This window comes from Mycobacterium sp. MS1601 (genome assembly GCF_001984215.1).
In the GTDB taxonomy this organism is placed as follows: Bacteria; Actinomycetota; Actinomycetes; order Mycobacteriales; family Mycobacteriaceae; genus Mycobacterium.
The window spans coordinates 57,672-114,318 of record NZ_CP019422.1; the positions used below are offsets into that span (position 1 = coordinate 57,672).

The following is a 56,647-nucleotide window of genomic DNA, read 5'->3' on the forward strand; positions in this document are numbered from 1 at the left end:
GATCCCCTTGAGATCGAGAGCGCGGTTGATCGCCGCCCGGATGTTCGCCGCCCCCGGCGTCGACGGGATATCGCTGTGTGCGGAGAACCGGCCTGCGCTGGGGCGCTGTGGTCCCCGCTGCGGACCCGTCACGTTCGCCATTTTGGCGATCTGTCCCATATCGAACCCGGGCATCCCCCCGCCCCGGGAAGAGCCCATCGACATGCCACCCATCCCGGCTCCGCCACCACCGAACGGTGTCCCGCCGCCCACCGGTGCGCCGCCGCCGTAGGCCATCGACCGCATCAGTGCGGCCATGCGGGCGCTGCGGGTTTTGTAGGCCTGCACGACTTGTTGTTGTTGGGCGACGCGTTGGCGCAGGGCGACCAGGAGTGCTTTCTGGCCGGCGGGGGTGTTGGTGAACGGGGCCAGTCCGTTGGTGTCGGCGGCGGCGCCGTTGACGACGGTGCCGGAGCTGGTGCGGCCGGTGCGATCGGCGCGGGCGGCTTCGTCGAGCTGGGTGCTCAGTGCCCGGTCGTTGCCGGCCAGGGTGTCCAGGGCCGGGCCCGCGCCGCCGGCGAAGGTGGAGTAGTTGGTGGCCAGCTGCCCCGACAGTGGTGCCATCTGGGCCTGACCGGAGCGCACCAGGTCCCCGGCGCCGGAGAGCTTCATCACCGAGCCCGCGGCGGGTCCTTGCCCGGAGGCCGGCGGGTCGCCGAACAGTGAGTGCGCGCGGCCCAGCACCTCACCGACCTGAGCCACCACCGCGCCAACCGACACGAAACCAGTATCAGCGACCCAGACCCACCCCCCAGACACAAAATTCGGCAGCAGGTGGCACTGCTACTGCGCCTAAGCGTCTGTTTCCCCGAAGCAGGGTGGGCCCCACAATCCGCGGCCGGCACTACGCGCTGACGCTTCGGCCGCGGCGATCTCGCCTGCCCGCTGGGGCGGCCTGGATACATCGAAAACGTAGCTTCGTGCTGCCCCTGCGGCCGCGGCAAGAACGGAGTAGTCGCCCTGGTCGGTCTCGACGTAGGCCAAGGTCCTGTTAACTGCAGTTCGGATAGGCACGCTGCGAGGATACGCAGGGGGCTTTGTCGGTCCGGCTGTTTAATCTCGGCAGCGTTGAGGTTTTGAACCGGGGGTTGCAATGGATGACGAAGCCGAGTTACGAGCTGTCGCGGGTCTCGACGTTCCGAAGGTCGGCGCGGTTCAGCGCGGAGAGTCGGGCTCGTTGCCATGGCGTTTGGTCGATGGATCGGGTGCAGGAGTCGTCCATGTCAATCTGTGGCTTGCCGATCTCGACGCTTGCGACAACTCGGCGGCGACGCTTCGCGCCTATGCGTATGACCTGCTGAGCTGGACTCGCTTCCTTGACGCAGTGCAGGTTTGCTGGGTTAGTGCGACGCGAAGTGAAGTGCGTGATTGGGTTCGGTGGTACCGGGGTCGGGCGAATCCTCAACGTCGCCGTGGATCGAGCCCGGAGAGTCACCGGCCCGCGCCGGGCTCTGTAAATGAGCGGACCGGTAAGCCCTACCTTGACTCGTCCTACGCTCGTTCGTCGATCAATCGCCGGCTGTCGGCGCTTAGCAGCTTCTACCAGTTCGCTCTCGAGGCGGATATGGGGCCGTTGATCAACCCGGTTCCGAAATCGCGTCGGGATATCAGTCGAGTTGATGCACATCGCCAACATTTCGACGGTCCGCTCCGACATGAGCAGAAGCGCGCGCCGTATCGGCAGAAGGTGGCTGAGCGAGCGCCACGCGCGCTCAGCGTGGACCTCTACGAGGAGGTGTTCACCTCGCTGAGAACCAATCGGGACCGTGCCGTTGTGGCTACCGCAATCTCTTCGGGCTTACGAGCCAGTGAGTTGCTCAGCATGCGGCGGGGTTTGCTTCACGCGGCGGACCAGACCGCGGAGATCATTCCGAAGGGCGGCAATGGAAGTCGTGTACTCGTTCGCATCAGTCCAACCGCCTTTCTTTGGATTGCCCGATATTTGGCCGAGCGCCCGGTGGGGCCTCCAGACGAGCCGGTATGGATGACGGTCCGCGGTTGCCGACGACCGCTGACGTACTGGGCCATGCGACAAGTCCTCGAGCGCAGCAACGCGCTGCTGGGCTCCAATGTGACCATGCACGACTTCCGCCACACTTTCTGCATGCGGCTCGCGCAAGACGAGAACATGACAATCGCGGAGATGCAGGAGCTGATGCGCCACGCGTCGATCGCCAGCACGACCCGTTACCTGCGGCCCAGCCTCACCGAACTCATCGACAAACTCGACCAGCACTGGCACAAGCCCCCCTCGCCTCCACCCGCGCCAGCGAAGGGCTACGCGGCAGAAGACCTCCAGGTGCTCTTCGGTCGGACCTTCTGATGCCGCGGGTCCTCACGCGTGCACAGTCACTGGCGAGTTCGTCTGTGTTCGCCAACCATCCAGTCGAAGTGTTGCCGCCGTTATCGCCGATGGCCAAGGACCACCCGTGGTTCGGAAACACCGCCACCGCCGTTGAACGCGAGCGCATCATTGCCTCGGGGGTTCCGCTGGTAATGGCGCGGATGAGTGCAAAATACCGCAGCGAGGCGGAAGCCCGCAGCGGCGCCCAGCTCTGGCTGAGCCGGCTGTTGGACTGGTTGGACGGCTACGCCGGCGATAGCTATCAAGACCGTTGGAAGGCCAGCGATTCCGACAACCAGCCGAAAGCCTGGTGTCCCGCCCTATCGACGGGTTCATACACGCGGCTCGGAGCGCGGCTGTCAATCAACGCCCTCATTCTCCTGGGCGTGATTCGCCCAGGCTACGACTGGCTGATCGAGAACAAGCAGGCCCGTTTCTACCGCGACTGGACAACCACCCACGAACCCGCCGTGTGGGATCGCTACTTCGCCGCTGCGGAGCACGAGGGCGCACCCGAACTGAAGACGTGGCGAACCGTCACCCACCTTGTGCGCATCAGCATCGTCAACGGACTGCCAGTCACCGAGTTACAGAGCCAGCACGTGTTGGGCTACCGAAAGTTTCTGACCTCAACCGGCAGGACGCCGGGCGATCTTCACGCCATGTGGCATTACGGACGCCGCGGCGGGCTGTTCGCCGGTGAAGCCGACGATCTGCGGCGCTACCTGATAGCCAAACGCCTCAACCCCACCGAACTGGTCGACCGCTTCGACGTGCGAGCCCCCAGCGTTCGCAGGCTCTTGATTGCCTACCTTGCTGAAATCGCCGCCGGCCAGGACTACGCCAGCCTCGACGGAACAAGCCGAAACCTGGTGAAGCTGTTCTGGAAGCCGATCGAAGACGCCAATCCCGGCATCGACACAATCAGCCTGACCAAAGCCCAGGCAACCGCATGGAAGGAGTGGTTGCGCACCAAACCAGACGGAACACCGCGCCGCCACGCAGAGAGCATTCTGGGAGCGGTCCGCAGCTTCTACCTCGATGTGGCCGCCTGGGCCCACGAGGATCCCTCCACCTGGGCGCATTGGGCTGTCTCGTGTCCGGTCAGCATCCGCGACGTCCGAGGGCAACAGAAGCGCCGGGCCCAGCGGGCACACCGCATGCAAGCACGCACCCGCACCCTCGCACCGCACATCGATGCACTCGTCGCCGCGGCCCGAGCGGCCTACCTGCAAGCCGTCGAGTTGCGAGACGCAGCCAAGACCGCGCCGGTCGGAGAACCCTTCTCCGTGCAGGGGAACACTTACATCAAGCACGCCCCGCGCAAACGCCCCGATCGGGTGCGCATCAACACCCTGCGAGATGGGGCAGAGACACGAGTCGACCTGCAGTACAACGTTACCCGCGCATTCATGACGTGGACCATCATCGAAATTCTGCGCCACACCGGCATCCGGATCGAAGAGATGCTCGAACTGACGCATTTGAGCATTAAGCAGTACCGCAAGCCCGATGGCACCGTCATTCCGCTCCTGCAGATCGCACCTAGCAAGACCGATCAAGAGCGGATATTTCCCTGCAGCCCGGAGTTGACGACTACGTTGGCGCGACTGGTGGACTTTGTCAGCATCGACAGCCGGGTCCCGCTGTGCTGCCGTATCGACACGCAGGAGCGCCAGGTATCCGCGCCGCTGCCGCATCTGATCCAGATCCGCGAGGGCGGACGTTCCCGCGTAATCAACCAGTGCACAGTCCGAAAATGGCTGTCGGAGTTAGCCAACAGCATGACCTTAGCGGGCGCCGATGGTGCCGCACTCTGTTTCACGCCCCATGATTTCCGTCGGATCTTCATCACCGACATCGTGAACTCTGGCTTTCCCATTCATCTGGCAGCACGGATCGTGGGTCACAACAACATCGAGGTCACCCGTGGATACACGGCGGTGTACCAGAAAGATGTCTTCGAAGCGTACGACCGCTTCATTGACAACCGCAGACAGGCGCGACCCTCCGCCGAATATCGTGAGCCCACACAAGCCGAATGGGACGATTTCATCGAGCACTTCGGCCAGCGCCGGATCGCGCTCGGCAACTGCCACCGTCCCTACGGATCTGACTGCAGCCATGAACATGCTTGCCTCCGGTGCGATTTCTGCGAGGTCGAACCGTCCCAAGCGGCGAGGCTCAACGCGATTCGCGACAACCTTCGAGCCCAGGTCGACGAAGCCCAGAAGAATCGGTGGCTGGGCGACGTCAACCAGCTACGCATCACCATCGAGCACGCCGACCGCAAGGCGGCCAGACTGGCCGCCCTCACCGAGGCGGACCCCATGCTGCTGGCGCCGCACGTCCTGACGACCACCGACGCTCCGTCCCTCTGAGCGCTGTCGTCCGGACTGATGACAGACAGATCATCAGCTCGGCCCGGTCGAATGAGACTCAAAGACTCCCGGCGAAGTCTGGGCCGTCGACGTGCTCCGAGTGAGGTATCAAGCGATCGTCCCGCGAGTTCACCAGTTGTTTGGTTGCGTCTTGATTTGATGACTGTCAATATCGACGTATGTCGAATCAAGACGGTGGTGGGGCGGACGCCTGCTGCATCACCCCGCCGCTGCTGCGTGAGCCGCTGACGGAGCTGGCCGCTACCGAAATGGCCAAGAAGTTGAAGGCGCTGGCCGATCCGGTGCGGTTGCGGCTGTTCAGCGCCATTGCCAGCCATTCCGGTGGTGAGGCGTGCGTCTGTGACATTTCCGGTGGCATTGACGTTTCCCAGCCCACGGTGTCACATCACCTCAAGGTGCTGCGCGACGCTGGCCTGTTGACCTCGCAGCGTCGGGCGTCGTGGGTGTATTACGCCGTGGTCCCCGAAGCGCTTCGTGACCTCTCGGCGCTGCTGGATCTCAACGCGGCAGCGCTGGCAGGGGTGACGGTATGACCGACACCGTGGCCTCGGGTTCTTCAACACCGGTCGTCGCAAAACTGTCCACCCTGGACCGGTTCCTGCCGGTGTGGATCGGCATCGCGATGGTCGCCGGTCTGCTGCTGGGGCGCTGGATCCCGGGTCTGAACACCGCGCTGGAAAGCGTGCAGCTTGACGGTATTTCGTTGCCGATCGCGCTGGGCCTGCTGATCATGATGTATCCGGTGTTGGCCAAGGTGCGTTATGACCGCCTCGACACCGTGACCGGTGACCGCAAACTGCTGCTGAGCTCGTTGTTCTTGAACTGGGTGTTCGGCCCGGCGCTGATGTTCGCCCTGGCCTGGCTGATGCTGCCGGACCTACCCGAATACCGCACGGGCCTCATCATCGTGGGTCTCGCCAGATGCATCGCCATGGTCATCATCTGGAATGACCTGGCCTGCGGAGACCGCGAAGCCGCCGCCGTCCTGGTCGCGCTGAACTCGATATTCCAGGTCATCATGTTCGCCGTCCTGGGCTGGTTCTACCTGTCCGTCCTACCGGGGTGGCTCGGTCTGGAACAGACCACCATCGACACCTCGCCGTGGCAGATCGCCAAGTCGGTGCTCATCTTCCTCGGCATCCCGCTGCTGGCCGGCTACCTCTCGCGCCGACTCGGCGAGAAGGCTAGGGGTCGCGACTGGTACGAGTCGACATTCCTGCCAAAGATCGGGCCGTGGGCCCTGTACGGGCTGCTGTTCACCATCGTGATCCTCTTTGCGCTGCAAGGTGACCAGATCACCAGCCAGCCGCTGGACGTGGTACGCATCGCGCTGCCGTTGCTGGTGTACTTCGCGATCATGTGGGGCGGGGGTTACTTGCTGGGTGCGGCGATCGGGCTGGGTTATCAGCGGACCACCACCCTGGCGTTCACCGCGGCGGGCAACAACTTTGAGCTGGCCATCGCGGTTGCCATCGCCACCTACGGCGCCACCTCCGGACAAGCCCTAGCCGGAGTCGTCGGCCCGCTCATCGAGGTCCCGGTGCTGGTGGCGCTGGTTTATGTGTCGTTGGCGCTGCGCCGCCGCTTCGCCGACCAGTCCACCGCTACCGATGCAGTTCCCCCCGTCGCGACAAAGGAGTCGTAGCACCATGTCTGACAGTCCTGCCGCCCTGCGCCCACACCGCGACCTGTCCATCGATCAACGACACGCACTCACCACCGCGGCCACCCGCCTGGAACGTGACTTCGGCGACAGCTTTGGTGTCGAGACCATTGAACGGTTCCTGCACACCTCCTACGACCAGTTCGCCGGCCGCGCAACGGTCCCGAACTTCCTGCCCCTGCTGGCCGAACGGTTCGCCCGCCAACGCCTGCACGCCTTGGCCCGGGTCGAAGGCAAGATCAGCGACGGCAAACCCACCGTGCTGTTCCTGTGCACCCACAACGCCGGTCGGTCTCAGATGGCGTTGGGGTTCTTCACCCACTTCGCCGGTGACGGCGCGGTGGCGTGGTCGGGTGGTTCTGAGCCCGGCGATGCCATCAACCCGGCCGCCGTCGCCGCGATGGCCGAAGTCGGAATCGACATCACCGGCGAGTTCCCCAAGCCCTGGACCGACGAGATCGTCCAAGCCGCCGACGTGGTGATCACCATGGGCTGCGGGGATGCCTGCCCGATCTTCCCCGGCAAGCGCTACGAGAACTGGGAGCTGCCCGACCCCGCCGGCCAGGACGTCGACGCGGTCCGTCCCATCCGCGACGACCTCGAAGAACGCGTCCGCCGGCTCCTGACTGAACTCCACGTCACCGCACGCCAAGGATGACCATGGCCGTATCCAGTACGCCCTCAGTGCTGTTCGTCTGCGTCAAGAACGGCGGCAAGTCGCAAATGGCCGCCGGGCTCATGCGCCAGATCGCCGGTGACTCCGTGACCGTGCACTCAGCCGGCACCCAACCCGGCAGTGCGGTCAACGACTTGTCTGCCCAAGCGCTGCTCGAGGTGGGCGTCGACATCACCGGCGAAAAGCCCAAGCCGGTTGACTACGACCTGGCCCGTGACGTCGACTTGGTGGTGACCCTGGGCCGGGAAGCCCGCCTCGATCCGCTGCCCGGCACCCGGGTGGAAAACTGGGACACCGACGAACCGTCCGAGCGCGGGATCGACGGCATCGAACGCATGCGGTTGGTGCGCAACGATATCGACAAACGCGTCCGCCACCTACTCCATACCCTGACTACCGCCACCCCGTAACCCCCCATCACCGGTCCGCAGCGGCGCGGGCACCCCATTTCATCCCGCTCAGGCAGGAGTCTTTGTCATGCCCGCACGCCACATCGTCGCCATCGGCGGCAGCGACGGCGGAATCAGCGCCGCCCTGCGTATCCGTGAACTCGACCCCAGCGCCGAGGTCACGGTGGTCGTCGCCGACGCCTACCCCAACTTCTCAATCTGCGGCATCCCCTACTACGTCTCCGGAGAAGTCACCCACTGGAGCAACCTGGCGCATCGCACCGCTGATGACCTGGCCGCCACCGGCATGCGGGTGCTCACCGACACCCGCGCCACCCGAATCAACGTCGCCGAGCACACCCTCGACGTCCTCGACCCCACCGGTGCACCCACTGAACTGTCCTATGACGCCCTGATCGTGGGCACCGGCGCCGTCAGCGCCCGACCACCCATCGACGGTCTCACCGGCCCGGACGCCCTCGGCGCGAAAGACGGTGTGCACCTGCTGCACTCCATGGGCGACACCTTCGCCGTCATGGACTCCTTGGCGCAGCGCGACCCCAAGACCGCTGTCATCATCGGCGCCGGTTACATCGGCCTGGAGATGGCCGAAGGACTCACCACCCGCGGTATCGCCGTCACCCAAATAGAAGCGCTGCCCGAAGTGCTGCCCACCGTCGACCCCGAACTGGGCGCCCTGGTCCACGCCGAACTGGAACGCCACGGCGTGCAAGTCCTCACCAACACCACCGTCTCCGCCGTCACCCGCACCGCCACCGGAGCGCTGACCGTGACCGCCCACCGTGACGGCGAAACACTGCAGCAGACAGTCGATTTCGTGCTCGTCGTGGTCGGCGTGCGACCCGACGTGGAGTTGGCCGCCGACGCCGGCGCCGAACTCGGAATCAAAGGCGCCATCGCCGTCGATGCGGCCATGCGCACCAACCTGCCCGACGTCTTCGCCGCCGGAGACTGCGTGCACACCCATCACCGCCTCCTCGGCCTAACCTGGCTGCCACTGGGCACCACCGCCCACAAACAGGGCCGCGTCGCCGGGGAAAACGCCCTCGGCGGCTCAGCGCGGTTCGCCGGCGGCCTCGGCACCCAGGTCGTCAAGGTCTTCGACCTGGTGGCCGCCCGCACCGGCCTGCGCGACCACGAAGTGCTCGCCGCAGACCGCGGCTGGACACCGGTCACCACCACGGCCACCCCCGACGACCACAAGGCCTACTACCCGGGCGCCACCCCAATCCACATCCGGATCACCGGCGACGAACACACCGGCCGGCTCCTGGGCGCCCAACTCGTCGGACATCGCAGCGCCGAAGTGTCCAAACGGGTCGACACCTATGCCGCCGCCCTGTTCCACGAGATGACCGTCGAAGGCTTCTCCGAGCTGGACCTGTCCTACACCCCACCGCTCGGATCCCCCTGGGACGCCACCCAAATGGCCACCCAGACCTGGGCACGCCACCTTCGAACGAAAGCATTGCGCTGACCTGCGGGATGCACTGAATTCAGCTCGCGTGCGAGACGGGTCAGACCCGGACGATCGGTACGGGGGTCGCGACACGCGGTCGGCTGGCCACCGCCAGCAGTGCCCCCGCCGCGGCGATCGCACCCAGGGCGACAAACATCGCGGCGTACCCGCCGAGCAGACTGGCCAACGCCGCGCCGACGAACGGTCCGATCGCGGTCGCCACCATGATCGGGGCATTCAGGTAGGCGCTGAGATGGCCGTAATGGGTGGACCCCCAACGTTCGGTGACCGCGGTGGCTTGCAGCAGCGTCATGATGCCGCGCATCACTCCCGCACCGATCGCGACCGCCACCAACGCCGCGTAGGAGCTGAACACTCCGAGCAGCGCCGTGGTGACCGCGACACCGCCCATGATGAGCACCGTGCGAGGAACAACACCGACGCGACGCACCAGGGTGCGGTAGCCCAGGCGGCCCAGCACCTGGCCGGCGCCGCCCAGACCGAGTGCGACCGCGGCAGCGCCGGTGCTAATGCCGCGCTGGCTCATCAACGGCACCAGGTTCGCGATTACCGCATACGACGCCAGTCCGGCCAGCGCGAACGCTGCCACCAGCGCCAGGAACGGCCAGCTGCGTGCAGTGCGTCCTGGCGCCTCGACATGGTGGTGCGTGGTGGTTACCGCTGGCCACGGGCGCCGCAATCCGAAGAAGTGCGCCGGGATGGTGATCACCGCCATCACCACGGCCAGCACCAGATAGGTATGACGCCAACTCATCTGGGCTGACAGGGCCGCAGTCACCGGCGCGAACACGGTGCTGGCGAACCCCGCCACCAAGGTCAGCACCGTCAACGCGCGTACCGCGTCGGCACCGAAGAACCGGGTCAACGCCGCAAACGCGGGTGCGTAGAACACCGCGCTCATCGCCACCCCGGCCACAACCCACGCCGCGACGAACCAGCCGTAATTCGGGGCCGCGACTACCGCCACCACCGACAGCACACCCAGGACGGAGCCGGCGGTCATGATCCAGCGCGGGCCCACCCGGTCCAGCCACCGCCCGACCGGGATGCCCACCACCGCCGAGGTCACCAGCCCGGCGGAGAACGCCGCGGTCACCGCGGGCGCCGACCAGCCCGTCTCGGTGCTGATCTGTTCCGAGAGCACCGTGAAGGCGTAGTACAGCACGCCCCAGCTGGTGATCTCGGTGATGCACAACGTCAGCAGCACCCAGCGCAGCCCCTGCCGGGCTGCGCTGGGTGCTGCAGAAGACTCTGCCGGTGTCATCCGCCAACGGGGTTGATCGACAACGACAACGGCTGCGGTGTCGACGGTGCGGGCCCGCAGCATCCGCCGCCGGCGTTCTCACCCTCGGGGCTGTCGAACAGCCCGGCCCCGTTGCACACCCCGGTGTCGGGCAGGGTCAGCTCGACCCGGCGGGCGGCCTCGTGGTCGCCGGCCAATTCGGCGGCGATGCTGCGGACCTGCTCGTAGCCGGTCATCGCCAGGAATGTCGGTGCCCGGCCGTAGGACTTCATGCCCACGATGTACAGGTTCGGCTCGGGGTGGGCCAATTCGGCGGCGCCGTGCGGTGCCACGCTGCCGCAGGAGTGCATATTTGGATCGATCGAGCCGGCCAGGTTGACGGGGGCCTGCAGGATCGGGTCCAGCTCGATGCGCATCTCCGACAGGAACGACAGGTCCGGGCGGAACCCGGTCAGCACCACCACGTGATCGGCCGGCGCCAATACGCGCCCGTCCTCCGCAATGAGCACGGCGCGTCCGTCCACCAGGTCGATGCGCTCGGTGCGGAATCCGGTGGCCAGTGACACCCGGCCGGCCTCGACCGCTTCCTTGGACCGCACCCCCAGCGCGCCGCGCTGGGGAAGTTCGTCGGCGGCGCCACCGCCGAAGGTGTCGCTGCTGACCCCGCGCCGCAGCACCCACGTGACCGTCGTCGAGGGATCCTGGCGGACCACCTCGCCGAGCTGGATCACCGCGGTCATCGCCGAATGCCCGCTGCCGACCACCACGACATGCTTGCCCGCCAGCGCCGAGGCCTGCGCCAGCGTCGGCGGGACATAGGTCAGCACCCCCGACGTCGCCGCCGCGCGTTCACCGATCGCGGGAACACCGTCAGCGCCAGCTGGATTGGGCTGGCCCCAGGTGCCGGAGGCATCAATGACGGCCTGGGCCTGCACCCGGCACTGCGTGCCGTCGGCGTTGCTCACGTGCACGACAAATGGTGTCTCGGCGCGGCCCGGGCTGACGAGCCGATCCCGGCCCAGCCGCGACACTGCTTCCACTCGCGCGCCGTATCGCACGCTCTTACCCAAGGCCTCGGCCAAGGGCGCGAGGTAGCCGTCGATCCACTCCTGACCGGTCGGGAACCCGGACTCATGGGCGGTCCAGTCCGTCGGCTCCAGGAGGCGCGCGGCAGCGGGGTCCACCAGCTCGGGCCACGGGGAGAAGGTGCGCACGTGTGCCCACTGCTCGACCGCCGACGCGGGGCCGCTGCCGGCCTCCAGCACCAACGGGGTCAAGCCGCGCTCGGACAGGTGCGCGGCCGCCGCCAAACCCAGCGGTCCGGCTCCGACCACTACGACGGGCAGCTCCGACATCCTCGACTCCTCTCATCGACGTTCTTCGATGAGACCGATGGTGCGCGACGCATCGACGTTTGTCAATGCGTGTGTCATCATGGGGACATGGCTACCGCGACCGCTGCTGCGTTGACTGCTGATGTGGCCGCCTGCTGCTCACCGCTGACCGGCGGCGTGCTGGATACACCAGCCGCTGAACGTCTTGCCTCGGTGTTCAAGGCCCTGGCCGACCCCGCGCGGGTCAAATTGGTGTCGCTGATCGCCGCCTCCGCCGGCGGGGAGGCGTGCATCTGCGACCTCACCGAACCACTCGGCTTGAGCCAGCCCACGGTGTCGCACCACATGAAACTGCTCGTCGACGCCGGCCTGGTCAGCCGAGACCAACGCGGCAAATGGGCCTACTACCGCGTCAACGCCGAGGCCCTCAACCGCGTCGCCGCCGCGGTGTCGACCCATTCGGCGTAACCCGACCAATCCGGCCCATCGCTCGTGACGACGAACAGGTCTGGCACTGAACCCACCGCTGGACCGCGCTGGGGCGGATCGGCGTTGTTGCGTCCGGGGGTGTTGGCTTTCACCGGATCGATTGGCAGCACCGATGCCCATGCCCATCACGCTGTGCAGGTCATGTCGGCCACGACGGGGTTGGCGGTGCTCGACGACCACGGCACCCGGTATCGCGGCTCGAAGGTGGTCGTGCCCGCCGACGCCGAGCATCGGATCGAGGTCGGCGCGCAGGAGGGGACGGTGGTGTTCTTGGAGCCGGAGTCCGCGCCGGGACGGGCCGCGCACCTGCGGGCCGTGCGCTGCGGGTGGGCGGTCACTCCCAGCTTCGCCTCCACCCGGCGACGCCCGCTTGCCGCGGTGGTTGATGAGCTGGTCGCACAGCTGGCGCCGGCCGCGGCCGCACATGGTGACGTCGCGACGCGTCACCCGGCGGTCGACGACGCGTTGCGGCTGCTGCCCGACCTGACGGCGGCCGGCCCGGTCAGCGGAACAGAATTGGCTGCGCAAGTGGGGGTTTCGGCGAGCCGATTGACTCATCTGTTCACCGAGCAGGTGGGCATCCCGCTGCGCCGGTATGTGTTGTGGACGCGGCTGCGGATCGCGATCACCCGGGTGCAGGCCGGGGATGACCTCACCGGCGCCGCCCATGGTGCGGGGTTCGCCGACAGCGCGCATCTGAGTCGCACCACCCGCGAGATGTTCGGCCTGGCGCCTTCGGTGCTGAGCCGGCATGTGTCGTGGGACCTCGACGAGGGCAGCGGGTAGCCGAAACGTTCAAGCCCTACACCGGGCCGAGCGCCGACCATCAACGCATGAGCGCGATTTCCTCGACATCGACCCGCACCCCGATTCGGATGGTGGCCCGCTACGGGTACGTGCCGTTCATGCTGATCGGCCTCAACGGCGTCGGCATCGCCCTGGCCTCCTCCGGAGCGCCGAAAATCTGGTTGCTCGTGGTTTTGGTGGTCGCGATCGTGACGGCGTTCCTGGTCGAGCGAATCATTCCCTATGACTCCGAGTGGAACCACGACCGCGCCGACAGCATCCGCGACCGCATTCACGTCGCGGTCAACGAAACCCTCATCCTGGCCAGCGTCGCCGCCATCCCGCTCCTGGCGGCGATCGTGCCCGCACCCCACTTGTGGCCGCAGCACTGGTCGTTCGTCGCGCAGGTCCTCACCGCGATTCTGGTCGCCGATTTCGGCATTACCGTCGTGCACCTGGCCAGCCACAAGGTCGGCCTGCTGTGGCGCTTCCACGCGGTGCATCACAGCATCACCCGCTTCTACAGCCTCAACGGCTTGATGAAACACCCGTTGCACCAAACCGTCGAGATGGCCGCTGGCGTCGTCCCGCTGATCCTGATCGGCCTGCCGGTCAACGTCGCCTCAGCGTTGGCGCTGGCGGTTGCCATTCAGCTGCTGTTGCAACACTCCAACGCCGACTACCGCATCGGCCCCGCAAAGTACGTGCTTGCCCTCAATGAAGGCCACCGCTTCCATCACCTCAAATGGGCCGGCGTCGGCGATGTCAACTTCGGACTGTTCACCTTGATCTGGGATCACCTGATGCGCACCTACTCCTATGACCCGGCTCGCCGCTTCGACTCCACCCAGCTCGGCATGGCCGCCAAACCCGACTACCCCAGCGACTACCTGCACCAGATGATCTATCCGTTCACCCGCGGCGGGGGTTGCGCGCTGAAGTCCACGACCGCGACGCCGCACGGCGATGCGCAGACATCGGACTCCGACCCGGCCTCGAAGTATCGCTGCTGACCGGTTATCATCGTTGTATGACGATGAATAAGGCGGGTGGTTGCCTCGCCGACACGACGTCGGGGGAATCGAATCTCGATGCCGCGGTGGCGCTGTTTCACAGTCTGTCCGACTCGGCCCGGTTGGCGATCGTGCGCCGCCTGGCCGACGGGGAGGCCCGCGTGGTCGACCTGATCGGGGAGCTGGGCCTGGCGCAGTCCACGGTGTCGGCGCATGTGGCGTGTCTGCGGGACTGCGGGCTGGTGACCGGTCGTCCCGAAGGTCGGCAGGTGTTCTACTCGCTGACCCGCCCCGAGCTGCTCGACCTGCTGGCCGCGGCCGAGACGCTGTTGGCCGCCACCGGCAATGCCGTCGCCTTGTGTCCCAACTACGGAAACCGTTCGCGCACCGACGCGACGACTGATCCCCAGGAGACTGACCGATGAGCGATGCGTGCGGCTGCGGCAACGACGAACCCCGCAGCGCCGACGAGCAGGAACATGAGCCCGAACGGCTCTGGCAGATCAAGGAAATGCAGCTCGCCGCCCTCTCAGGGATTTTCCTGCTGGCGGGGGTGATTGCGGGATTCATGAACGCCGCTGAACCGGTGGTCCTCACGCTGCAAGCGGTGGCGTTGTTGGCCGGCGCCTACACCTTCGTGCCGTCCACGCTGCGACGGCTGGCCAAGGGCAAGATCGGGGTGGGCACGCTGATGACCGTCGCCGCGGTGGGTGCGGTGATCCTCGGCGAGGTGGGTGAGGCCGCGATGCTGGCCTTCCTGTTCTCCATCAGCGAGGGACTGGAGGAGTACTCGCTGGCGCGCACGCGCCGCGGTCTGCGTGCGCTGTTGTCACTGGTGCCTGATGAGGCCACGGTGCTGCGTGACGGCGCCGAAATAACTGTTGCGCCTGCCGATTTGCGGATCGGTGACCGGATGCTGGTCAAGCCCGGTGAACGGGTCGCGACCGACGGCATCGTCCGCCACGGCCGCACCGCACTCGACGTCTCGGCCATCACCGGGGAGTCGGTGCCCGTCGAAGCCGGGCCAGGTGATGAGGTGTACGCCGGGTCGATCAACGGCACCGGGGTGCTGGAGGTGGAGGTCAGCACCACCGCCGAGGACAACTCGCTGGCCCGCATCGTGCGCATCGTGGAAGCCGAGCAGTCCCGCAAAGGCGCCTCCCAGCGCTTGGCCGACCGCATCGCCAAACCCCTGGTGCCGGGGATCATGGTCGTCGCCGGGCTGATCGCGGTGATCGGCAGCGTGTTCGGGGACTCGGCCACCTGGATCGAACGTGCCCTGGTGGTGCTGGTCGCCGCCTCGCCGTGCGCCCTGGCGATCTCGGTGCCGGTCACCGTGGTGGCCGCCATCGGCGCCGCCAGCAAGCTCGGCGCGCTGGTCAAGGGCGGCGCCGCACTGGAAGGGCTGGGCAAGATCCGCGGCGTCGCACTGGACAAGACCGGCACGCTCACCGCGAATCGGCCCGCCGTCATCGACGTGGCCACCACCAACGGTGCCACTCGCGAGCAGGTACTTGATGTGGCGGCGGCACTGGAAGCGCGCAGCGAGCACCCGCTGGCCGCGGCGATCCTCGCCGCAGCCGAGGACGTCATCGCTGCCGCCGACGTCGAGGCCGTCACCGGTGCCGGGCTCACCGGATGCCGCGATGGGTGCACCATCCGGCTGGGTCGACCGGGCTGGCTGGAGCCCGGGCCGCTGGCCGGTGACGTCGCGCGGATGCAGCGGGCCGGCGCCACTGCGGTCCTCGTCGAAGACGACGGGCAGCTGATCGGCGCGATCGCGGTGCGCGATGAACTGCGGCCCGAGGCCGCCGAAGTGGTCGCCCAACTGCGCCGCGACGGCTATCACGTGGCGATGCTCACCGGCGACAACCACGCCACCGCCGCCGCATTGGCCCACGATGTCGGGATCGAGGCCGTGCACGCCGAGCTACGCCCCGAAGACAAAGCCCGACTGATCGAACAGCTGCGCGCCCAGCGTCCCACGGCGATGGTCGGCGATGGCGTCAACGACGCTCCCGCGCTGGCGACCGCCGACCTGGGTATCGCGATGGGTGCGATGGGCACCGACGTGGCCATCGAGACCGCCGATGTCGCGTTGATGGGTGAAGACCTGCGCCACCTGCCTCAAGCGTTCCGCCACGCACGGCGGGCCCGGCGGATCATGCTGCAAAACGTCGCCCTGTCTTTGGGTTTGATCATCGCGCTGGTGCCGCTGGCACTGTTCGGTGTACTTGGTCTGGCCGCCGTGGTGCTCGTCCATGAACTCGCCGAGATCGTGGTCATCGCCAACGGTGTACGGGCCGGGCGCACCACACCGCTGGCCCCCGCGCCGGTCGATCCAGCCGCCAGTCCCACCAGCACAGCACCGGTAGGCGCGCCGTCATGACCGCCGGCCACACCGGCGTTACAGCTGGTGGGCAGGCGAAAGCGGCTGCAGACATGGGGCCAGGGGCATGATCTTGTCCTCCGTCTTGCCCGCCATCGGCCTGTTCATCGTCACCAACATCGACGACATCATCGTGCTCTCGCTGTTTTTCGCCCGCGGCGCGGGACAACGGGGGACAACGGCGCGGATCACCGCGGGGCAATACCTGGGATTCGCCGGGATTCTGGGCGCGGCGGTGCTCGTGACGCTGGGCGCGGGCGCGTTCTTGCCCCCGGAGGTCATTCCGTACTTCGGGCTCATCCCCCTGGCCCTGGGACTGTGGGCGGCCTGGCAAGCGTGGCGGGGCAACGACGATGACGACGACGACGACGGCAAAGTTGCGGGCAAGAACGTTGGTGTCTTGACCGTCGCCGCAGTCACTTTCGCCAATGGCGGAGACAACATCGGGGTCTACGTTCCGGTCTTTTTGAGCGTGGGACCTGCCGCCGTAGTGGCCTACTGCATCGTCTTCCTCGCCCTCGTCGCGGTCCTCGTCCTCGCCGCTAAATTCGTCGCCACCCGCCGGCCCATCGCCGAAGTCCTGGAACGCTGGGAACACGTCCTCTTCCCGATCGTGTTGATCGGTCTCGGCATTTTCATCCTGGTCCACGGTCTCGCCTTTGAGAACTAAGCAGCCAGAAACGTCGGCGGTGACATCGCCGTCCACAACGTGGCCGTCGCGAGGGTTTGTCAGGACCAGCGTCAGGCGATGTGTCGCCGCCGTCGCGGCCGTTGTCGCCGCGACAGGCCTGGTCACCGGCTGCACCACCGGCGAGGATGCCGTCGCCCAAGGCGGCACCTTCGACTTCGTCTCGCCCGGCGGCCAGACCGCGATCTTCTATGACCCACCCTCGACGCGGGGCACGATCGGCGATCTGAGCGGACCCGACTTGTTCACCGACACACCGATCCGGCTGTCGGATTTCACCGGAAAAGTGGTTCTCATCAATGTGTGGGGCTCCTGGTGTGCGCCGTGTCGCACCGAAACTCCGGAGCTGGAAACGGTGTACACCGAATATCGCGACCGGGGCGTGCAGTTCCTCGGCATCGACGTCCGCGACAACCGCGACACCGCACGCGATTTCGTGACCGACCGCAACGTGCAATATCCCTCCATCTTCGACCCCTCGCTGCGCAGCCTCATCACCCTGGGACGCAACTATCCGACCAGCGTGGTGCCCACCACGATGGTCCTCGACCGCCAGCACAGAGTCGCGGCGGTGTACCTCATGGCACTACTAGCCGAAGACCTACGACCACTACTAGACCGGCTGACCACCGAGCCCTGACACACACCTCATGAATCTCGTGCTCGGCGATGGTCAGGCGAGCGCGAGGAACAGCTCCACTACGCATCCATGGTTTGACTGAGACCGCGCGACGCCCCACCGAATCTGTCTGGTTTCGAGAGAATTTTGGACGTCTCAGTTTCTGTCTCGCGCGTGCTCGCTTGGGTGGGTTAGCTGGTCAGCGTGGCGAGGTCGTCAGGTATGAGCATCGGGGTCATCAGCCCGGCAGCGACACGGCCGGTGTTGCCCACGGGGTACCGCCCGCTCAGCGAGCCTGGCGCCGCGACGATGAGGCGCACGACCTGGCCGAGCGCTTCGCGGCGGTCGCGTTGGCGCAGCGCGAGCGCCAACATCGCGGCGTGGTTGCAGGTATGCAGCCACGGGTCGGGCTGCGACACGATGTGCGCCCGCTCCAGATGTCGCCACCGAGTCGTCGCGTCGGCGGCGTTCTTGGCGGCCGCCATCTCGTTGCGGTAGACCAGGGCGGCCTGGTCGCTGATCCGTGTCATCGGGTGCTCCTCTCGGGGCGGTCAGCCTCGTCGCTGCAGGTTGGCTGCCGACTTAGCGGGTGCGGTGGTGCTGCTCTTGGCGTCTGGCCCAGGGGTGGGGGCGCAGCACTGGCATCCGACCTCAACGGCAGCCGCGGTGCGTGTAGGTGTGATGACGGGTAGGACGGGCCGGGTTGCACCACCGGTCGCGGTCGTTCCGCCTCGGGTTCGGCGGCGCTACTGGATCCGCAGCACGCATCAGACACGATCAGGCTCCTTCCCGGCGGCCACGTTCACCGTGGGCAGCACCGCGGCCATCAACTGACGTCCACGCTCGGTCAGCCGGTACATCACCAACTTTCCCTGCCGCCGCGAGGACACCAGCGAGGCGTTCTTGAGCTGGCGCAAATGATGCGACACCAAACCCTGTGGGAGGCCAATCACCCAGGCCATGTCGCATACGCACAGCTCATCGCCGGCCGCCAACGCCGCGGCGATCGACAACCGGGTGGCATCACTCAAGCCGCGGGCTGCCGCGGCCGCGGCCTGCACCGTGGCGATGTCCGGCACCGCGGTCCGGATCTGCTCCGCGTGGGGCAGGTCCAAACACAGCAGATCGCAGGTACCCAGCGGCTCGCTCATATCCATATACTAAAGTACGTCGATATGAGTATGAAAGGCCTCGGCTCGATCCTGGCCAACACCCGCGTGCTCCTCACGATCTTCGTCATCGCGGTCGCCACCGTTGCGACGGTGGTGTTTCTTTCAGTGCGCGATACCGGCTCGACGGCCGAGGTTGCACTCGACGATTCAACCGCCGGCCAGACAGTCCGAGACAACAGCCACCGACTGAACTCAGTACCCGACAGCGATATCTACTTCGTCGAGTTCCTCGACTTCGAATGCGAAGGCTGCCGCGCGCTCTACCCGGTCGTCGAGCAGCTGCGCGCCGAGTACGGCGACCGGGTGAACTTCGTGCTGCGCTACTTCCCGCTGCGCTCCCACTTCAACGCCGAACGCGCCGCCCGCGCTGTCGAAGCCGCCGCCCAGCAAGGCCAACTCGAAGCCATGTACAAGAAAATGTATGAGACACAGGCCGAATGGGGTGAACAACAGGTTCCGGCCGACGACGTGTTCCGCGAGTTCGCCCAACAACTTGGCCTCGACATGGGCGCGTTCGACGCCACCTACAACGACCCCGCAACCCTGGAGCGCATCCAACTCGACGTCAGCGACGGCACCGCACTAGGCGTCCAAGGCACCCCCACCTTCTTCATCAACGACGAACGCATCCAACCCCGCAGCTATGAAGACCTCACCACCGCACTCGACCAAGCATTGGGGCGCAGCTAGGGCGGCTGTGTCTCGTTTCTAGAGAAACGAGACAGCCATGCACGGCCTAACTTGTGTTCGCATAGCGCCAGGTCGCGGTGTCTCATTTCTTGTCTCACACCTGTGATCGACGACGGTGAATACGCATCTGGAGTGAACTCACCGACGATGAAACGGGCATATCGCGGGTATAAACCGGTCAGCGAGCGGAGGTCCTCCCCTCGCCACGGGCCTTCGCGGGCAGGCGCGTCAGCAACAGCTTGACTAATGCAGATAAGTGCGTCCGTAACGGTCGTGCGCATCCTGGCTCGCATCAGCGATCAGCGCGACCCGACGGTTCAGCAGGATTGAGATCGCGAATTCTGTGGCCTCACGGCCCCAGCATGCCTGGGTGTAACCCGGCCGCTTGGTCTCCGGGGTGTCGATGCCCAGCACGCGCACTCGAAGACGTCCGCGAGCGTCGTCGAGGACGTCCACTGTGTCACCGTCAACCACGCGCAGCACTGTCGCCGTGGCTGCTGCCGCCTCAACCGGAGCGGCGCACGCCGAGGCGGGGGCCGCCGCCACAGCGGCGACCAATGTCAACGCAATCGCCAAACGTGTTCTCACGTATCCATTTTCATGCCCGCATCGACAACCGCCCGCACGAATTTCGGCCACACGTCACGGCTCGGCAAGTTCGGCGATCAACGCTTCCACCCGCGCAGCGCTTCCGGGGTCCATCGGCTTGCCTGTTTCGGCAGACTCCACCAGCTCCGCCGAGAGTCCGCCCACCGCGGCCGCCTCACCGGCGCTCAGGTTCGCCCGGCGCCGTGCGGCGTAGAGCCGCTGGCCCAGTGAGGCTTCCGGATGGGCCGCAGCTTTCAGCATGAGTTCGTCGTAGCGGCGGCGAATGAGCCCCAGAGACTTGACCACCTCAGCCGGCGAGCCCTGGCTGTGGCGCATCGCCCGCGCGGCAAGAGCCTCCAGCTTGCGCAGATCAGCCAGGATCGTCGACGCGCGTTTTACGAAGTCCGGTGACGAGGCCGGGGGCAGATCGTCGATCGCAGTGTCGAAACGGGCCAAGGCCAACTTGAGCGCATCCACCACCAGCACAGCGTTCTCGGACCCATCCGGCGGCGAGGCAGCCACTTCATCAGCCGTGCCTCCGGCCCGGATACGCGCTATCGTTCCTGCCGGCCACTGCAAAAGTTCTTCCAGGGTGTGCCGGGTGCGCTCCCTGGGCCAGGACCGGCCTTTCTCAAAGTGAATCAGCGCCGGGGCTGTGATGACTTTCAGGCGTGCCAGCTCGCGCTGGGAAATACCCAATTCACGTCGGCGAGCTGCGACAGCGGCACCAGCGCGGGCAATCCCGTCGTCTGTGTCGCCTTCCTTCACCGCGTCAGTGTAACCAGCGGTTATCACGGTTTCGGAACATCACGAGGTACATCTTGGCCGGATTTCAGTGAAGTAGGCGCTAACGCTGGGCGGCTGCGACATACAGCCGTAGGCGCAAAACTTCATCATTGAAACTTAGCGCTAGATAGAGTGGCGCTAAATTTAAGTGCTAAAGTTAGCGTCATTCGATAGCTCAGTGGGAGGAGCGACGGTGACAGTGACACTCGAACGACCAACGGTGCGCAAGAGCACCCAGCCATGCATGTCCGACCCCGACAGGTGGGCCGCCGGCGGCGAAGACGCAGAGCTCAAGGCGCTGTGCCGTGGCTGCCCGCGGCGTTGGCAGTGCGCTAAAGACGCCCTCGACACCCCGGGGCCGAGGGCATGTGGTCAGGGGTGAACATCCCCAAAGAAGGTCGAGGCCGCAAATTCGCGCTACGTCAACTGCGTTCACTGGCCGCCCATGGCGGCTTCGATGTCGCAGACGAGCCCTGCACCGACAGCTGACGCTGCCGACGGCGTCGGCAACCCGCGACCGGCAACGAAACTCACTGCGCATCAACGTCTTGCAGGCAGTAAAGCAGAAAGCGTACGCCTCGGCCGGCTGCCAAGGTGGAGATCCGATGCTACTCAGAGGTAGGTCAGGACGTGCGCGATGAAGCTGGGCGGTGCTCGCAGGCGGCGCCGCATATCGTGGAGCTCATGAGCGAGGTACTTCTCCACCACGTTGAGTGCGGCCCCGTATTGCTGCTCAATGGCGCCGCAGCACCAGCCACCGTGCTCACCAGCCTCCCCGGCCCCGACGGCGATACCCACCTATGTGCTCAGCTGGCGAATCCGGTCAAATACCACCTGCCGGCGAGTGCGGAGGCCGCCGACTATCCGGGGGCTCAGCACGGCAGAGACGCGCACGGGCCATTCCTATGGATCTATTACGTTGCGCTGCATCCTCGCGTCCCGGGGACCGACTTGGCCGTCCCGGCCACCGATCTCCCTGTCGATATCTCCTACATCCTTGACCCCAGCATCGGCCAAGCCGATGTCCTCGATGCAACGAAGATGGTGTGGGTCGCGACCGCGTTCCTGGACCACCACCCGGGCCAAGCTGTCTCACCGCTGCCTTCATGGCCCGACCTTGATCACCTCATCACGGCCGGCGCTGCGGGCCCCGAATCCGCGCTCGAAGCCAGCATTGACCGAACACTGGGGCAACTCAGTGCGGTCGCGCGCATTGAGGCGAAGGGAATTCTCCCCCGCCCTCAGTTTCGGGCGGTTCCGGTGGTCGGCGCCCCCGGTTCCGCCTACACCGTCGAGGACGGCCGTGTCCGCTATTACTCCATGGACGTACTTACCGGCCAACCGCGCACGGCCCAAGCCGCCGACACCGACGAACTGCTGTACTGGATCATCGACGACGCGGCCCGGGCGCTGGCATGGAACATTGCCTACCGCTCCCCCGCCGCCGCTCGCGGCGTCAACGCCGACACGCTCAAGGCGACCGTCGCCCTGCCGCTGTGGGTCGCCCTCGTCAGTGCGCTCGACCCACGATGGGGCTCTAAGACGCAAGCCACAATAGACGCTCTACACCGCAAGCCCGCTCCCATAGTGCAGGCGAGCTGACACCCATCGACCGCCGCCGGGTATTACCTCTTCAGGCACATCAAGATCGCGTGAGGGCACGTCGCGCCCTTCACAGCGACAAATGCGCAGTCCGGCCGCGACAAGGACCCCTTTCCCTTCGGGGCGCACCTCCGACCGGTGTATGAGCGATGGACGCCGACCCCACGGTTCGTGTGACAAGCGGTGCTGAGGCCTTACAAAGCACGAGCCGTGGCCCTCGGATGAGATACCCCTGGGGCACACTCGGGCGGCATAGGCTCTTCGTATCGCGCTGCGTCCGCCGCACGGTCGCCAATAGACGCACCGTGCACGCCCTCCGAGATCAGGTGGGCAGCAGCTGGCCGCCGTCGCGGAGGCAGCCGCGGAGTCAGGTAAGAGCTGTATCAATTGAAAGGGATGAGTCTCTATCGCCGACGCGGTTTCACATCTATCCGCGCCTGACTCCCACCGATCGGCAAAGCTTCACGAGTACGGCCGTGTCCGGGAATCGCGCTGAAGCTGCGATCTGCTCGCCACCGAGTGAATCCTGCAGCCGCGCAGGCTGATCGACGCCGACGTTCATACGACTCGCACTCAGACACGCCGAATGCCATTTCGACCACCAGACCCCAGCCGTGAAAGATGATAACCGTAGGCGTGCGGGTTCAAATCGCCATACTGCGACGGTCGCCGCGGTCATCGTCGCGGACATCTTCGTACGCAAAACCGTGCTGCATGGCACTTCCTTCCGGGGGACGACCTGATTCGACGCCGGGCTAGCCCAATCGGGCAGAACTCAGCCTAGGAACCGGGCGACATTGCATTGCTGTGCGCTATTTGCAGTTGTACAGGTCGTCGATCCCGCTGCCGATGGTCATTCCTGCGACGCTGAGACCCAACAGCGACGTGCCCATAGTGGGTGCGGTCCCTGCGACAGCCCCAACCGCGGTCAGCATCCCTCCCGCCACCGTCAGTCCCGCTTTCACCGTGTCGCCGCCGTCGCACCGAGGGAACAGGTCGACCGGCCCAGGGTCGATGTTCATGTCAACGACGGTGACCGGATTGGGCGCGGGAGGCATCTTTATGGGGTCGCCTGTCACCGCGGGCGGCGGTGGCGACCACCCGGGAATGGGTTGGCCTTGGAGTTGGCGGCCGGTGAAGTCCTGCAACGGCGCGGGAACCGTGATGGGGGGCAGGGGCGCAACCGGATCGGGCCGCGGCGGCGGGCTCTGCGAAAGGGCGCGGGGCCCGAATCCCAGCATGGTCGTGCCGCGATCCGCCTCGGTAGGCGCGTCGCCCGTTGGGGAATCCAGCTTGGTCCGCAATTGTGCGGCCAGGTGCTCCCCAACAGCCTGGGTTGCCCGAATCAGCTCATCCTGTTCGGCGACATGGCCACGTAACGCTGCCAGCAACGCCTTCTGACTACCCGGTGCATCCAAACATGTTGTGAGGTAGGCAATGTCGGCGTCCGCGGCGGTGATGATGGACGCCGATCGCGTATGTGCGGTGCGGTTGACTTCGCTGGCTTCACGCAGGTACATGCCAAGGTTGGCGTCGTGGGCGCCCAAGTCCGTTAGCCGGCGTGTTGCAGTGTCGGCAACGCAGTCATAAGGATTCGCCGTTTCTCCGGCGGTGCTGCCGCTTACGGTGCGTCGGCTGGTGTCGGTCTCCGCGGCGAGGTCGCCGAGGCGGGCGCCGAAATTGTCAGCGGTACTGGCACCGCTGTCGGCGGGTGGCGTGAGAAGACTGTGGGTCTGCAACAGCGTCTGCTGTGCGAGTTCGATGACGGCCGAGATTGCCATGTATTCGAGTATCCGACATACCGAAGGTTGTCTGTGCACTTTCTTGTCGCGCACTCCCAGCACTCGCTGTCGGCTACCCGAGGTGCTCACTGTGTCCTGAGCTCGGGTGTTCGTCGCGCGTAACCCCGACTGCTGACCCACTGGGACAACGCATTCGACGAAGCCTGCTCCTCCGTCCAAGCACGGCCAGAGCACTTACGACCTTCGCTGCAGCTCAGTACATAGACTCACTCGCTCGAGAGGCGGCTCGTGGTCCGGCCGACAACAGCCCACCGTCATCATCGTATTCGGCGTCGTTCGCGGGTAGTCCCCCACCGTCAAAGAAATCGTGCACGCGAGGCGTCGGGGGCGGCCATAGGGTTGAAGCATGATTCTGCGCGACCAGCGGAAGCCACAGCAGGCCTTGTCAGTTACCGAAAGCACCACCGCAGACGAGTCTCGGACCCACGCCGCGACCTTCTTCCTTGGCTGGTTGATTCTGGCAGCGTCGATGTCCGTAGCCGGCAATGTCGGGCATGCCCTCCTGATCGCCCCGTCGGATACTCGTGAGCTTGCCGCCCTCGGTGCTCTGGTACCTCCGATCGTGCTTCTTGCAGCGACACATTCAGCGGCTTGGCTGGTGCGAGCTCGTTCGGCCGGCTGGGTCTATTGGGTGGCGCTGGCGCTCACCGCGGCCCTGGCGCTGGGCTCGTTTGCACTGTCGTTTGACGCCCTACGCTCATTCGCAGTGATGTTGGGCATCCGAGAATCTATGTCGTGGATCTGGCCGGCAGTGATCGACATCGCGATCGCGCACGCGACACTGTGCCTGCTCTCGCTGAGTACACCTAGGAAAAGAGCGGAACCCGAGTGCAAAAGCGCTGACACTGAGAAGATTTCGGATACGGCGACTAAAGCTGCCAAGCTTTATCACGAGAACTTAGCGGGCACTTCGCCGGCATCGGATCATCCCGACGAGCCGCAGCCCTCGTCAGCGGAGTTACCGATGCCGTCTGCTGCACCAGCGACGCTGCCCTCGGTGAAGGCGAAGCAGTCATCGCCCACGATCGCCCAGACCGCCACCAGCGTAGAGTCCGAGTTTGCCGCCGCGCCGTCCCTGCCGAGCGCAGCGGCGGCCGCCGCGACCGAGCCGCCGCGATGGCAGGACCGCTCGTTGACTGCAGTACCGGCGAGGAAGCCCGACCCTTCGGCGATCACGGCGTCCCGTCCGGCGGCCGCAGGGCCGAACATGGAACGCGACGAGATCTTCGAGCACTGGCAGCCGGTCGCTGAGTCGCTGGTGCGCGACGGGGTGACGACCAAGGACGCCGCCTTGATTACCAGGATCCTCGCCGAGAACGCTGCCGGCACACCACCGACCACCATCGGCCGCCGTCACGACGTCCACCACTCCACGGTCAACCGAATCCTCTCGGCTGCACAACAGGTCACCGAGCCAGCGCCTCGGCGAGGACCCGGGCGCCATGGTGTGCCGGAAGGCGACGAACTCGGAGATGCACTGGATGGATGCGGACCATGGCCGGCGCAGAGGGTAGATACGCGGCGGACCTCAGGTACTGCCGTCGGTCGCGCTTAGCTGTCTGGGGGTAAAAGAAGCGTGAGCAGAACAGATAGCGTGCCCGGTATTCGTCGCCGCGCGCAAGCCCAGCTCAGGCGCGATCGCCCTCCACGCATGACACCGACTCGGCAACCAGCGCGGCCGCCTCCCCCCCTTCACTTTGTTACCCGTGTGAAAAGTGGTGCGGCGTGTCATACGCGTTCGGACCGACAGATGCGGCATGCTCACAGGCGAGCGCGGATATCCGCGCTTCGCTGAGACCCGCCCGGTGCCCAGGGCACCTTTGCGCCCTTAACGCGGATATCCGCGCTGCAGGGGCCCGACCGACGAGGAGAGGAGCCTGCCCACGCAGCCTGTCGCTGCACCGTAATCAACTGCACCACAACTACATACGCATCACGCGAGACCCCTGAACGGCGAAACCCCCGGTCCACTGGACCGAGGGCCGTCGAATCCGAGTTGCCGCTCGAATCCGGTGTGCTCTCGCGCTCTCCCCCTCGCTGAAGGGAATCGTCATGAAAGACGCATTCCACGGTAGCGCACGCGTACCTTCAATTCCATACGCGGCGCTTCGTGACCCCATTGCCGTCCCGACCCGCCCGTACCACGGCTCCTCACCCCGGCTGCGACGCCGCGGCGTCGCCCACACCGCACCGGTGTGGATCCGCCGCGCCGGCGGCCACTGCTTCGACCGGGCCCCCCGCATCGTCCTGGGGGTTGACGTTCACTGGGGGGCGATCCCGTGCTGGACCGGTCGCGCCCACCGGTGGGCACACTTTACCGTGCCAGCCGCCTACCACGCCCGGTACGAAACCCATTGCCGTCCGGCAATGCCGAACAACCCGGTGAGCCTGAAATCGCTTGTCGCTGTGGCCGAGGCGCGCGCCTCCTTCGCCGACCACCGCACCGGGCGTAACTGCCGGCCCACCAACGAACGCTTGGCCGAGATGACCGGCCTGTCGGTACGGACAGTCCAACGCGCCTCCACTGCCCTGCGGCTGCTTGGCGTCGCCACCGAGGTCATGCGGGGCCGGCAGCGCACCCGCGACGAGCGCTACGCCAGCTGGCGCGTTGGGGACCGCGGCCGCGGCTGGGCATCAGTGTGGGCCTTGCACGACAGTCGAATCGGATCCCTGTCACCCCATCCCGCAGGGTCTCTTTTAGATCTTCAAAGTTCTTCTAAGAAATTACTCACTACCCGCACCCGACCAAAGGCCGGTAGCAGCGCCGCTCCGCGTCGCACAGCCCTGAACACACGAGCTCTGGCCCTGGCAAACCGATGGATCTGCGATCGGCAAAGCCCCTCCTGGGCCCGGCGCTACCGCACCGGAACCCCCTGGGCACCAGTGCTCGCCGAGGTCGCCCGCCACGGCTGGACCCCCAGAGACATCAACCAACTGATCACTGACTGGGCCGGCACCGGCCACTGGATCCCCGACGCACCACACAAGCCCATCGGTCTGCTCGGCGCTATCCTGTCCGCACACGGCAACCCCGCCGACCGACCCTCCGCTCTTGACGAAGAGCGCGAAGCCGCCGAGCTGGCCGCCTCCCGCCAACGCATCGCCGCCCAGTTCGCCGAACGCAAAGCAGCCCAGCAGGCCCGCGACACCGGCCGTGCCGCCCTCCACGGCGCAGGACACCGCGCCGCGCTCGCCGCCGCCCGCGACGCAGCCCAACGCGCACAACGGCGCCGCGCCGACGAACAACGCCACGCCCTGGACGAGATCGCGCGTCAAGTACACCAGCGGCGACAATCTCAGGGCGACAACACATGACCGCCGTGCCCGGCCTCCCCCAGCCGGTAACCGTGCTGCCCTGCCACACCAACCCCGATCAGTGGTTTAACCCGGTCGCACGCACCACCAGCCTTAAAGAATGCCTGGCCTGCACCTATCGGCAGGGCTGCGCGCAACGCGCGCTACACCTGCAGCCGACCGACGGCATGTGGGCAGGAGTGTGGATCAGCAACGACTTCGACGACGTTGCGCCACTGCTCACTGCGATCGCCACCGACACACCCTGCAAGCGGGTCGGCGCCGACGACACCGAGGCACTCAGGGTGACCGCCGTGGTCGGCACTGCCTCACCGCCACCCCCCGCGACAACCGCCGCAGCACACGTATTGAGGGCACGGCGGCCGCCGACGTCACCCGAGGCGCCGCGGTCGCTGGTCCTCGCGCGCTGCAGCGGGCATTGCGAAGTGATGGCCCCCGGCTGCGCCCTTGCCGCTCATGAACTCGCGTCGCGGCTACCAGGCCGCGAGATCAACGATCCCGCACTGCTTTACGCCGTTTGCCGGCCCTGCGCCGAGGTTGTGCAGTCACTCGACACTCCGATCGCCCGGCGCCTCGGCTACACCCTGGAGCCGGCCGACGCTGCCGCCTCAATACCATTTCTGTGGCGCCAAGCCCACCGGGTGCTCCTTGATTCCGGCGGTGCACTCACCTCCGCCGACCGGCATCGGCACCTCGATAGTCGAGCGAGGTAACCCACTGGTGTCGCCGGATGCACCACCTCCGCGCGTCCGCCCCTCGGGCACGCTGTGCGACAGCACGCGTCAACACCGACAGCCGTCGCGGATACTCCACCGCAGCCCGATCGCCCCGGACCACCCGTACCAGAGCCGCCAAGTCCGTGCGGCGCAGCCAGCACCACCTCACCGGCCTGCCAGTTCTCGCGAACCCACAACGAGGACGCGGCTCGCGACGAAGGCCCTGAGGCTCGACGGCACAGCGTCGGTGCAGCCACACATGCCCGCTCCGCGTGCTGCGGTCCGGACACCGCCACACCGCACGGCGCGCTGGACTCCGTTGCCGTGAACGACCAACAGCCGGGGCAGTACTTCGAGGCGACAATCCCAGCAGCGCGTCCATCCCGCCGCCGAACCGACGCACCGCGACAACCTCAGACGGTTACTCCTCCGGCAACAACTCGAATGCATACCGCAACGCTTGTTCCACCAAAGCGCTGCGGGTCCCCGCATTCCACGCCTGCACCAGATCATCGAGACGCTGAGCATTGCTCGCCGTGACCCCGGACAGCACGACCGTCCGCGGTGGGTGCGCATGCCGCCGGCGCCGAGGTACGGCGTTCGAGGACGGTCGCTCGAAGAGCTGCCCCTCCCCCACCGCCGCCTGTTGATTAGCCCACGTCGTGGCCAACCGCGGCGCGTGGGCCTCGATGGCGTCCAGCACGATCGTGCCCATCGTGCGCGCCAAGCCACGACGCAGCTTCTTTTCCGCGAGCAGCACCCGATAAAACTCCTCGTACACCTCCGCAGACAGAAGCACTTCGGGAGGCCGGGTCCGCGGCGTCGACGAAGGCAGCGCGACGGATGGGCGCGAGCGTCTTGGTGCTGGCTGTCTCATCTCGGTAACGCCCTGCGCTGGGGATCGGCAGGAGCCACCAGCGGCACGGCCGGAGCGGCATTCCCAGACGCAACCGGTGGCGGCGCAGCTGGAGCCGAGGACGTTGGCGCAACCGGTCCGCGCTGGGCAGACGGTGCCGCCTTCGGCGTCGGCCACAGCTCATCGAGATCGTCGTCCAGCGCCGACGGGTCGAACACTGGCTTAGCTTTGTGACGTGTGGGGCTCATCCGACTCGCTCCTGCACGGGGGTTTCCGCCTCAAACTTCATCAACCGCGCGACGATCTGACGCACCAGCTCTTGATAGTCGGCCGCGAGGCCGCTCGGATCGCTCGCCCACATCGCGCGGCTCGGGCTTTGTTTCTCGCGCAACTTCGCCAAACGGCTGCGCCGCTCATCGTTGGCCAACGCCACCAGCTCGCCCGCGGTGCGATGCAAAGAACGCATATCCACCGCGGCCGCCGGCGCCGACCGAATAGTGATGTCGAACGGCGTGGTGCCGCTGCCCTCCAGCATTTCACTAACTTGGCTGAACACCTCCTCGTTCCGTTTCGTCGCTCGCGGGTTGACATCGAACAAGAGCACACCGAGCAACTGGATAGAGGCACCGCGCTTGCGGGCACGCCAAAACCGCTTTGCCAACCGTTCCACACCGCCGAGGCTCGCTTGATCGTCACGCGTCGGAATGAGCAGGTAGTTGGCCAAAGCCAAATACGTATCCAACAGCGGCACATCGCCGGGGCCGGAATCAATGACCACCAGGTCGTAGCGTTCGGACTCGCACAAACTCTCTAGCTGCGCCTCGAGGTTGGCGGCCATATCAATCCCGTTTTCCGCCATCAGATGTGCCGCCGCGCCCACCACGGCCAGCTGCGGCCCACCAGCAATCACGTCGAGATTCGGACGGACATTACGCACCGGCACCAATGGGGCGCCGAACTGCAGGGTCTGCGCCAGCGACTGCCCACGATCCCCCGTGACCCCCAGGTCCTCAACCGTCACATTCGCCTGCGGGTCACCGTCGACCACCAGGACCCGTCGACCCCGCTTACCGGCCGCGGCAATCATCTCGGCGACCGCAGCCACCGTCGTCGACTTGCCGACCCCACCTTTCTGGTTGGCGACCAGGATGGCCCGTGCATGCCCACTCATTGTCATGCCGGGCAACCTACGACAAGCGCCGCGGATAGCCGCGCCGTCACACACCCGCGACACCGAACTGTTACCAATGTGACTGACGGGACGTATGGCGATCAGTGTGGCGGGACATGAACTCGATCGTCGCGTGGTGCGGGCACCTCGCCCGCACCACGTCCGTACGCGTGACCGGTAGCTGACCCGTTTCTCCGAGCGTCTACCTGCACGTGTGCACGCACGACAACTCGACGTCTGTCCGCGCGTGCTTACCGTAGTGCGCACAGACGTGCTTACGAGCGTCGTACAAGCCGCAAGTCGTGCGTGTTATCCACTGTGTGCACAGACGTGCGTACGGACGTCGTACAACCCGCAAGTCGTACGTGCGAGCCTCGTCAAAGGCACGGTTTTGACCCGCGATCACTGCGGGAAAAGGCCGGAAACGTGCAGTGTGCTGACGCGACAAAGACCTGTTACAAACCCGACCATCATGCGTATGGAACGCGCGGTTTATGCCGTCACACGCACGGGTCAAGCTCGACCGTCACACGGTTTTCGTCCGGATACTGCAGCTCAACGCACGTTGCCTCTTAGTACCAACGAAGTGTGGATAACTGGCTGGGGGACTGGTCAACCGGCGCCTCTGATACGTGATTAACGGCAGGACAGCGGGGGAGAGGACACCGACTGAAACTCGCGTTGTGGCTGAGCTTCCGCGGAGTGGGCCCTCAGATCGCCAAATTAGCCTGCGGCCGCAACGAACCAGCCGACCGCTTCACCCCGTCACCGGTGCCCACCGCCGCAAAACTGCTCCGCAGCGCGTCCACGCGGTTCAGCACCGCATGAACTCGGTACGGACGTGAACTATCGAGCGCGACTACCGCCTCGGATGTTCTCATCTCGGCAGCCGCCAGGCTCAAGACCGCCATCGTCGCCGGAGTAAAGCCGCCCTCGCGGGCATCAATGGCCAACTCATCGATCCATTCGCGCTCGTCGTCGCTAAGTCGATATTGCTCCGCAAGACCCACCATGTCGACGATCAACGACCGCAATGCCTCCCAATGTGCATTGAGCCAGTCGTTTTCAACCGCCCGCCGCTGCGATGAGTACCGCTGCGCCTGTCGCGCCGTCCGGGACAGTTTCTCGTCGGGCCGGTCATAACGCAGTAATGCTTCCAGCCGATCGATACGGTCCACAACCCCCTGCTTGCCGACGCCGACCTGGGCGCCGAGCTGAGATAAAAACAAGCCGCGCTCGCGTCCGGCCTTGAGGAAGTGCAGTTCGCGCCGGCGGTCTTCCCACCACAACCAGTTATTAAGCGTGAGAGCATCGCAGATGTCAGCTTGCAGAACCCACCGCGGAATGTTGCTGCCGCTGTATTTCCGCAGGTAATCAAGCACTTCACGAGGATCGGAGTCCTCGGCGTCCGGTAGGAGGTCTCGGTGGCGGTCATCGACCTTGCAGCGGCGGCGAGCGATCGCGAGGATGGCGCGCGTGGCCTCGAGTTGGTGAACTTTGGGACGCGTGGCCACGCCGTCAGTATTTCACTGACACATAGGCCTTCCGCGATCATCACCGCCGTGTCGCTCGCCCGGCCACTCACTACCCGGGCGGTGCAAACTCCGTCGGGAGCCGTCCCCGAATCACCACGGGCGGGAGGGGCACACGTCCGTTGTACAACGCACCGTCCGTCCGGGCACCCCGATGCGTCACGTGACATAAACCTGCTGGAGTCATTGGACGTTGGCGAAGCCGTGTTTAGGCCGACCGTGCGGAGCCTTATCGCCGGGCACTAGTTCTGCTCACCTCGACCGTGCCACCGAAGGTGCATATCGAGTTGCACCCCACGCCACCAAGCGCGCGCTACGGCAACGGGTACCCTCCTCGCGTCGAGCCGCAGTGGGAACGCCGTAGACCCTCCGGAAGGCCGGGGGCGGTGACCCTTGGGATCGTGATCGGATCCCCGGTCCCTCGGCCGAATGGCAACGGTGATCGGGTCCTTGCGCTGACATGGTCACGGACGAGCGCAACTGGTCCACACCGCATCGACCCGGATACGGCAGAGCCGCCCCGCCTCCACGCACGGGCCATCCGTAGAGAGAAAAAAAGTCCTGTCTTCGCTCGCCGCGATCGCCTCCAAGGCGTAAACGAATCCGAATTAGAGCGTCCCACTCCGGTAGGAGCGGCTGAGGCTGACCACCAAGGCCTGTAGAAGTGCGGCGCTGCCCACCACTCACCCGAACTCACTGGCGTACGAGGCGGCGTAGTTCGAGCGTTTACGCACACGTGCGCCAACCGCCGCAACGTGAGCGAAAAGCCACCCGATGCTGGAGCGGCAGCGGCGGTCACCGGGGGGCGTGGGGGAGTGGGGACAGTGTGACCTGAGCCCGGCCGAGGCGCGGCGCACGTTCGGGGTTGCGTTCACTGGCGGCAGCACTCCGCGACCTCAAGACGCGAGCTGAGGGACAGGCGTTTGATCCGCATTCCCCGGGCCACCATGTGAGCGTGCGCCGACGAGTCCCTCGCCAGGAAACCGGCGGCCTAGACCAGAGTTTGAGGCACACCCCCCGCCGGAAAGGGGGGTGCTGCAAGACGGGATTGCCATAGCGTCCGCTACCTGGGGTCGCTTGTCGGCTGGAGCAGGGGGGTGACGACACCCCGTGCGCGAGGTTTACCGGTTTACCGCGGTAAACCAGGACACTACGTGTCGCGCGGTCGAGTTCGGTTCGCTGACCACGATGGCGGCCACGTCGCGAATGCGGCGCGTTGCAGCGCCTGCGGGGGTGGGCAAAGCTCAAACATGACCAACGCGGCGAACGTCGCGGTGATTAGCGGCCTAACGTCGTCACGGTATTTACCCGACACCTCAGCGAGTTCAAGCACCCAACGCCAGTGGGGAACAACCGCATCACGGCACCCGTCGCAGCGAGCAGTTGCGGATGCTGCGAGGTGACTAGGACCCGCACGGAACGGCCAAGGGTTTCGCTAACGTCCCGGGGCGAAAACGTTCATCGAACTTTCTGCCTACCCCGAGGGATGTGGTCTCGCTGCCCCACGATGACCGTACCCCGTAGTGACGCTCCGCTGCGTCCACAGGTCCACGGGGCGGCCTACGCGAACTGGTTTACCGCGGTAAACCAGCGTCCCCAATTTCGCCCTGCGTGTCGCACGGGCCATCACCACCCCGATCTCCTAAGGTGAGCGGGTCTGATCCGAAGTACCCCGCACAGTCGGGGGAAGCACACGGAGGGCCATCTATGGCTATTCATGTCGTCCTGAACCAAAAAGGCGGCGTCGGTAAGAGCACCATCTCGGTGAACCTTGCTGCAGTGACTGCCGATGTTCTCAATCGAGGCGACGATCCGGAGTCCAGCTCACCAGTTCTCGCCCTCTCGGTCGACCCCCAAGGCTCCGCGGTCTGGTGGGCATCCCGAATGGACGACCTGCCCTTTCACATCGCGCAAGCGCACGACGACCTCGCCGGGCTCGCCGCATTGAAAAACCTGCCAGGCATTCAACACGTCTACGTGGACACTCCGGGCTGGATCGACCTCGACTCAGACGGCAACGGGGCCGATCCGCTAGGACGGGGGCCGGCGGCTGAGGTACTGCGAGCAGTACTGGACATGGCTGACCAAGTCATCGTGCCAATCGAAACCGAACCGTTGAGTTTTGATCCCACCGCGCGGACCATCACGAAAGTGCTACAGCCGCGGGGACTGCGCTACTTAGTGGTCATCAACAACTGGGACCCCCGCGATGGAACCTACGATCTCAACCAGACCAAAGACTTCGTCAAAGCCAATGGGTGGCCCCTGGCCAACACCGTGATCCGCCACTACAAGTTGCATGCCCGCGCCAGCGCCGAAGGGCAAGTCGTCACGGAGTACCCCCTCAACAGGGTGGCCCTGCAGGCCCGCGAAGACTTCTACAAGTTCGCGCTGGAGCTCAACGTCGGGGGAGTGCGCTGATGGCTCGGGGACAACGCACAAATCTGGCCGACCTTGCGGGCGCCGTCGGCACCCATTCGCCCGTCGATACGGTTGCCAAGCGCGATGACGCATCCGGACGCACCGTCCCTCTCAACGACCTCACCGCCAACCCTCGTAATCCCCGCGACGACGTCGGCACCCTCGACGACCTCGCCTCCATCGCCGATCTGCAACTGCAACCCGTCCTGGCCGTCACACGCGAGGCATACGGCAAGCTCTACCCGGACGACGAGATCGGCACACCCTACGTCGTGATCAACGGATGCCGGCGCCTCGCGGCCGCCCATATGTACGGGCGGACCGACCTCATGGTCATCATCAACGACCTCGTCGCGCGCGACCACATCACCCTCATCTCCGCCTCCATCGCCGAAAACGTAGATCGGCAAGACTTCGACGTGATCGAGGAAGCCAAGGCGGTCGAAACCCTCGTCACCGCCTGCGGCAGCGCCGACGCGGCGGCCACCCGGCTGCGCAAGACCAAAGGCTGGGTTTCCCAACGCCGCGCACTGCTCAAGCTTGCGCCCGAACTGCAGCAGGCACTACGCGGCGGCGAACTCGCGATCCGCGAAGCACGCAGCCTCGCCCGAGTCCCGATGGTTGAACAGGTCGCGCGCTGGACCAAGACCATCAACCGTGACGAAGACACCGACGGCAAACCCGCCGACACCTATCGTCCCCCGAGCCGGGCCCGCGTGCTCGCATCCGCCTTAGCCGACTTCCACAACAAACCCGAAGACCTCGCCTCGGCGCTGCGCACCTATCTGGGCGCCGACGGAGTCCAACGGCTACGCGAGCTGCTGCACTAGAACCGCAGGGTCAAAACCCAGCCAGGTCACCGAGGTGACCGGGTGTCATGAACTGTCCCAACGCGTCAAGATAACGCTGGGCCACCACCCGATACTTATCGCTGGCTTCCTGACCAGCCCGCTCGGCATCAAGGAGATCCTGCTGCGCAGCGATCAGCAGACGATTGGCCTCTTGTAGCGACACAATCTGTGATTGCAGGTCCTGAATGCGCTCATTCGGCGCTGCCAATGTTGTCGACGGTGACGAGAGCGCCCCGGCGACGGGCGGCAACTCGCTGGCATAGACGTACCAACGCAGCCGCTCCGGACGGGGCATCGCGCCGCCGCGCAGCGTGCCCGCCCGAATCGCCTTGATCAGCGTGCGGGGGTCTCTCCCCAAACGCGAGGCAGCCTCCTGCAACGAAACCACATCTCCCTGTGGCTCCGTTTCCACCCCCGGCGGCGGCTGCTTCGGTTCGGACATCCCGCTTTCTGCTCCTGAGGAGTACGTTTACAGCATTATGCTCCAATTTAGGCGCATTGGGAACGTCACGGCCCTGACACGGGCATCCGCATGTCCCTAAATAGCGTCATCATGTCGTAAACTAAGCGCATTGCGCAGAAAGGCTTTGGCTGGACTGCGACCGAGACCGGAAGGAACCGCGATGAGTGAAACCCGTCAGCGCACTGCGGGTGTGTTCGTCCGTTTCACGCCCGCGCAGCTCGAAGTGTTGCAAAACGAGGCGCGGGTGCAAGGGTGCAGCGTCCCCGAGTTGCTGCGCGACCGTTCGCTCGGCCAGAACTACAGTCGCGCCGCGTCCTAGCCTCAACCGCAGGACGCGCTGGCTGCAACAAAATAGCGCCGACGGAACGTTTCCCGCCGAGGATGCTCGGCCACGTGGTGGCCTGGCTGCGACGCTTCGACGGGGGATGGGTGGCGGTGGTCGAGATGGCCGTATCGAGCTCTAACGGGCGATCGAGTGTCACTGCGACCTGATGGCTTCCCGCGGGCGACGTCAGTCCCGCGGACGGCCACCGTGATCAACCGGCCGGTCGTCGTTTGCAGACTTAACGAACCGGCCAACTACGCAAGGCCTTTGCACACGGCAAGGGCATCGATCGCCTCGGTCAAGGTGATGGCGGCGACACCTAACCCGGCCCAGGTGACCCCGGCGGTGAGGGGGCCGGTGGTCAGAGCGACGGCGGCTCCGATGCCGGCTCCGGTGACCTGTCCCGTTACTGCGAGGACTTCACGGCTGTCACAGTTGGGAATAGATCAGCCGAGTTTTCCGGGGGTTGCATCGTGATGACGGTGGGCGGTGTGGGTGGCGGGATGAGCTTGATGGGCTCGCCGGTGGTCGGCGGTGGCGGCTGAGTCCACGTCGTGGACGTCCCGGCCCTCCAGCTGTTATTCGGTGAAGTCGCGCAGCGGGATCGGCAGGCTGGGCTCCGGCGTGGGCTCTGGCGAAGTTGGGACGGTTGGCATGTTTGGCAGGGACAGCGGGGCGCACCCCCAGTTTGCCATGGTGACGGTCCCATCGCCGTCGTCTCCAGGGTCGGGCCGGCGGCGCTCATCGAATGCTGTCGTGGCGGTACCGCGCCCAGCCTGAAGCGTCTCATAGCCGACCCCAAGATTGTCAGCATCGGCGGCGAAGTGCTCGGCAGCACGCTGATTGGCTGCCTGAACAAGTTGTGTTTCGGCAGCTTTCGACTCCAGGAACCGGATCAGTTGTAGACGCTCTGCTGGTGTGTCCAAACTGGGTTGTAACGAGTTCACCCCGGCGACGATTTCGCGGTGGAGCTCAGTGAGCCGGACACGTCCGTCAGCGTCTGCCATCTGCACTTGGTGAACAACTGAGGCTCGTTGGTCATCGGGGCCTGCCGCTGCGGCACGCGTCTGCCGAAGGTGACGGTCGGCGGTGGCCGCCGACTGCGCTGCCCGGCCGCCCCAGGACGCCGATGCCCACGCGTCATCGGATTGAGCCTCAACCTGTGCCATGCGCCTGACGATAAAAGGTGGGGGTCACAGGGCCCACCAGCAACACAATGTTCGACGCGAGGGCTTGCGGCGTTTGCACTCAACGCACATGCGCGTACTACCCGCGTCCGACGGCAGGAGGTTTGATCGGCGGTTGGAGTGCGACTTTTCGGAAAGTTAGTGGGACTGGTGTCTCAGGAATCCCTGCACCGAAAGTTGGGCGACCATCGCCGCTAGGGCGGTGTCGCCACGCTGGTGCAATACGTCTGCCACCTCGTGGGGTTGACAGCGCAATGCCCGGGCGAGTTCGTCGGCGGGGGAGCCGTGTGCATGACCGAGCAGGACGTGCAGGCGTTGGCGCGGTGGCCGATTCGCGCCGCAGGGGTGGGCTTCTACGGTTCCATGTTTGCGGTTGAAAGCCAGGACGAGGGTGTCCCCGAGCTGAGATTTGAGGTGCTCGGCCAGTCGGCGCAGTGATCCCAGACTGGCTCCACTGACCGCGGACACCCGCCAGAAGAGGGTCAACGGGTCGGGTGTGCCGGTGAAGACGCGCTCCTGACCGGGATCGACGCCGAGGGCGGTGGCGACCGCGGGATGGACTGTCTGGCCGGATCCCCGCAGCAGGTCGACATCGACGGTGATAGCGAGGCGTATCTCATTGTCCCCGTTGAGGAAAACCCCTCGGACTGTCTGGGGCGGCGAGACGGTCGGCCACCCATCGGCGTCGGTGCGTAGGCGTACGTGGCCGTTCTCGGTGACGAACGCGGGAGCACCCAGATAGCTCACCAAGGACTTTTCGGAGATGTCTGGGAAGGTCAGCTTCATGTCGCGGAGGAGGGCTTTGACGTTGTGTGATCCGCCGTTGGTGGCGATGCGGTTGGTGAACTCGGCGAAGATGCCGCCGTACTCGGTCAGGCCCCACTGCCGCAATGCCCACAGTTGCTTGGTGGTGCGACTGAACCGTTCGTCGTTGAACAACGCGTGCCGTATCACGTGGGGGTGGTAGTCGGGGCCCATGGTGGCGGCGATCAGGTCGGCCGAGGCGGGGGCGGCAGAGACATGAAGGACGGCTTCGGCCTTGTCGGTGATCGTGGTTCCCCAGCGCACCCAGCGGTCGGCGAAGCGCCGTAGGTGGGGTCGGCTGCGCAGGATACGTTCAGCCATGGGTGCGGGGACGCCGAGCGGGGCCAGTTCTGCGGTGACGTCGCGTGTCGTGAGAACTCCGCGCAGCGCGAAGGCCTCGGCGAGCACGCCTTCGGCCTGGGTGAGGGCGTCGGTGTTGGCGCGTTCCAACCACGGGCCGTTCGGTGTGTAGGGTCCGGCGACGTGCAGCAGCAGCTGTCCGGATTCCGTTGTGAGGTCGAGATCGAGGTTTTTGAGCTCCTGTTCGGCGACAGTGGGCTCGGTCAGCGGTCCGAGGTGCTCACTGAGTTGCGCAGCGTGCCGGCTCACGGCAGCGTGGACCGGCTGGGCGAGCAGATGTTGGAAACGCTGGTAGGCGTGCGGTGTGTGCCGTTCCACGTTGATGGGCGAGACGCCGAGGTGCTCGGCGGTCTGCCGAATCGTCAACGGCTGTAACGCCCATCGCCGTGCCGATAAGAGGCGGCGGTCATAGTCGTCGAGCTGCTCGAGCATCCTGGTGACGGCGGCCGCCGCGTCGGTGTGGTCGTCGAAGGGCGGTGCCTGGGCCAGGGCGACGGCCTCGCGCGCCGCGGTAACGAGTGCACGGACGGTGCCGATACCAGCCTTCGGCCAACCCAGCAGCGAGGTGATCGTTTCCTCGGCCAGATCAGCCCACACGACGAAACGCTCGGCATACAGCTTTTCCGCGCGACCGGGTATCCAGTGATACGGGATCGCGCTGTCGGCGATCTCCTCGAACCCCTCGATGAGGCGGCGCAGCGGCGTATCAGTGCGGAACCGGTTCTGCTGCCACCAGGTTGCCGCCGGATCGTCGCTCATGAGCGGTGATCCCCACGGGCGGCGGGCTGTGCTCGGCGTCGGCGGTCAGCCACGCCCTGCCGCCAGGCGGTGTGAGCGCTCATAGGGTTCATTGTCGCAGTGCCCGGCGGGTGTTGCTGACACAGCTTTCGGGGTGATTCAGGAGCCGCGGAGCATCAGGTATTGGGCGGCGACTTGCTGGTGGGCAGTATTGAGGTCGCGGGAGGAGGCCGTGAAGACATACCGGCCGAATGTGGCGATGCACTGGTAGCGGGCAAGCCCGCCTGCGCCGACGCTGCTACCGCAGTGGCTGTCGGGTAGGCCCGGCACTCCCGCGGCCTCGGCTGCGGCGTTGTCGCCCAGTTGTCCGGCGAGCGTGGCTGCCGCGGCGGGATCGCTGCTCTGGTACACGGTGGTCAGTGCAGCCGACACGACATCGACACCAGCATCGGTGAACGCTGCGCCCGCCGCCATCGGGTCGGCCTGCAGGTGCAGCGCGCCGTGAGCGTCGAAGGTGCCGCTGGCCAGAGAAGTTGGGTCGGTGGCCGCGACGGTGCGGGCCGCGAGGCCGGTCGGATCGCGCGGCAGCGCGACCAGCTGGTCGGCAGGGGTGGGGGTGAAGGTGTCGAGCCGGGCGCGCTGGTCGGCGAGGGTGTCGGCGACGAGCGCGACCGCGGCGTCGGGATCGGTTGCGGTGCGGGCACTGTGGACAAGGACGAAGGGTCCGCGGGCGGTGATCAGGATGGCTTCGTGCACGGTCTGGGTGCCCTCGCGGAAAGTGAGGAGGGCGGCGGAGGCGTCGGGGGCGGTGGGAACGGGGACGGTGCGGATGGGTTCGATGGGGATGGGGTCACTGCTGTCGGTGCGTACCAGCATGGTCAGGGTGCCGTCGTTGAGTCCGGCGGCGACGCCGGCGGCGGTGGTGTCGTCGGGGAAGCGCAGCAGCGTGTTGCGCAACCGGGTGAGGGTGTTGGGGTGGGCGGCCCAGCGTTCGGAGCTGAAGGCGACCAGCATGGTGGTCAGGTTGGGGGTTGTGTAGGTGGTGGTGGGGTAGATGACCGAGCCGAGTTCGGAGGGGTTGGTGATCAGCGCGGCGGTCGCGCCGCCGCTGCGGGTCAGGGTGGGATCGATCTGCCAGGGGCCGGTGACGGCGCCGGCCATCCGGCGTCCTTCGACGAGACGCCCGTCGGTGTCGGTGCCGGCCACACCGGCGGGCGGGGCTGCGGTGGTGGGGTAGCGGCCGGGTTCCAAGGCGGCGGGATCCTCAGGCATGGTGGTGGTTACGGTCGCAGCGGCGGCCGAGGGCGCGGTGGTGGGGGTGCCCCCGGTGTTCGTGGAGGTGCACGCACCTACGACTGCGGCCGCGGCGAGCAACGCGGTGGCCTGCCGCCGCCGCCGGCGGGCGCGGCTGGTCAGTAGGCCATGCATACGGCCCAGCCGTCGTCGCCGCGGGTCAGGGGCAGGTCCACGGTGGCGGTGCCGGTGAGTTCGTTGGTGTTCTCGGCGGTGACGACCGCGGTGTCGCCGGTGATGGTGACGGCCTTGACCGCCATGGTGGTCAGCCCGGCCGAGGCGCGAGTTTGGCGGACGGAGTCCATGATTGAGCCGGTGAAGCGTTCGCGCATGCTCGGGCACATCAACGCTTGATAGGCCGCCCAGTTCTCGCTGTTGTAGGCGTCCTGGAACGCGGACAGGGTGTCGCGGATCTGCTGCTCATCGCTCGGCGGCGGCGGCGGCGGTGGCGCTTCGGTGCTGGTGGTCGTGGGAGCCGCCGGTGCAGTGGCGGCAGTGGCAGCGGTGGTGCTTTGCTCGGCGCTGCTGCCGTCGTCGGAGCTACATCCCGCGATCACCGCGACCATAACAGCGGCAACGCCGATGCCGGCAAACCGCGACAGTCTGGTCATGATGGCGATACCCCCGAATCAGCCCTGATGAACGAACCCTGCGTGGAGCGTAGCAACGGATCTGCTGCAGCGTCGTCACCCGGTGGGGAGGCGCTCGGACAGGGCATTGATGAGCGCCACGACATCATTGCTGCCGTCCGTGCGGCATTGCCGGACGTCGAAGATCACGTTGCCGCGGGTGGCGGCGCCGCGCTGGCATGCGGCGCCGTCGGTGCGTAGGTCCATGACGAGGACGCCGGCGGTGGTGACCGGCGGGGTGAACGTCCACGTGCGCGGCGGGCTTTGCGGTGCGGTGATGGTGACCGATCCCGCGGACGCGCAGGCCGCCCAGCGTCGTTGTTGGCGCAGCATGAATCCGGCGACCGGCGGGGTCACGGTGACGGCAGCTTGGACGATGCCGTCCTGCCAGGGTTGGGCATGCAGCGCCCGCAGGGTCTGCACCGCCGCTCCGGTCACGGTGTCGCGGTCGGCGGCGGTGTCGCCTTCAAAGGAGACGGGTTGTGCCGGGGACCAGCCGGAGACGCATTGGGGATCGCTGACCGTGGAGGGGTCCACGGTCACGTCGCTGGTGTCGCTGTCCAGCGTCAGCGCGGCGCCGGTGAGGGCCGTCAGTTCTGTTGCCGGGAGCAGGATCTCGCGCAGAGCGGTGGGTGGGATGTCGTTGGCCGGGTGCTGCGCGGTGGTCGGCGCGGCGCCCGGCGTCGGCGCAGTGCGCGGAGTCGGTGCGGCGGCCCGCGCGCCGGTCGACTCCGTGGCGGTGCCGGAATCGGCGGCGTCGGTGGTGGAGGACTCTGGCCAGACGGCAATCGCCCCGGCGGTCACGACCGCGACCGTTGCGGTCGCCGCGGCGGTGAGCAGGGCGGTGCGTCGGCGCGGACGTGATGGCGCGGCGCTGGGCGGGGGCGGCGCCGATGCAGCGGGGTGGGCCAGGCGGGTGCGGGCGCCGCCGTGGCGGCCTTGATCCCACCACGGCCCCGCCGGCGGCGGTTCTGCACCTGGAGGTGTTGGCACCGCTGTGGTGGAGCTGACCTGACCATTGGTGATGGCGGCGGTGGCTGCGGCGGCCAGTGCCGCGGCGCTGCGGTAGCGATGCTCGGGCTGCTTGGCCATCGCGGTCGCGATCACCTCATCGAAAGCCGGCGGCAGCGACGGCACCGACGCGGTAGGCCGGGGTGGGGCAGTGGTGAGGTGGGCCATCATCACCGCGGCCATCCCATTGGTGGTGGGATAGGGCGTTTTGCCGGTCAGTAGGCGGTACAGCGTGCAGCCCAGGGAGTAGATGTCGGCGCGGCCGTCGAAGGGGTCGCCGGCGAGGACTTCCGGTGCGGCGTAGGCGAACGTCGCGACTACCGAACCGGTGGCCGTCAAGCCGAAGTCGTCGAGGGCGCGGGCAATGCCGAAGTCGCCCAACAACACTCGTTCTTCGGGTCCGGGCGTTCCGGAGAGGAGGAAGTTGGCGGGTTTGACGTCGCGGTGCACGATGTTGCGGGAGTGGGCGTAGTCCAGGGCCGCAGCGACCTCGACCACGATGTGGACCGCGCGTGCGGCGGTCATCGTCCCGCAGCGTAGGGCGGCGTCGGCGTCGGTGCCGTTGACGAACTGCATGGCGATCCACAGTTCGCCGGTGTCGGCTTGGCCGCGGTCGTAGACACCGACGACGTTGGGATGTTCCAGATTCGAGGCGACGTCGGCTTCCCGTAGGAATCGGGCGCGGAAATCGGGGTCGCGGGACAGCTCAGAGGACAGCACTTTCAGCGCGATCTGGCGGGGCAGGCTGGGGTGGTCAGCGAGGTAGACCGAGCCCATCCCGCCTTCACCGAGCAACCGGTGGATGCGGTAGCCGGCGAGCACGCTGCCGGGGGTCAGCATCGGCGCACCCAGCTTGCGGGGCGCCTGTCGGCGCGCCGGTGCGGTGCGCGGGAGGTGGCGCAGTTCATCGCCGCACTGTACGACGCGGCGGACGGCACCACGGTGTTAGCTGGCGACGGTGAACAGCATGGGCGGCGCCTTGGTCAGGTCGACGGTGCCGTTCACCTGGAAGGGGATGGTGTAGGTGGGGGAGCCGGAGGTGGCTTGGCCTTCGGCGGGGAATTGGGCGGGTCCGCCGCTGTAGGTCAGGGTCAGTCGCTGGGCATCGAACTCGGTGTTCACGGGTCGCAGGTCGCCGGCGCCGGTGATTTTGGTGGTGCCCGGGACGATGTTCGGCGGGGTGTTGTCGGGTGTTCTGCCGATATCGGGGCACCCGATGCCGGAGGTATTGCCGCTGTAGCACTTGAACGCCCAGAACGTGACGGCGGAGTCAGCTTCCATGCGGCCGGTGTCGGTCAGGGTGACCTCGGGCGTGATCGCCGCCCGTCCGGGTGGCAGCAGCCGGTCGAGCAGCAGCGGCGGCGCGTCGGCGGTGATGTCGACGGCGTTGATGCTGGAGCCGACGCTCACCGCACCCGGAAACAGGGTGGCTGTCGGGCTACCACCGAGCGGTATGTCCCAGACGGTGGTCACCCCGAGTAAGGGACTGCCTGGGTTGGCTACGGCGACGTCGGCGGTGATGCGGGGCAGCAGCCACCGATCCCCGTGGTGTTCGACCCCGATCTGCACCTGGGAACGTTGACCGCCGAAGGTGGCGGCCAGCAGCACCTGCTGCACTTGCGCTGGATCATCGCCCGGCTTGGCCGGGGCGCTGGTGACCGAGATCTGGCTGATGGGTGCAGCGTTGAGCTGGCTGGCCAGCACGTCATCGGTGAGGAACCGGGTATCTGCGGGGGCGGTGACCACGAGATCCAGGGCAGCGTGGGCGTCGCCGGCGGCGAGTGCTTCCAGGTATTGCTGGCCGACTGTGCGCGCCGCGTCCTGGTGGGCGAGCTCCTGTGCGGTGGGTTCGGTGTCACCGGAGATGAAGACGAATCCTGCGACGACGGCGACCACCACGGCCACGGCCGCGGCGACGCCGGCGGCCAGGCGCCCGCGGCGTCGTGTCGGGCGTGGTCGGGGCGCCGGCGGCAGGCCGGGCTGCGGTGACGGTGGCGGCGCGGCGGCGGGGATGGGGGTGGCGTGCTGCGTCGGTGAGGAGTGCTCGGCGAGGTGGTACAGGGTGGCGCTGAGGTGGTGGGCGAACTCGCGGCAGCTGGGGAAGCGGTGTTGGGGGTTTTTGGCCAGGGCGGTGGCGAAGACTGGGTCCAGGGCGGCCAGGTCGGCGCGCCGCTGCCCGGGTAGCGGTGGGGCAGTGTGCAGGTGTGCGCTGATCACCGCCACCGGGTTGGAGTGCGGAAACATCCGGGTTCCGGTGAGCAGGTGAAAGGCCGTGGCCGCCAGCGCGTACTGGTCGGCGCGGCCGTCGATGGCCTCGCCGAGCAATTGTTCGGGCGCGGAGTAGGTGACGGTGCCGACGGTCATGTTGGTGGCCGTCAGACCAGAGACGTCGCCCGTGGTGCGCGCAATACCGAAGTCCGTCAACAATATTCGGCGGGCACCGCGTTCGTCGGCGTTGCTGAGCAGAATGTTGGCCGGTTTGATGTCGCGATGCAGCAATCCGCGGTGGTGGGCGTAGTCGAGGGCATCAGCGATGGCCGAGACGATGGCGGCGACCTCCGGTAGCGGCAATCCGTGCGGGTAGCGGTCCCGCAACAGCGCCAACAGGTCGGTGCCCTCGATGTACTCCATCGAGATCCACAGTCGGCCGTCGTATTCCCCGCGGTCGTGCACGCCGACGATATGCGGGTGGGACAGGCCCGCGGCCATGTCCGCTTCGCGCACGAACCGGGCCCGGAAATCGGCGTCGGCCGACCAGTCGCCGCGCAGGACCTTCAGCGCTTCGTGTCGCGGCAGGCGAGGGTGCCGGACGAGATAGACCTCGCCCATCCCCCGGCACCGATCTCGCGGATGACGGTAAACCCGGCGAATGTGGACCCTGCGGCCAGTGACATGGCATTACCCCCGGACAATGGTGGACAGAAACTGTGTCAACGCTGCGGCATGCGCGGCCGCGACGGGCTGGTCGTTCTCGGCCGCAACGATGGCCTCGACGGGAACAGCGGTGAACGCGGCGATGTCCTCGATGCTGAGATCGACGGTGTGGCGGGCGGTGTAGAGCTGTTGGCCGAGGGTCGCCCCTGGGGACAGCGCAGCGCGCGCCATGGTGGCGGTGTAGAGCCGGTGCAGCTGCCCGAGGCCGGCGACCGCCGCCGGCTCCCGCGTGAACCGCGAGAGCTCGGTGGCGACCATCCGCAGCTCCCGCAGCTCGGCCAGCACACCGGTCACCTGGTCGGTGAAGCCGGGCGCGCTCGGCGCCGGTAAGGCGGCACAGAGTGCGGTGAGCAGTCGCAGCGAAGAGTGCACCGTGCGCAGCGGTAACGCTGCCGCGGAGTCTGCCGGCACCGCAGGACCGCGCGGGACAGACTCCGACGGGCTGGGTGACGATGTGTTGTAACGGATCTGGGCGAGGGTGCCGCGCGGGCAGTCGAGGAGGTCTTCGAGTTTGGCCAACGTGTCCTCGCGTGGCCAGCTACGGCCCTTCTCGAACGCCACCAACGCTGCGGGACTGAGCACCTTGACCTCTCCGACCTGACGTTGGCTGATTCCGAGTTACGCCCGCCGGGCGGCGACGAACTGCCCGGCACGCAGGATGCCGGGATCACCGCTGACCAACGGAGCACCGAGCCGGCTGGTGTGCTCGGGCAGCGGTTCAGTCGCCGAAGTGTCCCTCGACGTCCATACGGAGGTGACCACCGCCGCCTTTCCCACCCCACGACCTCCCACGTCCGCTTACCAGTGCGTTACAGTTTTACCATAGCTTAGCGCTAGTTTCTCTAGAACGTGGTCTTGATCGGCGCGCAGGACTTCGCGCGAAAACTGGCGAGTGAGCGGCGTTAACGCAGGCGCCGACCGGCTCTCACGTCGCCGCCCTTGTGCGGGCGGGCTCGCGCCCGAACGGCGAAGTGTTCAAGTTGTTCTATTGCATAGCGCCGCGCACAGTGGTTGACTGTCGATCCAGTTCAACAGAAGCGCACCTGAGTACCGGAGGGTCCTACCTATGACCGACGCACCATCGCCGCAGGATGATCGTCGCGGTCAGCGCGGCGCCTCGGCCGACCACCGCGACTGTTCGCCGGGGCCGTCTACCCCTGACGCCCCGACACAGGCCGCGGTCCCTGGCCCCGATCAGCGATATCGCCGCGCGGCGGAGGACACCCGTGACTGGTACCCCGCCGGCAGCCCTCCCGGTGGCCCCCCGTACGCACCCCAGCCGCCGCTAGTAGCGCCGTGGGATGCTGCGCCGCAGCACAACCCGCGGCGCAGTAGACGTGTTCGCCAGAGCGTCGTCGCCGCCGGCGCCGTCGTGGTGATCGCGGCCAGCGGCCTTGCGGTGTATGCCGCGACTGGGGACCGCACCACGATCGCCGGTACCGCGACCACGGTCTCGGCCACCGCCGCTGCCCCCACCAGCACGCCGAGGCGCACACCGAGGCCGACGCCGGCCCCACCGCCGCCTGCACCGATGGTGGCCACCGAGGACCTTGAGCGCCTCCTCATTGATGACGCCGCGCTCAGCGAGCTGGTCGGGGTGTCGCTGGCTCCGGATTTCGCTCCGGTGAATACCACGATGTCGATCGAGGCCACCGACAACCCGCAGTGCCGGGGTGCGCTCACGGTGGCTGCCGAGCCTGCCTACGGGGAGTCCCGCTGGATGGCGATCCGCCGGCAGACCAGCCGCAACCGCGACACTAAGCGTTCGCTGGTGCAGGCGGTGGTGAGCTACCCCAGCGCGCAGGCGGCCACCGCCTATGTCGAGGCCCAGGCCCGCACCTGGAGGATCTGCGACGGCCAGATCATCTCGTTTGACCCCGACACCAATCCGCTGCCGATTCGCATCCACTCGGTGCGCTTCGACGACACCGGCCTCAGCGCGGTCGCCACCTCAGAAACTCAGGGGTCCAATTGTTTCCGTGAACTGAGGTCTGTGGCCAATGTGGTGATCGACACCGCAGCCTGCAATCCCGCCACGGTGGCTGCCGCGGAGGGGGCCGACGACGCTGAGCGCGTGGCCGCGATGATCGCCGAACGTATCCCCGGATGAACCCCGGGGCCGGTGCCCACGCTCCCGTAGGGCCAGGAGCCGGTGGTGGTTAGGGCGCGGTGTTGGCGACGAACTGGGTCAGCGCGTCGAGGTGGGCGCCCTCGAGTGGCTGTTCGTGTTCGGCGGCCACGACCGCGGTGGTCGGGACGGCCGTGATGGCCGATACGTCGTCGACGCTGAGTTCGAGGGACCGCCGGGTGGCGTACAACCGTTGGCCCAACGTGGCCCCGGGTGACTGCGCGGCGCTCATCATGATGTCGGAGTAGAGCCGGCGCAGCTGACCCAGGATGCGCACCAGGGCCTGTCCGGCACCGGCGCGGGACAACTCGGTGGCCACCAGCTGCAGTTCGCGCAGTTCACCCAGCGCCGCGGCGGCGCGGGCGGGAAAGTCGGGGTCACTCGGTGCCGGCAGCGCCGCACTGGCGGCGGTGAGCAGTCGCAGCGAGGATTCCAGCGCCCGGATCGACAAGGCCGCTGCGGCGTCCATCGGTACCGCAGCTGCCTGCAGCACCGGAATCGACGGGCTCGATACCGGTGTGCTGTAACGGATCTGAGCCAGCGTCCCCCGTGGACACTGCAGCAGGTCCTCCAGCTTGGCCAGGGTGTCATCCCGGGGCCAGCTGCGCCCCTTCTCGAAGGTCACCAAGGCGGCCGGACTGAGAACTTTCTTCGCCCCCACATCGCGTTGACTGATACCGAGTTCTTGGCGGCGAGCCGCCACGTATTGCCCGGTGCGCAAGATGGCGGGGTCCACTGCGGCCAGTGAAGGGTCCAGGTGGGTGGTGGCCTCCTCCGGTTCGACCTCCTGCGGGGGGACTGCAAGATCGGTTGTCGCTGGTTGCAGATGCACCGGCACGCCCTGCGGGTCGCCCAGCATCAGGGTCACCGGCCGGTCGATCACCACCGTCGAAATGCGCTGGCCATCGAGGTACACCCCATTGCGGCTCGCCAAATCCGTGACATGCCAACGGTTGCCGGCAGCACTGAGCCGCAGATGTGACCGGGAAATCCGAGTGTCGTCGAGGTAAATCTGGGCAGCCTGATCCCGCCCGATCACCACATCACCGTCGGACGGGTCCGCCGTGTGGCGGACACCATTGACGTCGATCACCAGCCTGGTCGCAGACTCCACAGCTCGTCGTGTCCTCTCGCCCCGACCCGTTACGGAACTCGCACAAGTTCAACTTGATCATACCACTCGTCGAACCACTCGACGGCTTACGGTGATCCATCTTTGCCAGGGCAGCCCGCGATATCGCACCGCCCGCCGAGCGCGCGTGCTTTCGATGTTTGCGCAGGCAGATCGGCCGCAAGCGGATCCAGATGCGCGCGAATCAGTTTGACTGTTGCGTTGAGCTAGTTATTGTGTAACGCTATGGGCAAGTTAAACAATAACGCCCCATCGGGAGGACGACCATGGCCGACAGCGCCGCAGGCTGGGACACCCACCGCCACGGACAGCACCCCACGCCGCAACCGGTGTACGCCGGTTACCCACCCGTGGCACCGGGCAGCGCAGAAGACCGCACCGAGGTGCTGGCGGCCACCGCACGGGCCGGGGCCAACCGCCCGAGTGATCCCACCCAGCACCCCCGGCCGGCGCCGATGGGCCCCGCCGGATACGCCCCGCCTGCTGCCCCCTACGGCCCGGCCGCGACACGCTATCCCTACGCCTTTACCGCACCGGCGCCGAGGAAACGCCCGATCTCGCTGCGCCTGTACGGCATTGGCGCCGCGGTGGTCATCGCAGCCGTCGCATCGGCCGCCATCGCCATGGGCGCCGGCGCCGACAGCACCGGCAGTGAGGCCACCGCGAGCCAGCCCGGATCCGGTTCGGCCGGCGCACCGGTCGCCGCGCCCATGATCGGCACCGCTGATCTGGAGGGGCTGCTGCTCGACAACGCCACCCTCAACGACGAGCTGGGGATGGCACTGGAACTGCGGGACATGCCCGGAGCCACCACGATGTACACCGACATCGTGGACCGGCCCCAGTGCATCGGCGCCGTCGTGCCGGCCAGCCGCGAAGCCTACGCCGACTCCGGCTGGATCTCGGTCCGCAAAAGCATGCACACCGGCGTCGACACAGCGCACAGCTCAGTGACCCAGGCCATCGTCAGCTTTCCCACCGCCGATCGCGCGACAGAATTCATCGCCGCCCAGACCCAGGCCTGGCAGTCCTGCGACGGGCAGACCGTCGCGCTGGATCCCGACGACGACCCCCTGCCGGTGACCGTGGCCTCCGTCGGCAGCGACGGCATCACCGTGACGGCCATCGCCTTCCCCGAAGGCACCTCGAACAGCGGCTGCGACCGGGCCCTGCGCGCCGAAGGCAATGTCGTTGTCGACGTGCAGAACTGCGGCGCCCAGCCCAGCCAGAACGCCGCCCGGGTTGCTGTCCTCATCGCCGAGCGGACCGCGGCGTCATGAGAACCCCGCGCAGCGCGGACCGCACCCACGTGCGCCGCAACCCCGGCGCCGGTCGCCACACCCAGCAAGGACCCACCACAATGCAATGCGGCACCACGCCCCGACGGCGATGGATCTCGACTGCCACAGCGTTTCTCACGATCCTCCTCGCCGGCTGTTCCTCAACTACCGGAGGACACGCGGTCTCCCCGCTGACCGATCCTTTCCGGGTCGGCGGTCTGCCGGCCGCCGACGGCCCCAGCGGTCCCCGCGACAACGCCCCCGCCCCCGAGGGGCAGATCGCCAACACCGACAACGGCCCTATCGACCAGCTGGCGCTGCTGGGCATCAACGACGTCGAAGCGTTCTGGCAGGAGCACTACGCCGACATCGCCGACGGCACCTTCCAACCCGTCGAAACACTGCTGTCCTATGACTCGGAGGACCCGCTCAGTCCACGCGCTTGCGGAATGCCGACCTACGAGATGATCAACGCCTTCTACTGCATCCCGCTGCACGGCATCGCCTGGGACCGCGGCGTCCTGTTCCCCGTCGGGGAGAAATTCTTCAGCGATATGGCCGTGGTCGCCGTGCTCGCTCACGAGTACGGTCACGCCGTACAGCAGAGCGCCGGCCTGGTGGACGAATTCACGCCGACCTTGGTGGCGGAGCAGCAAGCCGACTGCATGACCGGCATGTATCTGCGCACCGTCGCCGAAGACCAGTCGCCGCGCTTCACGTTGAGTACCGGCGACGGGCTCAACCGCGTTCTGGCCGGCGCGATCGCGATGGCCGACCGCCCCTTGGGGCCCTTCGACGCCGATGACGTCGACGACGGGCACGGCAGCGCCCTCGACCGGGTCAGCGCCCTCCAAATGGGTTTCACCACCGGCGCCGACGCCTGCACCGCCATCGACCTCACCGAAATCGAGAACCGCCGCGGCGACCTGCCTGTCGTAATGGAGGTGGCCGACCTCCTCGACGGCGGACAACGCGAACTCACCGGCGACCTCATCGAACAACTCGCCGACCAGCTCTACACCATTTTCAACCCCGCCCGCACACCTGCACTAAGCTTCAGCGCGTCCGAGCAGCGCTGCCCCGACGCGGCAGCCGTCACCCCCGCCGGATACTGCCCGGCCACCAACACCCTCACGGTCGACCTCGACGGGTTACGCGAGATGGGCGCAGTCTCCGACCTCGACAACTACACCCTGCAGCAAGGCGACTTCTCCGCCTTGTCTGTCGTCATCTCGCGTTACGCACAAGCGATACAACACGATCGCGGCCTACCGCTGGACACCGCCATGGCGGGCCTGCGCACGGCCTGCCTCACGGGCGCGGCGCACCGAGCACTGACTGCCGACGCCGCAGCCAACGGTCTCACACTCAACGCAGGCGACATCGACGAAACCGTCTCCGGACTGCTCACCAACGGCCTGGCCGCCAGCGACGTCAACGGTGCCGCCGCCCCCGCCGGCTTCACCCGCATCCACGCCTTCCGCGCCGGCCTCAGCGCCGACACCGGAACCTGCTACCAGCAGTTCACCGATTGAGTTACCCAGCACGAAAGGCACCGCCATGGGACCCGTCACCAGCCTCGTCCGCGCAACCCGCGACCAACTCGACCACCTCACCGCCCACCCCGACAACATCAACGAGTTCCTCCTACATGACGAGCGACGCGCACCGCCCTCCGGATACCTGGACAAGTCCGTCGACATCATCCAGACAGCACTGGACGCCTCAGCAGTGAACGTCACATCGTCACCCGCAACATTCCCCGGTGAGCCAATAGCCACTGAACGCGGAAGAACCGTTTTCGCGATCTACCCCGACAAGATCCGGACCATCGCCGATGCTGTCGCAGGCCTCTCCGGGAGGAAATCGGCTCCAGACTCCACAAAAGCCAGCGAGACTACGTAATGCACTACTACGACAACCTCATTCGCTTTCTTGAACACGCCGCCGCGCATGACTACGGCGTCCTCATCAGCCACGGGTGACACTGCCTGCCAATCGACTCATCACAACCGCCACGCTTCGATCCCGGAGCCACCCCACCGCTTCGGTGCAACCATCGTTCACAGGGTTGTGACTCACGGCTGTCCTGCGACCGTGAACTTCTCAGACGTCCCCTCACCAACTTCTGCGCCAGCGGGAACGTCATAGCGCCCAAAATGCCGTCGAATGAACGCATTTCGGCCCGCACCTGAAAGGCGAACACAGGATGCCCTCAAACCCGGATGGCGCAACAGCCGCCTCAGCCGCGCTGGGATACCTTCTCAACACCATCACCACCCGACTCTTCGTGTCTGACGAGCCCACACCCTGTCAGCAGTACATTCCCCGCACCGAAGGCCCCGACACCTGGTTCGCCGGCGGCGGCGACCTCACCCGCATCCACGCCATCGCACAATGTCGCACCTGCCCCTTCATCGGCCGCTGCGGCTACAACGCCATACTTACCGGAGCTACAGACGGCGTGTGGGGCGGAGTCTTACTGCCAGGCAACAACCCCCGCCGCGCTGCCCTCGAACACGCCTATCACCGCCTTCTTTCCCAGTTCGAGACCCGACGACACATCGAACTCGGCCGCGCCCCAGTTCCAGCGCTACCCGCTGCGCCAGGCCGGAAACGAGCGCGACGGACGGCGCGCCCGAGCGCCATCAGTCCAACAAAGACCGCAGGGTGAACCTGGGCAGCACACTTCGCACCACCCCGAGCGGTCAAGCTCGACACCCCTCTCAGAGCGGCGGCACACACGCGAAAAGTTGGCACCCATCTGGTGAGGTCGTCAGATCAATAGCGATCGCTCACCGCGCAAGACCGGAGGACTCACCATCACAAAGTGACTGTGCGCGAAAGCGTGTCCCCAGGCAAGCTGACACATCCCCATCCACAATTTCGCGCAGGCGTGCCCCGGCCTACGGGCGATGTCACTGCAACCACCGGCCCAGTCGTCTCTGATCAGTATCTGCACTCGATGCGAAACATGGATCTACCGGTTGTCAGTGACCGATTTTCGCCCGTGCGGTTTCCTGAGGCCCGGAGCTGACGAGGGTCGAGTGGGCGCTGGCCTGTCTCGATCCTCGGGCCACTGGCTCGACAAACACCATCACCGTCGCAAGCCGACTACATAGACGGGAGTTCGCCGTAACCAATCTCATCGACAGCAACAACAACCGCTGTGACTTCCCGAGTTTAATGTCCAAATCCCAACTCGAATGTCCAGTCGATGTCCAATTGGACATCAACCTCAATCGACAGCAGATGCTTGAGCTCTCTTGCAGACCATCCGGCGGTCGGTGAGGTGCGAGGTGGTACCGGACTCGTGGGAGCCGTCGAGCTCGACGCGGAACTCCTGGGCTCGGACCCGGGAGCGGTGTCTAAGGCCTTCCGCAGTGCCCGCGACGCTGGCGTGTTGCTTAGGCCATTGGCGAGCTCGCTTGCCGTCTCTCCGCCACTGACGATCACCGAAGCCGAACTCGACCTCATAACAGACGGGATCCGTGCTGGCCTCGACGCACTCACCACCTGAGTGACAACTGGGCGGAACAGGCCCATGCGCTGGTCTGCGCCACCTCGGTGCAGCACGTAAGCTACGGGCGACGGGCGGGATGTCGTCAAGCGAGCCTGAGCGGCGGCAGCGCACACCGGGTTTCGGTGCGGTCGCGACGGCCTATCAGCTAGCCGGGCTCGGACGGTGTTGCGGGACAGACTGGTTCGCTCGATTAAGGCCATCACCGTGGCGCGTGGGTTGAGGGCGGTGAGGAGTTGGCGTCTGCACTGACCTTCACAGACGAGGGTCTTCTACGCGAAGGCGCGTGCCGCGCTGGCAAACCTGGCTGCCCGCACCTGTGCTCAACACCCACCACGCGAGCAGGGCATTGCGTCGCGGTAGCCACCTCACCCGAGGGGGAGCCTGACATTGCGGCGGGCGCCGACAAGGCCGTCCACCTCAAGGACGAGGGTTTGCGCGGCTCCGACATGGGCCAGACCGGGTGGGTGTTAGCGCGGTCACGGAGCCGGCCTTGCCGATTCAGACCGGGCGTCTGCTGCGAGGTAGGCCGTCCACCACCAGCTCGTAGGCACCGACGACGAGATCTTCGACCAAGTGTTCGTCGATGTCCGGTCCTGGCGCGATCGAGATCCAGTGCCGCTTGTTCATGTGGTAGCCGGGAGTGATCTCCGGGTAATCGCGGCTCAGGGCTAGCGCCCTGGGTGGCTCGCACTTCAGCGTGGCGATGTCGACGCCACGGACTCGGGTGGTCATCACGAACACCTTCCCAGCGACCTTGAAGACGTCGTAATCGGGGCCGATCGGCTGCGTTAGGGTGGCGGACGGTAGTTGTTCGGCTGTGCGCGCTGTCACGGTCAGCAATCGGCGTCCGTTCATCACCGTCAGTCTAGATGCCGTGGCGCCGGACCACCGTGCGCCGACCTCGCCGCACCGGCCCATAGCGGCGCAGGTAGTTACCGTCGCGGCGACCGAAAAGTGCTTCGAGCGCTTCCCCGTAATCGCGGGTGCGGAACATCGTGATGAAGCGTTCGATCTGTAGTTCGTCGCCCTGCTCGGCGGTGAGGTCGAGGGCTTCGCTTGCCGAGCGTTTGGTGGCTTCCACCGAAAGTGGTGCACGTGTGCCCGCGAGATGATCCGTTGCCGAATGCGTTACGGGTTGCAGACAATGTGCATCGGCGGCGGGCAGGGCCTGGCCGCTGTGTTCGAGCTGGCCTAGCTACTTCGACCTGAAAAAGGGGTTCATGGTCGACGAGGCTTCACGACGGTCTCGGTGCGGATGGCCCCCTTGGGGTCAACCAGGCCGAGGTCGACACCGGCCAGCGTGACGAAGACCGCCGGCCCTCGTGTCTGAGGCCTCATCGTCAGCACCAGGGTGGTCCGCTTCATGGCGGCGCGGGGCTATACCGTCGGATATTTCTTGATAGCACCTATATCCAGTGGGGGCCAAAAAGGCTGTGCGCCAGCACTCTCGACACGTCGATAACGGTCAGCCCGTCACCTAAGAATGGTCCCCACCGGGAAGCGCGATCGCTTACGCCGCGAGCGTGCCTATCGGTTCCGGTCTCGGCATCCACACCGGGGACCTAATGCCCTAACCGCCTCAAGGCCCGCACGAATGCCTTCGGCGATGTGGCCATGGCTGTTGATCCCCATCGCCACGATCGTCGGCGGACTGATCATGCGCATCGCAAGCAAAGAGGGCCTTTCCCTGCCCCTCCTGAGCCGCGGCCTGGGCTTTGGTGTCAAGGGCGCAGCGGTAGCCTCCATCGTCTATGGAGTCAACTACATCTTCTACTTCATCTTCGAGGGCAGCATCGTCTCCCACGCCCTGAGCGAATAGCCGGAATCGCAATCAATTCCTTCTGGGCCACAGTGGTATTCGCCATCATCGCTTTGGTCGCTTTGTACTGCTTCTGGCGCGGTAAGCACAGTATGAACGTTCTACAGCGTTTCGGCGTCCCCATTTCATCGTGCTGTTCGTCATCGGGATGTACATGCTGACCAGCGGCTACGTCCTCGTCGGCCCCGGCCAGTGGGAAGCCACCGGCACCGTCGGCGCCACCGCCATGTGGCAAGCTCTCAGCCTGGTCAACGGCCAGATGTCTTCCAGGGACTCATCGCCACCGACTACGGCCGGTTCGTCAAGACCCGGTCGGCTACCGCGGTACCTCGGGGTTGATGTTCGCTGAACTGGTCATGTGCGCCGTCGTTGTCCTCGTCGGCGCCTTCCTCGGCTTCACCATGCTGCGCCACTTCGACGGTACCCAGGCCGATCCCGAACTCGCAGCCACCGATCCCGGGCTCTTTTTGCAGTCATCATGGGACTGCTCGGTGTCATCTTCGCAGTGGTCACCCACGTGCGGATCAACGTCATGAACCTGTACTCCGGATCGCTGGCGCTCTCCAACGCTGCCGATGCTCTGTCCACGCGTCGAAGCGGGCGACAGTGGTGGATGGTGGGTCTCATCCTGGTCGGGTATCGGCGTCTGCCCGCTCAATGTGCTCCAACACACTGACAAGTTCCTCGCGGTCACCGGAATCATGACCAACACTTGGATTTTCATCCTACTCGCCGACTATTTTGTGTGCCGAAAGTTGCTGCGCCTGGCGCCCACCGACAACATTGCGTTCGAAGAAGGACGTGTGCGCAGCTGGAACCCTGCCGGCATCATTGCCATGGCCTTCGGCATCGGGGTTAGGTGGACTCGACATCTTCGGCTTCTACGAGACGTACTACGCTTCGTTCATTGCGATGTTGCTCGGGCCCGTCGTCTACATACCCATCATGATCGCGACACGAGGCCGCTACTAGACGCCGACCAGCTTGCGGTCCGACCGACTGTCAAATGGGTTGCGCCCAACGCAGTCAGCTGGCCCTGGCTGGACACCGCTGAGAAAAGGTGCCCGGCTCCGAAAAGCCCCCTCTCGCAACGGTAGATGATCACAGTGCAGTTGCCTCCTCTTGCAACCCACTTCCAGCGGACCGGACGCGATGAGAGAATGACTCAACGGCGGATCTGGGACCGTTTCGGGTGCGCCGACACACTTCGGTGCACCGCGGGCCTGCGTCCACTTCCAGTCCATCGAACATCGAGGCTAGCGGTGGGTAAAGTTCGCGGCGCGCTTCTCCGCGAACGCGTTCATGCCCTCGGTCTGGTCCTCGGTGGCGAATGCGCTGTGGAACAGTCGGCGCTCGAGGAGGATGCCTTCGGCCAGCGTGACCTCGAAGGAGCGGTTGACGGCCTCTTTGGCCAATTGGGCCGCAGGCAGCGACATCTGCGAGATGGTGGTGGCCACCGACTTGGCCTCGGTCAGCAGATCGGCCGCGGGCACCATCCGGGAAACCAGGCCGGCGCGGTCGGCTTCCTCGGCGCCAATGGTGCGTCCGGTCAAGATCAGGTCCATCGCCTTGGCCTTGCCGATCGCGCGCGTGAGGCGCTGGCTGCCACCCATCCCGGGCAGCACACCGAGTTTGATCTCCGGCTGGCCGAACTTGGCGGTGTCGGCGGCGATCAGGATGTCGCACATCATCGCCAGTTCACACCCGCCGCCCAGTGCGTAGCCGGCGACCGCGGCGATGGTGGGGGTGCGCACCGCGGCGAATTTCGCCCAGTCGGCGAAGAAGTCCGAGCCGAACATCTCACCGAAGGACTTGTCGGCCATCTCCTTGATGTCCGCGCCCGCGGCGAAGGCTTTCTCGCTGCCGGTGACGATGATGGCGCCGATTCCCGGATCGTTGTCGAGTTCGGCTGCCGCGGTGGTGACTTCGGCCATCACCTGACTG

Annotated in this window: 55 protein-coding genes and 5 pseudogenes (2 of these 60 only partly in view); 34 read left to right on the forward strand and 26 right to left on the reverse strand. The window is 66.3% G+C overall.

Going from position 1 to position 56,647, the window contains the following annotated elements; all coding sequences use genetic code 11:
- Positions 1 to 798 carry the 5' portion of a lytic transglycosylase gene (locus BVC93_RS32010; RefSeq protein ID WP_083741736.1) on the reverse strand. The gene continues 324 nt to the left of window position 1, outside the view, so the window shows 798 of its 1,122 coding nt (coding positions 1-798); it begins with the start codon at positions 796 to 798; the stop codon falls past the left edge of the window.
- Positions 799 to 831: 33 nt separating this feature from the next.
- Positions 832 to 1,053 (reverse strand): thermonuclease family protein, encoded by a 222-nt coding sequence (locus tag BVC93_RS32015; protein WP_083741737.1) that lies wholly within the window; start codon positions 1,051 to 1,053, stop codon positions 832 to 834.
- A gap of 79 nt (positions 1,054 to 1,132) precedes the next feature.
- Between BVC93_RS32015 and BVC93_RS32020 the strand changes: the two genes are divergently transcribed.
- The 7 genes and pseudogenes from BVC93_RS32020 (at position 1,133) to BVC93_RS32050 (ending at position 9,011) form a co-directional block, all read left to right on the forward strand.
- A complete protein-coding gene (locus BVC93_RS32020) occupies positions 1,133 to 2,362 on the forward strand; it encodes a tyrosine-type recombinase/integrase (protein WP_083741738.1) in 1,230 nt (409 codons plus the stop codon).
- Positions 2,363 to 2,406: 44 nt separating this feature from the next.
- Complete coding sequence (locus tag BVC93_RS32025; protein ID WP_236950560.1) at positions 2,407 to 4,764, forward strand: site-specific integrase; 2,358 nt, start codon at positions 2,407 to 2,409, stop codon at positions 4,762 to 4,764.
- Between the two features lie 179 nt (positions 4,765 to 4,943).
- Positions 4,944 to 5,318, forward strand: a complete 375-nt coding sequence (locus BVC93_RS32030; RefSeq protein ID WP_083741740.1) for an ArsR/SmtB family transcription factor — start codon at positions 4,944 to 4,946, stop codon at positions 5,316 to 5,318.
- A pseudogene (gene arsB / locus BVC93_RS32035) lies at positions 5,315 to 6,409 on the forward strand (ACR3 family arsenite efflux transporter); the annotation flags it as partial. The gene BVC93_RS32030 and the pseudogene arsB, both read left to right, overlap by 4 nt.
- A 25-nt stretch (positions 6,410 to 6,434) precedes the next feature.
- A complete protein-coding gene (locus tag BVC93_RS32040; RefSeq protein WP_083741742.1) occupies positions 6,435 to 7,106 on the forward strand; it encodes an arsenate reductase ArsC in 672 nt (223 codons plus the stop codon).
- A gap of 2 nt (positions 7,107 to 7,108) precedes the next feature.
- Positions 7,109 to 7,534 (forward strand): arsenate-mycothiol transferase ArsC, encoded by a 426-nt coding sequence (locus BVC93_RS32045; RefSeq protein WP_083741822.1) that lies wholly within the window; start codon positions 7,109 to 7,111, stop codon positions 7,532 to 7,534.
- A 67-nt stretch (positions 7,535 to 7,601) separates the two neighbouring features.
- Positions 7,602 to 9,011, forward strand: a complete 1,410-nt coding sequence (locus tag BVC93_RS32050) for an FAD-dependent oxidoreductase (protein WP_083741743.1) — start codon at positions 7,602 to 7,604, stop codon at positions 9,009 to 9,011.
- A 40-nt stretch (positions 9,012 to 9,051) separates the two neighbouring features.
- On the opposite strand, the gene BVC93_RS32055 is transcribed toward BVC93_RS32050, so the two are convergent.
- Positions 9,052 to 10,278: an MFS transporter gene (locus BVC93_RS32055; RefSeq protein WP_083741823.1), complete on the reverse strand. Its 1,227-nt coding sequence runs from the start codon at positions 10,276 to 10,278 to the stop codon at positions 9,052 to 9,054.
- Complete coding sequence (locus BVC93_RS32060; RefSeq protein WP_083741744.1) at positions 10,275 to 11,612, reverse strand: NAD(P)-binding domain-containing protein; 1,338 nt, start codon at positions 11,610 to 11,612, stop codon at positions 10,275 to 10,277. The genes BVC93_RS32055 and BVC93_RS32060 overlap by 4 nt, the downstream gene beginning before the upstream one ends.
- An 87-nt stretch (positions 11,613 to 11,699) precedes the next feature.
- On the opposite strand from BVC93_RS32060, the gene BVC93_RS32065 reads away from it, so the two are divergent.
- The 7 genes from BVC93_RS32065 (at position 11,700) to BVC93_RS32095 (ending at position 17,596) form a co-directional block, all read left to right on the forward strand.
- Entirely contained in the window at positions 11,700 to 12,059 is a 360-nt protein-coding gene (locus tag BVC93_RS32065) for an ArsR/SmtB family transcription factor (RefSeq protein WP_083741745.1), read from the forward strand.
- A 24-nt stretch (positions 12,060 to 12,083) separates the two neighbouring features.
- Entirely contained in the window at positions 12,084 to 12,866 is a 783-nt protein-coding gene (locus BVC93_RS32070; RefSeq protein ID WP_083741746.1) for a helix-turn-helix domain-containing protein, read from the forward strand.
- A 47-nt stretch (positions 12,867 to 12,913) separates the two neighbouring features.
- Positions 12,914 to 13,879, forward strand: coding sequence for a sterol desaturase family protein (locus BVC93_RS32075; RefSeq protein WP_083741747.1), 966 nt, complete (start codon positions 12,914 to 12,916; stop codon positions 13,877 to 13,879).
- 17 nt (positions 13,880 to 13,896) lie between these two features.
- Positions 13,897 to 14,304, forward strand: coding sequence for an ArsR/SmtB family transcription factor (locus tag BVC93_RS32080; RefSeq protein ID WP_157517366.1), 408 nt, complete (start codon positions 13,897 to 13,899; stop codon positions 14,302 to 14,304).
- Positions 14,301 to 16,268 (forward strand): heavy metal translocating P-type ATPase, encoded by a 1,968-nt coding sequence (locus tag BVC93_RS32085; RefSeq protein ID WP_083741748.1) that lies wholly within the window; start codon positions 14,301 to 14,303, stop codon positions 16,266 to 16,268. Before BVC93_RS32080 ends, BVC93_RS32085 begins: the two co-directional genes overlap by 4 nt.
- 67 nt (positions 16,269 to 16,335) lie before the next feature.
- Positions 16,336 to 16,938, forward strand: coding sequence for a cadmium resistance transporter (locus tag BVC93_RS32090; RefSeq protein WP_083741749.1), 603 nt, complete (start codon positions 16,336 to 16,338; stop codon positions 16,936 to 16,938).
- Positions 16,939 to 17,056: 118 nt separating this feature from the next.
- Positions 17,057 to 17,596 carry a TlpA family protein disulfide reductase gene (locus BVC93_RS32095; RefSeq protein WP_083741825.1) on the forward strand — a complete coding sequence of 180 codons (540 nt, stop codon included), beginning with the start codon at positions 17,057 to 17,059 and terminating at the stop codon, positions 17,594 to 17,596.
- 170 nt (positions 17,597 to 17,766) lie between these two features.
- Here the strand turns inward: BVC93_RS32095 and BVC93_RS32100 are convergent, their stop codons facing one another.
- The gene (locus tag BVC93_RS32100) at positions 17,767 to 18,105 is read right to left on the reverse strand and encodes a DUF3703 domain-containing protein (RefSeq protein ID WP_083741750.1); all 339 of its coding nucleotides are present in this window, start codon (positions 18,103 to 18,105) and stop codon (positions 17,767 to 17,769) included.
- A gap of 237 nt (positions 18,106 to 18,342) precedes the next feature.
- Complete coding sequence (locus BVC93_RS32105; protein ID WP_083741751.1) at positions 18,343 to 18,726, reverse strand: ArsR/SmtB family transcription factor; 384 nt, start codon at positions 18,724 to 18,726, stop codon at positions 18,343 to 18,345.
- Between the two features lie 24 nt (positions 18,727 to 18,750).
- On the opposite strand from BVC93_RS32105, the gene BVC93_RS32110 reads away from it, so the two are divergent.
- On the forward strand, positions 18,751 to 19,437 hold the full coding sequence (locus tag BVC93_RS32110; RefSeq protein ID WP_083741752.1) for a DsbA family protein: 687 nt from the start codon (positions 18,751 to 18,753) through the stop codon (positions 19,435 to 19,437).
- Between the two features lie 243 nt (positions 19,438 to 19,680).
- On the opposite strand, the gene BVC93_RS32115 is transcribed toward BVC93_RS32110, so the two are convergent.
- A complete protein-coding gene (locus tag BVC93_RS32115; RefSeq protein ID WP_083741753.1) occupies positions 19,681 to 20,025 on the reverse strand; it encodes a thermonuclease family protein in 345 nt (114 codons plus the stop codon).
- A 54-nt stretch (positions 20,026 to 20,079) separates the two neighbouring features.
- The gene (locus BVC93_RS32120) at positions 20,080 to 20,793 is read right to left on the reverse strand and encodes a transcriptional regulator (RefSeq protein WP_083741754.1); all 714 of its coding nucleotides are present in this window, start codon (positions 20,791 to 20,793) and stop codon (positions 20,080 to 20,082) included.
- Between the two features lie 262 nt (positions 20,794 to 21,055).
- Here BVC93_RS32120 and BVC93_RS34350 point away from each other — a divergent pair.
- Both BVC93_RS34350 and BVC93_RS32130 read left to right on the forward strand, forming a co-directional pair.
- Positions 21,056 to 21,300, forward strand: a pseudogene (locus tag BVC93_RS34350) (WhiB family transcriptional regulator).
- A gap of 195 nt (positions 21,301 to 21,495) precedes the next feature.
- A complete protein-coding gene (locus tag BVC93_RS32130; protein ID WP_083741826.1) occupies positions 21,496 to 22,413 on the forward strand; it encodes a hypothetical protein in 918 nt (305 codons plus the stop codon).
- An 812-nt stretch (positions 22,414 to 23,225) separates the two neighbouring features.
- Here BVC93_RS32130 and BVC93_RS32135 read toward each other — a convergent pair.
- Entirely contained in the window at positions 23,226 to 24,194 is a 969-nt protein-coding gene (locus BVC93_RS32135; RefSeq protein ID WP_083741755.1) for a hypothetical protein, read from the reverse strand.
- A 367-nt stretch (positions 24,195 to 24,561) separates the two neighbouring features.
- Between BVC93_RS32135 and BVC93_RS32140 the strand changes: the two genes are divergently transcribed.
- From BVC93_RS32140 to BVC93_RS32150, 3 genes are all read left to right on the forward strand, one after another.
- Positions 24,562 to 25,770 (forward strand): DUF2637 domain-containing protein, encoded by a 1,209-nt coding sequence (locus BVC93_RS32140; protein WP_083741756.1) that lies wholly within the window; start codon positions 24,562 to 24,564, stop codon positions 25,768 to 25,770.
- 1,328 nt (positions 25,771 to 27,098) lie between these two features.
- Positions 27,099 to 27,530 (forward strand): hypothetical protein, encoded by a 432-nt coding sequence (locus BVC93_RS34355; RefSeq protein WP_236950561.1) that lies wholly within the window; start codon positions 27,099 to 27,101, stop codon positions 27,528 to 27,530.
- Positions 27,527 to 28,243, forward strand: coding sequence for a hypothetical protein (locus BVC93_RS32150; RefSeq protein WP_083741757.1), 717 nt, complete (start codon positions 27,527 to 27,529; stop codon positions 28,241 to 28,243). Before BVC93_RS34355 ends, BVC93_RS32150 begins: the two co-directional genes overlap by 4 nt.
- Before the next feature lie 424 nt (positions 28,244 to 28,667).
- Here BVC93_RS32150 and BVC93_RS34360 read toward each other — a convergent pair whose 3' ends face one another.
- The 3 genes from BVC93_RS34360 to BVC93_RS32165 form a co-directional block, all read right to left on the reverse strand.
- Complete coding sequence (locus tag BVC93_RS34360) at positions 28,668 to 29,006, reverse strand: hypothetical protein (RefSeq protein ID WP_236950562.1); 339 nt, start codon at positions 29,004 to 29,006, stop codon at positions 28,668 to 28,670.
- Between the two features lie 340 nt (positions 29,007 to 29,346).
- Complete coding sequence (locus tag BVC93_RS32160) at positions 29,347 to 30,279, reverse strand: ParA family protein (protein ID WP_083741758.1); 933 nt, start codon at positions 30,277 to 30,279, stop codon at positions 29,347 to 29,349.
- A gap of 704 nt (positions 30,280 to 30,983) precedes the next feature.
- On the reverse strand, positions 30,984 to 31,787 hold the full coding sequence (locus tag BVC93_RS32165; RefSeq protein ID WP_083741759.1) for a hypothetical protein: 804 nt from the start codon (positions 31,785 to 31,787) through the stop codon (positions 30,984 to 30,986).
- A 1,725-nt stretch (positions 31,788 to 33,512) separates the two neighbouring features.
- Here BVC93_RS32165 and BVC93_RS32170 point away from each other — a divergent pair.
- Together BVC93_RS32170 and BVC93_RS32175 are read left to right on the forward strand one after the other, a co-directional pair.
- Positions 33,513 to 34,226, forward strand: a complete 714-nt coding sequence (locus BVC93_RS32170) for a ParA family protein (RefSeq protein ID WP_083741760.1) — start codon at positions 33,513 to 33,515, stop codon at positions 34,224 to 34,226.
- Positions 34,226 to 35,056, forward strand: coding sequence for a ParB/RepB/Spo0J family partition protein (locus BVC93_RS32175; protein ID WP_083741761.1), 831 nt, complete (start codon positions 34,226 to 34,228; stop codon positions 35,054 to 35,056). The genes BVC93_RS32170 and BVC93_RS32175 overlap by 1 nt, the downstream gene beginning before the upstream one ends.
- Positions 35,057 to 35,066: 10 nt before the next feature.
- Here the strand turns inward: BVC93_RS32175 and BVC93_RS32180 are convergent, their stop codons facing one another.
- Positions 35,067 to 35,519 (reverse strand): hypothetical protein, encoded by a 453-nt coding sequence (locus BVC93_RS32180; RefSeq protein ID WP_083741762.1) that lies wholly within the window; start codon positions 35,517 to 35,519, stop codon positions 35,067 to 35,069.
- A 181-nt stretch (positions 35,520 to 35,700) separates the two neighbouring features.
- Between BVC93_RS32180 and BVC93_RS33715 the strand changes: the two genes are divergently transcribed.
- Positions 35,701 to 35,859, forward strand: a complete 159-nt coding sequence (locus BVC93_RS33715) for a plasmid mobilization protein (protein ID WP_192860459.1) — start codon at positions 35,701 to 35,703, stop codon at positions 35,857 to 35,859.
- 584 nt (positions 35,860 to 36,443) lie between these two features.
- On the opposite strand, the gene BVC93_RS32185 is transcribed toward BVC93_RS33715, so the two are convergent.
- From BVC93_RS32185 to BVC93_RS33410, 8 genes and pseudogenes are all read right to left on the reverse strand, one after another.
- A complete protein-coding gene (locus BVC93_RS32185) occupies positions 36,444 to 37,034 on the reverse strand; it encodes a DUF4226 domain-containing protein (RefSeq protein ID WP_083741763.1) in 591 nt (196 codons plus the stop codon).
- Between the two features lie 156 nt (positions 37,035 to 37,190).
- Positions 37,191 to 38,975 carry a hypothetical protein gene (locus BVC93_RS32190; RefSeq protein ID WP_083741764.1) on the reverse strand — a complete coding sequence of 595 codons (1,785 nt, stop codon included), beginning with the start codon at positions 38,973 to 38,975 and terminating at the stop codon, positions 37,191 to 37,193.
- Positions 38,976 to 39,113: 138 nt separating this feature from the next.
- On the reverse strand, positions 39,114 to 40,382 hold the full coding sequence (locus BVC93_RS32195; RefSeq protein WP_083741765.1) for a DUF7373 family lipoprotein: 1,269 nt from the start codon (positions 40,380 to 40,382) through the stop codon (positions 39,114 to 39,116).
- Positions 40,367 to 40,858: an Rv0361 family membrane protein gene (locus tag BVC93_RS32200; RefSeq protein ID WP_083741766.1), complete on the reverse strand. Its 492-nt coding sequence runs from the start codon at positions 40,856 to 40,858 to the stop codon at positions 40,367 to 40,369. The genes BVC93_RS32195 and BVC93_RS32200 overlap by 16 nt, the downstream gene beginning before the upstream one ends.
- Positions 40,859 to 40,933: 75 nt before the next feature.
- The gene (locus BVC93_RS34585; RefSeq protein ID WP_083741767.1) at positions 40,934 to 42,727 is read right to left on the reverse strand and encodes a serine/threonine-protein kinase PknH/PknJ; all 1,794 of its coding nucleotides are present in this window, start codon (positions 42,725 to 42,727) and stop codon (positions 40,934 to 40,936) included.
- 1,155 nt (positions 42,728 to 43,882) lie between these two features.
- A pseudogene (locus tag BVC93_RS34375) lies at positions 43,883 to 44,781 on the reverse strand (serine/threonine-protein kinase); the annotation flags it as partial.
- Positions 44,782 to 44,785: 4 nt separating this feature from the next.
- Positions 44,786 to 45,433: a helix-turn-helix domain-containing protein gene (locus tag BVC93_RS32215; protein ID WP_157517368.1), complete on the reverse strand. Its 648-nt coding sequence runs from the start codon at positions 45,431 to 45,433 to the stop codon at positions 44,786 to 44,788.
- Between the two features lie 6 nt (positions 45,434 to 45,439).
- The gene (locus tag BVC93_RS33410) at positions 45,440 to 45,598 is read right to left on the reverse strand and encodes a hypothetical protein (RefSeq protein ID WP_157517369.1); all 159 of its coding nucleotides are present in this window, start codon (positions 45,596 to 45,598) and stop codon (positions 45,440 to 45,442) included.
- 289 nt (positions 45,599 to 45,887) lie between these two features.
- On the opposite strand from BVC93_RS33410, the gene BVC93_RS32220 reads away from it, so the two are divergent.
- Positions 45,888 to 46,931: a sensor domain-containing protein gene (locus BVC93_RS32220; protein WP_083741769.1), complete on the forward strand. Its 1,044-nt coding sequence runs from the start codon at positions 45,888 to 45,890 to the stop codon at positions 46,929 to 46,931.
- Positions 46,932 to 46,980: 49 nt separating this feature from the next.
- On the opposite strand, the gene BVC93_RS32225 is transcribed toward BVC93_RS32220, so the two are convergent.
- Positions 46,981 to 48,063 (reverse strand): FHA domain-containing protein, encoded by a 1,083-nt coding sequence (locus tag BVC93_RS32225; protein WP_083741770.1) that lies wholly within the window; start codon positions 48,061 to 48,063, stop codon positions 46,981 to 46,983.
- 284 nt (positions 48,064 to 48,347) lie between these two features.
- Here BVC93_RS32225 and BVC93_RS32230 point away from each other — a divergent pair, with 284 nt between their 5' ends.
- From BVC93_RS32230 to BVC93_RS34380, 6 genes and pseudogenes are all read left to right on the forward strand, one after another.
- Positions 48,348 to 49,361, forward strand: coding sequence for a sensor domain-containing protein (locus BVC93_RS32230; RefSeq protein WP_083741771.1), 1,014 nt, complete (start codon positions 48,348 to 48,350; stop codon positions 49,359 to 49,361).
- A gap of 80 nt (positions 49,362 to 49,441) precedes the next feature.
- A complete protein-coding gene (locus BVC93_RS32235) occupies positions 49,442 to 50,896 on the forward strand; it encodes a neutral zinc metallopeptidase (RefSeq protein ID WP_083741827.1) in 1,455 nt (484 codons plus the stop codon).
- 25 nt (positions 50,897 to 50,921) lie between these two features.
- Positions 50,922 to 51,266, forward strand: coding sequence for a DUF1877 family protein (locus BVC93_RS32240; protein WP_083741772.1), 345 nt, complete (start codon positions 50,922 to 50,924; stop codon positions 51,264 to 51,266).
- A 304-nt stretch (positions 51,267 to 51,570) separates the two neighbouring features.
- Positions 51,571 to 52,035, forward strand: coding sequence for a WhiB family transcriptional regulator (locus BVC93_RS32245; protein WP_083741773.1), 465 nt, complete (start codon positions 51,571 to 51,573; stop codon positions 52,033 to 52,035).
- 639 nt (positions 52,036 to 52,674) lie between these two features.
- Entirely contained in the window at positions 52,675 to 52,881 is a 207-nt protein-coding gene (locus BVC93_RS32250) for a hypothetical protein (protein ID WP_083741774.1), read from the forward strand.
- A 389-nt stretch (positions 52,882 to 53,270) separates the two neighbouring features.
- Positions 53,271 to 53,363: pseudogene (locus BVC93_RS34380) on the forward strand (electron transfer flavoprotein subunit beta); the annotation flags it as partial.
- Positions 53,364 to 53,382: 19 nt separating this feature from the next.
- Here the strand turns inward: BVC93_RS34380 and BVC93_RS32255 are convergent.
- Positions 53,383 to 53,739: an MmcQ/YjbR family DNA-binding protein gene (locus BVC93_RS32255; protein ID WP_083741775.1), complete on the reverse strand. Its 357-nt coding sequence runs from the start codon at positions 53,737 to 53,739 to the stop codon at positions 53,383 to 53,385.
- Positions 53,740 to 53,749: 10 nt separating this feature from the next.
- Positions 53,750 to 53,965 (reverse strand): hypothetical protein, encoded by a 216-nt coding sequence (locus BVC93_RS32260; protein WP_192860460.1) that lies wholly within the window; start codon positions 53,963 to 53,965, stop codon positions 53,750 to 53,752.
- Here BVC93_RS32260 and BVC93_RS34880 point away from each other — a divergent pair.
- A pseudogene (locus BVC93_RS34880) lies at positions 53,933 to 54,079 on the forward strand (acetyl-CoA C-acyltransferase); the annotation flags it as partial. The gene BVC93_RS32260 and the pseudogene BVC93_RS34880 sit on opposite strands and share 33 nt — an antisense overlap.
- Before the next feature lie 23 nt (positions 54,080 to 54,102).
- Here the strand turns inward: BVC93_RS34880 and BVC93_RS33415 are convergent.
- Positions 54,103 to 54,249 carry a hypothetical protein gene (locus tag BVC93_RS33415; RefSeq protein ID WP_157517371.1) on the reverse strand — a complete coding sequence of 49 codons (147 nt, stop codon included), beginning with the start codon at positions 54,247 to 54,249 and terminating at the stop codon, positions 54,103 to 54,105.
- Positions 54,250 to 54,478: 229 nt separating this feature from the next.
- On the opposite strand from BVC93_RS33415, the gene BVC93_RS32270 reads away from it, so the two are divergent.
- The 3 genes from BVC93_RS32270 to BVC93_RS32275 all read left to right on the forward strand — a co-directional run bounded on the left by BVC93_RS32270 (position 54,479) and on the right by BVC93_RS32275 (position 55,379).
- On the forward strand, positions 54,479 to 54,703 hold the full coding sequence (locus BVC93_RS32270; RefSeq protein WP_157517372.1) for a hypothetical protein: 225 nt from the start codon (positions 54,479 to 54,481) through the stop codon (positions 54,701 to 54,703).
- A gap of 130 nt (positions 54,704 to 54,833) precedes the next feature.
- On the forward strand, positions 54,834 to 55,052 hold the full coding sequence (locus BVC93_RS33420) for a hypothetical protein (protein ID WP_157517373.1): 219 nt from the start codon (positions 54,834 to 54,836) through the stop codon (positions 55,050 to 55,052).
- Positions 55,053 to 55,181: 129 nt separating this feature from the next.
- Positions 55,182 to 55,379 carry a hypothetical protein gene (locus BVC93_RS32275; RefSeq protein ID WP_083741777.1) on the forward strand — a complete coding sequence of 66 codons (198 nt, stop codon included), beginning with the start codon at positions 55,182 to 55,184 and terminating at the stop codon, positions 55,377 to 55,379.
- 580 nt (positions 55,380 to 55,959) lie between these two features.
- Here BVC93_RS32275 and BVC93_RS32280 read toward each other — a convergent pair.
- Positions 55,960 to 56,647 carry the 3' portion of an enoyl-CoA hydratase gene (locus BVC93_RS32280; protein WP_083741778.1) on the reverse strand. It continues 86 nt past the right edge of the window, so the window shows 688 of its 774 coding nt (coding positions 87-774); its start codon lies off the right edge, out of view; it ends in the stop codon at positions 55,960 to 55,962.

Coding starts and splice junctions, on each gene's coding strand:
- BVC93_RS32055 (WP_083741823.1), bottom strand. CDS start 10,278: ATGACACCGGCAGAGTCTTCTGCAGCACCCAGCGCAGCCCGGCAGGGG.
- BVC93_RS32135 (WP_083741755.1), bottom strand. CDS start 24,194: ATGGCAATCTCGGCCGTCATCGAACTCGCACAGCAGACGCTGTTGCAG.
- BVC93_RS32090 (WP_083741749.1), top strand. CDS start 16,336: ATGATCTTGTCCTCCGTCTTGCCCGCCATCGGCCTGTTCATCGTCACC.
- BVC93_RS32060 (WP_083741744.1), bottom strand. CDS start 11,612: ATGTCGGAGCTGCCCGTCGTAGTGGTCGGAGCCGGACCGCTGGGTTTG.
- BVC93_RS32270 (WP_157517372.1), top strand. CDS start 54,479: ATGCCTTCGGCGATGTGGCCATGGCTGTTGATCCCCATCGCCACGATC.
- BVC93_RS32065 (WP_083741745.1), top strand. CDS start 11,700: ATGGCTACCGCGACCGCTGCTGCGTTGACTGCTGATGTGGCCGCCTGC.
- BVC93_RS32105 (WP_083741751.1), bottom strand. CDS start 18,726: ATGAGCGAGCCGCTGGGTACCTGCGATCTGCTGTGTTTGGACCTGCCC.
- BVC93_RS33715 (WP_192860459.1), top strand. CDS start 35,701: ATGAGTGAAACCCGTCAGCGCACTGCGGGTGTGTTCGTCCGTTTCACG.
- BVC93_RS32085 (WP_083741748.1), top strand. CDS start 14,301: ATGAGCGATGCGTGCGGCTGCGGCAACGACGAACCCCGCAGCGCCGAC.
- BVC93_RS32255 (WP_083741775.1), bottom strand. CDS start 53,739: ATGAACGGACGCCGATTGCTGACCGTGACAGCGCGCACAGCCGAACAA.
- BVC93_RS32100 (WP_083741750.1), bottom strand. CDS start 18,105: ATGACACGGATCAGCGACCAGGCCGCCCTGGTCTACCGCAACGAGATG.
- BVC93_RS32240 (WP_083741772.1), top strand. CDS start 50,922: ATGGGACCCGTCACCAGCCTCGTCCGCGCAACCCGCGACCAACTCGAC.
- BVC93_RS32195 (WP_083741765.1), bottom strand. CDS start 40,382: ATGCATGGCCTACTGACCAGCCGCGCCCGCCGGCGGCGGCGGCAGGCC.
- BVC93_RS32235 (WP_083741827.1), top strand. CDS start 49,442: ATGCAATGCGGCACCACGCCCCGACGGCGATGGATCTCGACTGCCACA.
- BVC93_RS32175 (WP_083741761.1), top strand. CDS start 34,226: ATGGCTCGGGGACAACGCACAAATCTGGCCGACCTTGCGGGCGCCGTC.
- BVC93_RS32140 (WP_083741756.1), top strand. CDS start 24,562: ATGATTCTGCGCGACCAGCGGAAGCCACAGCAGGCCTTGTCAGTTACC.
- BVC93_RS32020 (WP_083741738.1), top strand. CDS start 1,133: ATGGATGACGAAGCCGAGTTACGAGCTGTCGCGGGTCTCGACGTTCCG.
- BVC93_RS33415 (WP_157517371.1), bottom strand. CDS start 54,249: ATGAAGCGGACCACCCTGGTGCTGACGATGAGGCCTCAGACACGAGGG.
- BVC93_RS32075 (WP_083741747.1), top strand. CDS start 12,914: ATGAGCGCGATTTCCTCGACATCGACCCGCACCCCGATTCGGATGGTG.
- BVC93_RS32110 (WP_083741752.1), top strand. CDS start 18,751: ATGAGTATGAAAGGCCTCGGCTCGATCCTGGCCAACACCCGCGTGCTC.
- BVC93_RS32200 (WP_083741766.1), bottom strand. CDS start 40,858: ATGACCAGACTGTCGCGGTTTGCCGGCATCGGCGTTGCCGCTGTTATG.
- BVC93_RS32185 (WP_083741763.1), bottom strand. CDS start 37,034: ATGGCACAGGTTGAGGCTCAATCCGATGACGCGTGGGCATCGGCGTCC.
- BVC93_RS32080 (WP_157517366.1), top strand. CDS start 13,897: ATGACGATGAATAAGGCGGGTGGTTGCCTCGCCGACACGACGTCGGGG.
- BVC93_RS32275 (WP_083741777.1), top strand. CDS start 55,182: ATGGGACTGCTCGGTGTCATCTTCGCAGTGGTCACCCACGTGCGGATC.
- BVC93_RS32170 (WP_083741760.1), top strand. CDS start 33,513: ATGGCTATTCATGTCGTCCTGAACCAAAAAGGCGGCGTCGGTAAGAGC.
- BVC93_RS32245 (WP_083741773.1), top strand. CDS start 51,571: ATGCCCTCAAACCCGGATGGCGCAACAGCCGCCTCAGCCGCGCTGGGA.
- BVC93_RS32180 (WP_083741762.1), bottom strand. CDS start 35,519: ATGTCCGAACCGAAGCAGCCGCCGCCGGGGGTGGAAACGGAGCCACAG.
- BVC93_RS32130 (WP_083741826.1), top strand. CDS start 21,496: ATGAGCGAGGTACTTCTCCACCACGTTGAGTGCGGCCCCGTATTGCTG.
- BVC93_RS32150 (WP_083741757.1), top strand. CDS start 27,527: ATGACCGCCGTGCCCGGCCTCCCCCAGCCGGTAACCGTGCTGCCCTGC.
- BVC93_RS32030 (WP_083741740.1), top strand. CDS start 4,944: ATGTCGAATCAAGACGGTGGTGGGGCGGACGCCTGCTGCATCACCCCG.
- BVC93_RS32160 (WP_083741758.1), bottom strand. CDS start 30,279: ATGACAATGAGTGGGCATGCACGGGCCATCCTGGTCGCCAACCAGAAA.
- BVC93_RS32190 (WP_083741764.1), bottom strand. CDS start 38,975: ATGAGCGACGATCCGGCGGCAACCTGGTGGCAGCAGAACCGGTTCCGC.
- BVC93_RS32045 (WP_083741822.1), top strand. CDS start 7,109: ATGGCCGTATCCAGTACGCCCTCAGTGCTGTTCGTCTGCGTCAAGAAC.
- BVC93_RS32230 (WP_083741771.1), top strand. CDS start 48,348: ATGGCCGACAGCGCCGCAGGCTGGGACACCCACCGCCACGGACAGCAC.
- BVC93_RS32220 (WP_083741769.1), top strand. CDS start 45,888: ATGACCGACGCACCATCGCCGCAGGATGATCGTCGCGGTCAGCGCGGC.
- BVC93_RS34585 (WP_083741767.1), bottom strand. CDS start 42,727: ATGCTGACCCCCGGCAGCGTGCTCGCCGGCTACCGCATCCACCGGTTG.
- BVC93_RS32040 (WP_083741742.1), top strand. CDS start 6,435: ATGTCTGACAGTCCTGCCGCCCTGCGCCCACACCGCGACCTGTCCATC.
- BVC93_RS32050 (WP_083741743.1), top strand. CDS start 7,602: ATGCCCGCACGCCACATCGTCGCCATCGGCGGCAGCGACGGCGGAATC.